Source organism: Paenibacillus sp. SAF-068 (assembly GCF_051967555.1).
Taxonomy (GTDB): Bacteria; Bacillota; Bacilli; order Paenibacillales; family Paenibacillaceae; genus Paenibacillus.
Genome location: NZ_JBQCJX010000001.1, coordinates 1,181,258 through 1,238,928 on the forward strand (window position 1 = coordinate 1,181,258; position 57,671 = coordinate 1,238,928).

General features: G+C 46.0%; 53 protein-coding genes, 1 tRNA gene, 1 other RNA gene and 1 riboswitch (2 of these 56 running past the window's edge). Of the genes, 35 read left to right on the forward strand and 20 right to left on the reverse strand.

The genetic code is table 11. From position 1 onward, the window contains the following. Positions 1-734, reverse strand: the 5' portion of a protein-coding gene (locus ACTHPG_RS05280) for a multi antimicrobial extrusion protein MatE (protein ID WP_440388079.1). 607 nt of this gene lie to the left of the window's left edge; the window shows 734 of its 1,341 coding nt (coding positions 1-734); it begins with the start codon at positions 732-734; its stop codon lies off the left edge, out of view. 179 nt (positions 735-913) lie between these two features. Between ACTHPG_RS05280 and ACTHPG_RS05285 the strand changes: the two genes are divergently transcribed. Together ACTHPG_RS05285 and pfkA are read left to right on the forward strand one after the other, a co-directional pair. Then, positions 914-1,993, forward strand: a complete 1,080-nt coding sequence (locus ACTHPG_RS05285) for a tetraprenyl-beta-curcumene synthase family protein (RefSeq protein ID WP_440388080.1) — start codon at positions 914-916, stop codon at positions 1,991-1,993. Between the two features lie 53 nt (positions 1,994-2,046). After that, positions 2,047-3,018, forward strand: coding sequence for a 6-phosphofructokinase (gene pfkA / locus ACTHPG_RS05290; RefSeq protein WP_062833640.1), 972 nt, complete (start codon positions 2,047-2,049; stop codon positions 3,016-3,018). 83 nt (positions 3,019-3,101) lie between these two features. On the opposite strand, the gene ACTHPG_RS05295 is transcribed toward pfkA, so the two are convergent. The 4 genes from ACTHPG_RS05295 to ACTHPG_RS05310 form a co-directional block, all read right to left on the reverse strand. Next, positions 3,102-4,454 (reverse strand): MATE family efflux transporter, encoded by a 1,353-nt coding sequence (locus tag ACTHPG_RS05295; RefSeq protein ID WP_440390134.1) that lies wholly within the window; start codon positions 4,452-4,454, stop codon positions 3,102-3,104. 204 nt (positions 4,455-4,658) lie between these two features. Continuing rightward, a complete protein-coding gene (locus ACTHPG_RS05300; protein ID WP_440388081.1) occupies positions 4,659-5,840 on the reverse strand; it encodes a putative glycoside hydrolase in 1,182 nt (393 codons plus the stop codon). 157 nt (positions 5,841-5,997) lie between these two features. After that, positions 5,998-6,186, reverse strand: coding sequence for a hypothetical protein (locus ACTHPG_RS05305; protein ID WP_440388083.1), 189 nt, complete (start codon positions 6,184-6,186; stop codon positions 5,998-6,000). Between the two features lie 174 nt (positions 6,187-6,360). Further along, a complete protein-coding gene (locus ACTHPG_RS05310; protein WP_440388084.1) occupies positions 6,361-7,182 on the reverse strand; it encodes a YitT family protein in 822 nt (273 codons plus the stop codon). A 304-nt stretch (positions 7,183-7,486) separates the two neighbouring features. Here ACTHPG_RS05310 and ACTHPG_RS05315 point away from each other — a divergent pair, with 304 nt between their 5' ends. From ACTHPG_RS05315 to ACTHPG_RS05330, 4 genes are all read left to right on the forward strand, one after another. Further along, positions 7,487-9,073: a DEAD/DEAH box helicase gene (locus ACTHPG_RS05315; RefSeq protein ID WP_440388085.1), complete on the forward strand. Its 1,587-nt coding sequence runs from the start codon at positions 7,487-7,489 to the stop codon at positions 9,071-9,073. 207 nt (positions 9,074-9,280) lie between these two features. After that, positions 9,281-10,093: a YesL family protein gene (locus ACTHPG_RS05320; RefSeq protein WP_017689383.1), complete on the forward strand. Its 813-nt coding sequence runs from the start codon at positions 9,281-9,283 to the stop codon at positions 10,091-10,093. A 51-nt stretch (positions 10,094-10,144) separates the two neighbouring features. After that, positions 10,145-10,336, forward strand: a non-coding RNA gene (gene ssrS / locus ACTHPG_RS05325) — 6S RNA. 171 nt (positions 10,337-10,507) lie between these two features. Beyond that, positions 10,508-10,900, forward strand: a complete 393-nt coding sequence (locus ACTHPG_RS05330) for a DUF1499 domain-containing protein (RefSeq protein WP_017689382.1) — start codon at positions 10,508-10,510, stop codon at positions 10,898-10,900. Between the two features lie 72 nt (positions 10,901-10,972). On the opposite strand, the gene tpx is transcribed toward ACTHPG_RS05330, so the two are convergent. Next, positions 10,973-11,491, reverse strand: a complete 519-nt coding sequence (gene tpx, locus ACTHPG_RS05335; protein ID WP_440388086.1) for a thiol peroxidase — start codon at positions 11,489-11,491, stop codon at positions 10,973-10,975. 148 nt (positions 11,492-11,639) lie between these two features. Between tpx and ACTHPG_RS05340 the strand changes: the two genes are divergently transcribed. Together ACTHPG_RS05340 and ACTHPG_RS05345 are read left to right on the forward strand one after the other, a co-directional pair. Further along, positions 11,640-12,266 carry a rhomboid family intramembrane serine protease gene (locus ACTHPG_RS05340; RefSeq protein ID WP_440388087.1) on the forward strand — a complete coding sequence of 209 codons (627 nt, stop codon included), beginning with the start codon at positions 11,640-11,642 and terminating at the stop codon, positions 12,264-12,266. 69 nt (positions 12,267-12,335) lie between these two features. Then, positions 12,336-13,247 carry a LysR family transcriptional regulator gene (locus ACTHPG_RS05345; RefSeq protein WP_440388089.1) on the forward strand — a complete coding sequence of 304 codons (912 nt, stop codon included), beginning with the start codon at positions 12,336-12,338 and terminating at the stop codon, positions 13,245-13,247. Between the two features lie 36 nt (positions 13,248-13,283). On the opposite strand, the gene ACTHPG_RS05350 is transcribed toward ACTHPG_RS05345, so the two are convergent. Next, on the reverse strand, positions 13,284-13,964 hold the full coding sequence (locus ACTHPG_RS05350; protein ID WP_076330476.1) for a zinc metallopeptidase: 681 nt from the start codon (positions 13,962-13,964) through the stop codon (positions 13,284-13,286). A 28-nt stretch (positions 13,965-13,992) separates the two neighbouring features. Continuing rightward, the gene (locus ACTHPG_RS05355) at positions 13,993-14,421 is read right to left on the reverse strand and encodes a MerR family transcriptional regulator (RefSeq protein ID WP_017689377.1); all 429 of its coding nucleotides are present in this window, start codon (positions 14,419-14,421) and stop codon (positions 13,993-13,995) included. 352 nt (positions 14,422-14,773) lie between these two features. Between ACTHPG_RS05355 and ACTHPG_RS05360 the strand changes: the two genes are divergently transcribed. Genes ACTHPG_RS05360 through ACTHPG_RS05370 form a run of 3 tightly spaced genes read left to right on the forward strand, consistent with a single transcriptional unit; the run spans position 14,774 to position 18,035 of the window. Beyond that, positions 14,774-16,174, forward strand: coding sequence for an ammonium transporter (locus ACTHPG_RS05360; protein WP_440388091.1), 1,401 nt, complete (start codon positions 14,774-14,776; stop codon positions 16,172-16,174). Positions 16,175-16,215: 41 nt separating this feature from the next. Further along, a complete protein-coding gene (locus ACTHPG_RS05365) occupies positions 16,216-17,301 on the forward strand; it encodes a DUF294 nucleotidyltransferase-like domain-containing protein (RefSeq protein WP_440390136.1) in 1,086 nt (361 codons plus the stop codon). Continuing rightward, complete coding sequence (locus tag ACTHPG_RS05370; protein ID WP_440388093.1) at positions 17,298-18,035, forward strand: exonuclease domain-containing protein; 738 nt, start codon at positions 17,298-17,300, stop codon at positions 18,033-18,035. The genes ACTHPG_RS05365 and ACTHPG_RS05370 overlap by 4 nt, the downstream gene beginning before the upstream one ends. Here ACTHPG_RS05370 and ACTHPG_RS05375 read toward each other — a convergent pair. Further along, positions 18,021-18,509 (reverse strand): Mov34/MPN/PAD-1 family protein, encoded by a 489-nt coding sequence (locus ACTHPG_RS05375; protein ID WP_440388094.1) that lies wholly within the window; start codon positions 18,507-18,509, stop codon positions 18,021-18,023. The two genes, ACTHPG_RS05370 and ACTHPG_RS05375, sit on opposite strands and share 15 nt — an antisense overlap. 226 nt (positions 18,510-18,735) lie before the next feature. Between ACTHPG_RS05375 and ACTHPG_RS05380 the strand changes: the two genes are divergently transcribed. Further along, a complete protein-coding gene (locus tag ACTHPG_RS05380; RefSeq protein ID WP_440388096.1) occupies positions 18,736-19,287 on the forward strand; it encodes a TlpA family protein disulfide reductase in 552 nt (183 codons plus the stop codon). A 79-nt stretch (positions 19,288-19,366) separates the two neighbouring features. Here the strand turns inward: ACTHPG_RS05380 and cimA are convergent, their stop codons facing one another. Beyond that, positions 19,367-20,986, reverse strand: a complete 1,620-nt coding sequence (gene cimA / locus ACTHPG_RS05385) for a citramalate synthase (RefSeq protein ID WP_440388097.1) — start codon at positions 20,984-20,986, stop codon at positions 19,367-19,369. 531 nt (positions 20,987-21,517) lie between these two features. Between cimA and ACTHPG_RS05390 the strand changes: the two genes are divergently transcribed. The 3 genes from ACTHPG_RS05390 (at position 21,518) to ACTHPG_RS05400 (ending at position 24,841) form a co-directional block, all read left to right on the forward strand. After that, positions 21,518-22,819 carry a DNA polymerase IV gene (locus tag ACTHPG_RS05390; protein ID WP_440390137.1) on the forward strand — a complete coding sequence of 434 codons (1,302 nt, stop codon included), beginning with the start codon at positions 21,518-21,520 and terminating at the stop codon, positions 22,817-22,819. Between the two features lie 117 nt (positions 22,820-22,936). Beyond that, positions 22,937-23,179, forward strand: coding sequence for a ferredoxin (locus ACTHPG_RS05395; RefSeq protein ID WP_433752559.1), 243 nt, complete (start codon positions 22,937-22,939; stop codon positions 23,177-23,179). A 219-nt stretch (positions 23,180-23,398) separates the two neighbouring features. Continuing rightward, on the forward strand, positions 23,399-24,841 hold the full coding sequence (locus tag ACTHPG_RS05400; protein WP_440388098.1) for a L,D-transpeptidase family protein: 1,443 nt from the start codon (positions 23,399-23,401) through the stop codon (positions 24,839-24,841). Positions 24,842-24,883: 42 nt separating this feature from the next. On the opposite strand, the gene ACTHPG_RS05405 is transcribed toward ACTHPG_RS05400, so the two are convergent. Then, positions 24,884-25,021, reverse strand: coding sequence for a hypothetical protein (locus ACTHPG_RS05405; protein WP_017689367.1), 138 nt, complete (start codon positions 25,019-25,021; stop codon positions 24,884-24,886). 254 nt (positions 25,022-25,275) lie between these two features. On the opposite strand from ACTHPG_RS05405, the gene ACTHPG_RS05410 reads away from it, so the two are divergent. From ACTHPG_RS05410 to ACTHPG_RS05420, 3 genes are all read left to right on the forward strand, one after another. After that, complete coding sequence (locus ACTHPG_RS05410; protein ID WP_440388099.1) at positions 25,276-26,373, forward strand: quinone-dependent dihydroorotate dehydrogenase; 1,098 nt, start codon at positions 25,276-25,278, stop codon at positions 26,371-26,373. A gap of 134 nt (positions 26,374-26,507) precedes the next feature. Beyond that, positions 26,508-27,323 (forward strand): GTP pyrophosphokinase, encoded by an 816-nt coding sequence (locus tag ACTHPG_RS05415; RefSeq protein WP_440388100.1) that lies wholly within the window; start codon positions 26,508-26,510, stop codon positions 27,321-27,323. Continuing rightward, complete coding sequence (locus ACTHPG_RS05420; RefSeq protein ID WP_440388101.1) at positions 27,310-27,792, forward strand: DUF309 domain-containing protein; 483 nt, start codon at positions 27,310-27,312, stop codon at positions 27,790-27,792. The genes ACTHPG_RS05415 and ACTHPG_RS05420 overlap by 14 nt, the downstream gene beginning before the upstream one ends. 217 nt (positions 27,793-28,009) lie before the next feature. Here the strand turns inward: ACTHPG_RS05420 and ACTHPG_RS05425 are convergent, their stop codons facing one another. Beyond that, positions 28,010-28,558 carry a thioredoxin family protein gene (locus ACTHPG_RS05425; protein WP_440388102.1) on the reverse strand — a complete coding sequence of 183 codons (549 nt, stop codon included), beginning with the start codon at positions 28,556-28,558 and terminating at the stop codon, positions 28,010-28,012. A gap of 221 nt (positions 28,559-28,779) precedes the next feature. Between ACTHPG_RS05425 and ACTHPG_RS05430 the strand changes: the two genes are divergently transcribed. From ACTHPG_RS05430 to ACTHPG_RS05455, 6 genes are all read left to right on the forward strand, one after another. Continuing rightward, positions 28,780-30,477: an RsmB/NOP family class I SAM-dependent RNA methyltransferase gene (locus tag ACTHPG_RS05430; RefSeq protein WP_440388103.1), complete on the forward strand. Its 1,698-nt coding sequence runs from the start codon at positions 28,780-28,782 to the stop codon at positions 30,475-30,477. After that, positions 30,474-31,220 carry a pseudouridine synthase gene (locus ACTHPG_RS05435; protein WP_440388105.1) on the forward strand — a complete coding sequence of 249 codons (747 nt, stop codon included), beginning with the start codon at positions 30,474-30,476 and terminating at the stop codon, positions 31,218-31,220. Before ACTHPG_RS05430 ends, ACTHPG_RS05435 begins: the two co-directional genes overlap by 4 nt. A 345-nt stretch (positions 31,221-31,565) precedes the next feature. Further along, positions 31,566-32,369, forward strand: a complete 804-nt coding sequence (locus ACTHPG_RS05440; protein WP_421897114.1) for a Cof-type HAD-IIB family hydrolase — start codon at positions 31,566-31,568, stop codon at positions 32,367-32,369. A 97-nt stretch (positions 32,370-32,466) separates the two neighbouring features. Next, complete coding sequence (locus ACTHPG_RS05445) at positions 32,467-33,513, forward strand: hypothetical protein (RefSeq protein ID WP_440388106.1); 1,047 nt, start codon at positions 32,467-32,469, stop codon at positions 33,511-33,513. Between the two features lie 104 nt (positions 33,514-33,617). Further along, the gene (locus ACTHPG_RS05450) at positions 33,618-34,166 is read left to right on the forward strand and encodes a GNAT family N-acetyltransferase (protein ID WP_440390139.1); all 549 of its coding nucleotides are present in this window, start codon (positions 33,618-33,620) and stop codon (positions 34,164-34,166) included. Between the two features lie 302 nt (positions 34,167-34,468). Further along, positions 34,469-35,599 carry a glycosyltransferase family 4 protein gene (locus ACTHPG_RS05455; protein WP_440388107.1) on the forward strand — a complete coding sequence of 377 codons (1,131 nt, stop codon included), beginning with the start codon at positions 34,469-34,471 and terminating at the stop codon, positions 35,597-35,599. Between the two features lie 132 nt (positions 35,600-35,731). Here the strand turns inward: ACTHPG_RS05455 and ACTHPG_RS05460 are convergent, their stop codons facing one another. After that, a complete protein-coding gene (locus tag ACTHPG_RS05460) occupies positions 35,732-36,787 on the reverse strand; it encodes a YkvI family membrane protein (protein WP_440388108.1) in 1,056 nt (351 codons plus the stop codon). Positions 36,788-36,991: 204 nt separating this feature from the next. Between ACTHPG_RS05460 and ACTHPG_RS05465 the strand changes: the two genes are divergently transcribed. From ACTHPG_RS05465 to ACTHPG_RS05480, 4 genes are all read left to right on the forward strand, one after another. Next, on the forward strand, positions 36,992-37,573 hold the full coding sequence (locus ACTHPG_RS05465; RefSeq protein ID WP_440388109.1) for a xanthine phosphoribosyltransferase: 582 nt from the start codon (positions 36,992-36,994) through the stop codon (positions 37,571-37,573). A gap of 97 nt (positions 37,574-37,670) precedes the next feature. Further along, positions 37,671-38,000, forward strand: coding sequence for a hypothetical protein (locus ACTHPG_RS05470; protein WP_036609615.1), 330 nt, complete (start codon positions 37,671-37,673; stop codon positions 37,998-38,000). Between the two features lie 119 nt (positions 38,001-38,119). Beyond that, positions 38,120-38,338, forward strand: a complete 219-nt coding sequence (locus tag ACTHPG_RS05475) for a hypothetical protein (RefSeq protein WP_278295843.1) — start codon at positions 38,120-38,122, stop codon at positions 38,336-38,338. A 143-nt stretch (positions 38,339-38,481) separates the two neighbouring features. Continuing rightward, positions 38,482-38,811: a carboxymuconolactone decarboxylase family protein gene (locus ACTHPG_RS05480; protein ID WP_017689352.1), complete on the forward strand. Its 330-nt coding sequence runs from the start codon at positions 38,482-38,484 to the stop codon at positions 38,809-38,811. A 98-nt stretch (positions 38,812-38,909) separates the two neighbouring features. Here the strand turns inward: ACTHPG_RS05480 and ACTHPG_RS05485 are convergent, their stop codons facing one another. Further along, positions 38,910-39,374, reverse strand: a complete 465-nt coding sequence (locus tag ACTHPG_RS05485; protein ID WP_440388110.1) for a C40 family peptidase — start codon at positions 39,372-39,374, stop codon at positions 38,910-38,912. A 5-nt stretch (positions 39,375-39,379) separates the two neighbouring features. Further along, a riboswitch (cyclic di-AMP (ydaO/yuaA leader) is annotated at positions 39,380-39,511 on the reverse strand. A 418-nt stretch (positions 39,512-39,929) separates the two neighbouring features. On the opposite strand from ACTHPG_RS05485, the gene pelA reads away from it, so the two are divergent. Next, positions 39,930-40,892, forward strand: coding sequence for a pectate lyase (gene pelA, locus ACTHPG_RS05490; protein WP_440388112.1), 963 nt, complete (start codon positions 39,930-39,932; stop codon positions 40,890-40,892). 170 nt (positions 40,893-41,062) lie between these two features. After that, positions 41,063-41,147, forward strand: a tRNA-Leu gene (locus ACTHPG_RS05495). Between the two features lie 62 nt (positions 41,148-41,209). Here ACTHPG_RS05495 and ACTHPG_RS05500 read toward each other — a convergent pair. Further along, on the reverse strand, positions 41,210-42,904 hold the full coding sequence (locus ACTHPG_RS05500; protein WP_440388113.1) for a carbohydrate-binding protein: 1,695 nt from the start codon (positions 42,902-42,904) through the stop codon (positions 41,210-41,212). A 416-nt stretch (positions 42,905-43,320) separates the two neighbouring features. Between ACTHPG_RS05500 and ACTHPG_RS05505 the strand changes: the two genes are divergently transcribed. After that, complete coding sequence (locus ACTHPG_RS05505; RefSeq protein ID WP_440388114.1) at positions 43,321-44,166, forward strand: divergent polysaccharide deacetylase family protein; 846 nt, start codon at positions 43,321-43,323, stop codon at positions 44,164-44,166. Here the strand turns inward: ACTHPG_RS05505 and ACTHPG_RS05510 are convergent. After that, positions 44,141-44,926 (reverse strand): N-acetylmuramoyl-L-alanine amidase family protein, encoded by a 786-nt coding sequence (locus ACTHPG_RS05510; RefSeq protein ID WP_440388115.1) that lies wholly within the window; start codon positions 44,924-44,926, stop codon positions 44,141-44,143. The two genes, ACTHPG_RS05505 and ACTHPG_RS05510, sit on opposite strands and share 26 nt — an antisense overlap. Positions 44,927-45,120: 194 nt before the next feature. Between ACTHPG_RS05510 and ACTHPG_RS05515 the strand changes: the two genes are divergently transcribed. Next, entirely contained in the window at positions 45,121-45,339 is a 219-nt protein-coding gene (locus ACTHPG_RS05515) for a YqzE family protein (RefSeq protein WP_440388117.1), read from the forward strand. Positions 45,340-45,492: 153 nt separating this feature from the next. On the opposite strand, the gene ACTHPG_RS05520 is transcribed toward ACTHPG_RS05515, so the two are convergent. From ACTHPG_RS05520 to ACTHPG_RS05530, 3 genes are all read right to left on the reverse strand, one after another. Next, entirely contained in the window at positions 45,493-46,449 is a 957-nt protein-coding gene (locus tag ACTHPG_RS05520; RefSeq protein ID WP_440388119.1) for a hypothetical protein, read from the reverse strand. Positions 46,450-46,653: 204 nt separating this feature from the next. Then, the gene (locus ACTHPG_RS05525; protein WP_440388120.1) at positions 46,654-47,847 is read right to left on the reverse strand and encodes a YqhG family protein; all 1,194 of its coding nucleotides are present in this window, start codon (positions 47,845-47,847) and stop codon (positions 46,654-46,656) included. Between the two features lie 3 nt (positions 47,848-47,850). Then, positions 47,851-49,614, reverse strand: a complete 1,764-nt coding sequence (locus ACTHPG_RS05530; RefSeq protein WP_440388121.1) for a DEAD/DEAH box helicase — start codon at positions 49,612-49,614, stop codon at positions 47,851-47,853. Positions 49,615-49,939: 325 nt separating this feature from the next. On the opposite strand from ACTHPG_RS05530, the gene ACTHPG_RS05535 reads away from it, so the two are divergent. Continuing rightward, entirely contained in the window at positions 49,940-53,707 is a 3,768-nt protein-coding gene (locus tag ACTHPG_RS05535) for an LAGLIDADG family homing endonuclease (RefSeq protein WP_440388123.1), read from the forward strand. An 81-nt stretch (positions 53,708-53,788) separates the two neighbouring features. Here ACTHPG_RS05535 and catA read toward each other — a convergent pair whose 3' ends face one another. Further along, positions 53,789-54,436, reverse strand: coding sequence for a type A chloramphenicol O-acetyltransferase (gene catA, locus ACTHPG_RS05540; protein WP_440388124.1), 648 nt, complete (start codon positions 54,434-54,436; stop codon positions 53,789-53,791). 233 nt (positions 54,437-54,669) lie between these two features. Between catA and ACTHPG_RS05545 the strand changes: the two genes are divergently transcribed. Both ACTHPG_RS05545 and ACTHPG_RS05550 read left to right on the forward strand, forming a co-directional pair. Then, on the forward strand, positions 54,670-55,230 hold the full coding sequence (locus tag ACTHPG_RS05545) for a flavin reductase family protein (protein ID WP_440388125.1): 561 nt from the start codon (positions 54,670-54,672) through the stop codon (positions 55,228-55,230). Positions 55,231-55,804: 574 nt separating this feature from the next. Beyond that, positions 55,805-57,671, forward strand: the 5' portion of a protein-coding gene (locus ACTHPG_RS05550; protein ID WP_440388126.1) for an acyltransferase family protein. It continues 221 nt past the right edge of the window; 1,867 of the gene's 2,088 nt are visible here — the first part of the coding sequence; the start codon lies at positions 55,805-55,807; the stop codon falls past the right edge of the window.

Genomic DNA, 57,671 nt, shown 5'->3' on the forward strand with positions numbered 1-57,671 from the left:
AGCGCCACAAAGCTGGATAATAACAGCGGCTTATAAAAGCGAAATACGTCTCCTTTACTCTCGACGGGATGATCCTCAAGTTTGGCTGGCATCTTGCGTTTGATGCTGTTTCCCTCCAAAAAGCTAACCAGCGCTTCAATCATCATGCCCGCAGCAAAAATGATAGCGCCTACACGTCCGCTGTCAATACTGTCTGTGTAGATGAAATACAGGGATAGGCCGTACATGCCGGCTAAACGGAATATCATGCCGATGGTTAACCACTTGGTTCGGTTATTCGTAATGATGATCCCCTGATAGATGTTGCGAATCACTGAAAAAATACTCACATACATTAGAATTTCATATACATCAATGACTTTGTTCAGCAGATCGGGACTTACACCAAACAGGTATTTGAACACCCCGGTACCAATGGGAGAGTATACGATAAGGAAACCGATGAGAAGCACACAGGCAAGAAATATTTTGGTCACAAACGTGAGGGCCTGAAAGGATAGGCGATCGCGAACCAGTGCGGAACAGGTTTGCCGCAGCAGGGTGGAGGGGCGTTCCGTGAGGGTCAACAAGCTACCGGCGATGGCATAGCTGGCAATAACCGTCTCCGGATGAGCGGAACGTGCTAATGTGCTGTTTATAATGACGTGAGAAATGGTGACGAGAGAGGCGGAAATGCCAAGTGGCACAAAAAAAGAAAATAACCGTCTCCACGAAAGTGATTCACTTGACGACATGTCAACGACTCCTTTGATGGATGAAATATGCCTAGTATATCACAAAGCTTTGAGCGCGGATGCGATTTTTTGTGCGGAATATGCGGCAGATCATTTGTACAATTAAGGGGATCATATTATAATAGGAATGGTTAAAAATCGCTCTAATACGTATTCAACCAAGTGGAGGCACATTTATTTTGAGCCAATCAAATCGAAAACGTCATCAATATCCGCGTGGACCGCTGGCATTGATGAGAGGGGTGTACAAATACACCATTCCGGAAACACGGAAGGCACTGAGTGGATGGCGTGCTCAAGCTGAGATAATTCCGAATGAGGAATTGCGTACGCAGGCACTTGCCAGTCTGAGGGATAAGCAGTTTCACTGTGAAGGCGGAACCGTCTACGCTTTAGCTGACTTGCCCAACAGACACATTCTGATTCCGCTGATCGTTTCATATCAAACTATTAGTGATTATTTGGACAATCTGTGCGACCGCAGCACGTCGATGGACCCGGATGACTTTCGTCTTCTCCATCAATCCATGCTTGATGCGGTAGATCCCGAAGCAACTCCCGTCAATTATTATGCCCTCCGTGAGGAGCAGGATGACGGTGGTTATCTGCGGAATCTGGTGACCACATGTCAGGAACTGACCCGTCAGTTACCAGGCTATGCGTCCGCCAAGCCCCAAATTCAGGATCTGGCAGGCCTATACACGGACCTGCAGGTATATAAGCATATCAAGCCGGAACTGAGAGAAACGGCACTGCTCGAATGGTGGTCGGAGCATCGTCATCGCACACCTCAGTTTCGTTGGAACGAATTTGCTGCTGCAACTGGCTCTACACTGGGCGTTTTCATGCTGTTTCTGGCTGCGAGTGACGATCAGTTGACTGAAGAGCAAGCGGCCTCGATCCACACGGCCTATTTCCCACATGTATGCGCATTGCACATTATGCTCGATTATTTAATTGATCAGGATGAGGACCGCATCGGGGGAGATCTCAACTTCTGCAACTATTATGAGAATGTAGAGACAATGCTGGACCGAATTGCTTTTATTGTGGAGATGGCTCGCAGTGATGTGCAGAAGATCCCGGGAAGCTCCTTTCACCGGATGATCATCGAAGGACTGATTGCCATTTACCTGTCTGATCCCAAAGTCAGCGAACAGCAGGAAGTTCGCGTCGTATCCAAACGTCTGATGAAGAATAGTCCGATGACAAGAATATTTTTCTTTGTTTTCAGTCGCTGGATACGGAAGAATATGTAAGTCAGGTGTGTAGTTGCGGAGCCTGAAGTGAAACTAGAGGAGGAAGAAACATCATGACAGCAGTAAAGAAAATCGCAGTATTAACGAGCGGTGGTGATTCACAGGGGATGAACGCGGCTGTTCGTGCGGTTGTTCGCAGCGGACTGTTTCACGGTCTGGAAGTATACGGAGTCCAACGTGGATACCAGGGTCTTTTGAATAATGACATTTTCCCAATGGATTTGCGGAGCGTAGGGGATATCATCCAGCGTGGGGGAACGGTTCTTCAATCGGCACGTTGCAAGGAGTTCTATACCGCTGAAGGACAGCAAAAAGGTGCTGACATTCTGCGCGCGCGCGGCATTGACGGTCTGGTTGTTATCGGTGGGGATGGTTCCTACAACGGAGCAAACAAACTGAGCAAGCTCGGCATTAACACAATGGGTTTGCCAGGAACGATTGATAACGACATTTCATTCACCGACTATACCATCGGATTCGATACAGCAGTAAGCGTAGTAGTGGATGCCGTGAACAAATTGCGTGATACGATGTCTTCACACGAACGTTCTTCCATCGTGGAAGTTATGGGTCGTCACTGTGGGGATATCGCTCTGCATGCCGGACTTGCTTCGGGTGCTGAAACGATTCTTGTGCCGGAAGTTCCGTTTGACATGGACGAAGTGGCAGATCGGATGAAAGCTAACTTTGCACATGGTAAACGTCACAGTATTATCATCGTTGCAGAAGGCGTGGGCAAGGGTGAGGATGTAGCGAAAGAATTGATGGAACGTTGCCCAACATATGAGCCGCGTGTAACCGTTCTGGGTCACATTCAGCGTGGGGGTACACCAACACCTTTCGACCGTAACCTGGCTAGCCGTCTGGGCGACTTCGCTGTTCGCAGTCTGATCGCAGGCGAGACAGACAAGGGTTGTGGCATTATCAAGGGTGAACTGACCCTGACGGATATTGATAAAGTGGTTAACACGAAAAAAGATTTCGATATGGAGACTTACGAGCTTGCACAACGTTTGTCCCAATAATTCGATCCATAAACAAAGAGCACAATCCTGCATGAACGAGGATTGTGCTCTTTTTGTTGTTTCAAGGGGTGTGTATATCGATGTTACGCCTTGCGCATCGCGGCTTGTTTTTGTACCAGGAAGAGTCTCCATAGAAGTGCTGTTGCTCCGACAGCAAGGCCGGCAATGAGCCCGATCCAGTATCCGAAGGCACCGAGTGGAGTATATGTAGCCGTGAGATAACCTACAGGCAAGCCAATAATCCAATAAGCTACAAACGTAATGATTAGTGCCGGATTAACATCTTTATAGCCACGCAATGCTCCCTGGGTCGGTGTAGCAATGGCATCCGAGATCTGAAAGAAAATCGCGTAAATGAGGAAATGCTGCGTAAGTGCAATCACTTCTCGATCGTTTGAATACACGCCTGCAATCTGTTCGCCGAACACAATCAGCACGATGGCTGTAAGCAGCGAGAGACCGATGGCTCCACCTATACCGAGCAGACTGTATTGTTTGGCGTCTCTCAGACGCCCTGCACCTGCCTCAAAACCCACAAGGATCGTAAGAGCCATACATATGCTAACAGGCAACATGTAGAGCGTAGAAGCGAAGTTCAGAGCCGCCTGATGGGCAGCGATCGTTGTGGTGTCAAAACGGCTCATCATTAATGTTACAGCAGCGAAGATGGACGTTTCGAAAAAAGTCGCAAATCCAATCGGAACCCCGATTTTGAGTAATTCTTTCCACTTGGCCAAGGATACACGGGTCACTTGACGGAAAATGCCATATTGGGCGAAAGGTTCAATCCGATGGACAAAAAATAGACTAATGAGAAAAATGAGCCAGTATGTACAAGCTGTAGCGACCCCAGCACCTACGCCGCCCAATTGGGGGAAACCCCAGCGACCGAATATCAGCAGATAGTTCAGCAAGATATTAACGGGCAGGGAAACCAGCGTAATGAACATTGTCGTTCGCGTCTGGCCCAGTGCATCCATGAAGCTGCGCAGCACGGTATATCCAAAGAGCGGGATAATGCCAAAAGCAAGTGCACACAGAAAATAGAAGGCGACTTGGGCAACCCTTGGCTCCAAAGGCATCCCGTTCAGAACAGGGCCAAGTAACAACGCCCCGGCTCCGATCACGACGAGACTGACCGCAACGCCAAGATACAACGCCTGTATGACGTTATACCCGATCTGATCATTACGTTTGGAGCCTAACAGATGGGATACAACGGGTGTTATGCCAATTAGAATCCCGCTTAGTCCCGTTTGAACCGGCATCCACAGACTTGTGCCGATGGCGACTCCTGCAAGGTCAGCCGGGGAGAACTTGCCTGACATATTCGTGTCGAAGAACGACATGGCAGAGAGGGCGATCTGAGTGGTGAAGATGGGTAAAAATATAATCAGGAATTGCTTCACTTTTTGGGATAAGCTTGCGGTATGCATGTTCACTGGCAGTGCCTCACTATTCTAAAGAGATGTCATCCAAGTGTCATATCTGGACAGCTATTTATTGTAGTGGATTTTGTCCATTTTGAATAGGGACAGGAGCAGGGGAGGGGCACAACCGAGAAAGATAAACATCAGAAAACCTCGTTCCGCCTGGAGCGGAGCGAGGTTGGAAGAATACAAAAATATGAAAATTGCGGATTACTTATATTGTACACCTGACGTATAACGGTTGGACGCATTCCAGAGCAGATATTCATGCACATCCATGTCTTTCATCGCTCTAATCTGGTCTTCCACTTGTTTCTTGCCATACTTGATGTAATGTCCACTTCCCAGCCAGCTTGCTGTGAAGTCCTGAATCCACGGACGAATGACGGGTTTGAGCTCTTTGGTAGGGTCCAGTTTCTTGTGCGTGTCTTCCATCGAACCTTTGATGGTGGTGTAAGGATCTTTGTCAGGGTCCTTCACCCCGTACCATCCGGTTGAATAGTGACTTGGGTATACCATTGGTGAGATCACGTCCACGTTTTCGGATATTTTAACAAAATCCTGTCCAATGCCTTCAGCCGCAGGCACAGAAGCGGCATAACCGAAAATATCAACCGAGACACGAACACCTAACGGTGCGAGCTCCTTGCGTGCATATTGCACGAATTCAGCTACCACATCGACGCGGGACTTTTCAGATTTGGTGTATTTCAGTACATCGGCACGAGTCTCGAAACCTTCCGGGAAACGAACATAGTCAAATTGGATTTCTTTGAATCCAAGCTTGGCCGCTTCCTTGGCGATCTCAATATTATAATCCCATACTTCCTTGCTGTAAGGATTCACGAAGCTGTCGCCTTTGCCATTCGCCCATACAGAGCCATCCTTGTTACGGAAGGAAAGCTCCGGATTTTTCTTGGCAAGAATCGTATCTTTGAATACAACAACACGTGCGATCGGGTAGACCTCATGTTTTTGCAAACGTTTCATCAAAGCATCGATATCCCGAATAAAGGGTTGGGATTTGCCCATTTTCTGTAGCGCTTTGTTTTTTGTAGGGTAAGTTATGTATCCGAGATCGTCTTTGATATCAATGACCATGGCATTCAGTTCCGTGCTGTCCGTCAGTTCCAGCAATTCTTTCATACGTGCGCCCCCAGCGCTGTAGGCTGTTACATAAATACCTTTGACCACGGGTGCATCAGGTTGAGGATCAATTTTGGCAGGTGGATTATCGGCATCAATAACGACCTGATCTTTTTGAGATTGAATGATAGCGGTGTTAAAACTGTTGGTTAACGATTGGAACTGGGGAGTTCCCTGATCCGCGACTGCGGGGGCGCCACCAAAATTTCCAAAGGCCATAGCCAGTAGAGCCAAAAACATGTTCATTATTTCCACTCCCTTATGTGCATTCCATGTATGAATTATACATTAAAGCCTCCGGGCTTTTAACCATATTTATCAAGTAATGAAACACATGGGAAAAATGAAAACCGCTTCCTGACGAGGAAATCCTCTGCAAGAAGCGGCGTGATCAATCTAAAAATTATTGAATGTAAATCTCATTTTGATGCTCACAAATACTGTACTGAATGATTTCCAATGCGTCTCCCTGTTCCAGGATGCCCAGCCCATCCCGGAGGACAATCAGTGAGTCGAGTTCATTCGGTTTCAAGAAAGGGAGCATTTCCGGGCACCATCTGTTGACAATTTCAAACAGTTTTACCGTTTCCATATCCACAATAATCACCCTTTCCTACTCGAATTCCAAAATGGTAAGTCATTCGGTGCAATTCGGGAAAGCATATGGCCTGTGAAATTGAAGGGTCGAACCTGCTATACAACATATTTAGGAGCCGTACACCGTTATTATACCACAATGTTGTGAATTGTTAACCGTACAGGTGTCTTAACTTCTGCGAAAAGAACCCATAACACCAACCGTTTCCACAATGTTAACAAAAGCGTTTGGATCTGTATCCTTGATAATACGTTTAATTTCAACCAATTCGTAACGGGTGGTAACGGTCATGAGCATGTCCTTTTCAATATCCGTGTACGCTCCCTGTGTCTTAATTTTGGTAACTCCCCGAGGCCGAACAAGTAATTTTTTTAACATGGCTTCGGTTTCGTTTGTGATAATGTACAGTGTTACCTTGACGTGACTGATATGGATCAGATCAAGCACTTTGCCCGTAATGTAGATGGATACCATGGATGCAAGGGCTGTATTCCAATTGTCACCCAGGTATCCTGCAAGCATAATGATTGCACCGTTCATGCCGGCCATCACTGTTCCAATCGGAAAGTCTCGTTTACGGGTGAAGATGGAGCCAACAATATCAAGTCCACCTGTGGAGCCGCCGACTCGGAAGGAAACCCCAGTGCCCATGCCAATAAGCACACCGCCAAATACAGAACTGAGTAACGGGTCTGTAGCCACAGCAAAAACCGGCAGAAGCGCAATGAACCAAGAAGTGGCTGCTACCGAGAGAATGCTTAATGTAATGAAGCGTCGTCCAAGAATAAACCAACCTGCAATGAGCAGGGGAATGTTAAGAACAAAATACATTATACTAAGATTCAACGTTGTAAAATAACCCAGAAGCATTGAAATACCGGACACCCCGCCGCTTAAAAGCTGATGGGGGACCAAGAACCAGTTAAAGCCGCAAGCGATAGCTGCAGCACCCAAAATGATCACTATAGAGTGCCAAATTATTTTGGGCAATTTAATCACCTCATTTATATTTAAAACCAGATTGCTGGTAATCTTGAATTGTTTTGTGATATAATGATTTGTGGATATTCTTGAGTAGGAAACTTTTCCCAAATGGAACGATGAAATTTGAAATGTTTCAAACAGATGTATGTAGTTTTAGTCTTATGTTGGGGACCCATTCATGGAATTATAATAGTTTATGAAAATAATTTGCCCTGTTGGGATACCCTATAAATATTAATGCTACTTAAGAATACAGACAACAAAGTGGATTGTCCACCATGTCCACCATATAAAAGGAGTATGAATAATTTTGACAAATTTAAATTTCACAGATTTCAATCTTGAACCGCTGGTGCTGCAAGCCATCACTGAGCTCGGGTTTGAAGAAGCAACACCGATTCAATCCAAATCAATTCCTTTGGCACTCGAAGGAAGAGACTTGATTGGTCAAGCACAAACTGGTACTGGTAAAACAGCTGCATTCGGTATCCCGTTGATCAGCAAAATCACGAAAAGTGACGAAAAAATTCGCGCCCTCATTATGGCACCTACACGTGAACTTGCAATCCAAGTTGCTGAAGAGATCGAAAAACTCACTCGCTTCAAAGGTCTGCGCTCCCTGCCAATCTATGGCGGACAAGATATCGTTCGTCAGATTCGTGCACTGAAAAGAAAACCACAAATTATCATTGGTACACCTGGACGTCTCCTTGACCACATCAACCGCAAAACAATCAAACTTGATGATGTACAAACTGTTGTATTGGATGAAGCAGATGAAATGCTCGACATGGGTTTCATGGAGGATATCCAATCTATCCTGAAACAAGTACCAGACGAGCGTCAAACAATGCTGTTCTCAGCAACAATGCCTCCTAACATTCAAAAATTGGCTCAACAATTCTTGAACAACCCTGAACACGTATCTGTAATTCCTAAACAAGTAAGTGCACCATTGATTGACCAAGCTTACATTGAAGTTCCTGAGCGTCAAAAATTCGAAGCACTTAGCCGTTTGCTGGATATGGAATCTCCTGAACTGGCGATCGTATTCGGACGTACCAAACGTCGTGTTGATGAATTGGCTGAAGCTCTGCAAAAACGTGGATATTCTGCTGATGGTCTCCATGGTGACCTCTCCCAGAATCAACGTGATACAGTAATGCGTAAGTTCCGTGATGGCAGCATTGATGTACTCGTTGCAACAGACGTGGCTGCACGTGGTCTCGACGTTTCCGGCGTAACTCACGTTGTGAACTTTGACCTTCCGCAAGATCCAGAGAGCTATGTTCACCGTATCGGTCGTACAGGTCGTGCGGGTAAAGAAGGTGCTGCTTGGTCCTTCGTAACACCGCGTGAGATTGATCACTTGCACTTCATTGAGCGTGTGACACGTCACCGTATTCCACGCAAACCACTGCCAACAATGGCAGAAGCGGTTGAAGGCAAACAACGTTTGACAGCAGAGCGCTTGCTGGAAATCGTACAATCGGGCGAACTGAACGAATACAAAGGTATTGCGATTCAAATGCTTGAGCAATATGATTCTGTTCAACTGTTGTCGGCAGCTCTGAAGCTCCTGACAGGTGACAAAAAAGACGCTCAAGTTGACTTGACTCCTGAAGATCCAATCCGTGCGAAGCGTCGCAAACCGGATGTTCGCTCTGGCGGACGTAAACCATCTGGCTATAGCGGTAACCGCAGTGGTGGAAGCGGCAGCGGTGGTGGTTATAACCGTGATCGTAACAGCAGTGGCGGCGGACGTGGTGGTTACAACCGCGATCGTAACAGCAGCACTGGTGGCGGAAGCAGAGAAGGTGGTTACAACCGTGACCGCAAACCGCGTCCGAGCAACAACGAAGGACGTCGTCCAGCGAAAGATTCTTCTTTCGAATAATATATACGTGTGAACTGGGAAATGGAGCAGGCAACTGCTCCATTTTTTTATTTTACATGGCTGGCCCCTCTTTTGCTCGCTAACAAAAGCACCGGGCAAGGGCGTACCCGATCTCTTTTCGGGAAGTACTGGCTTTTCCTATCTATAATAAGGTATATTAATATTAGACTTCAGGTAATACGCAAGGCTGCGGAGGAGGAGAAATGTTTGGAATTTAAAGGAGCTATGGGTGGGATCTACCGGCTTACAGAGTGGATTACGAGACTGGCCGCAACCAATCTGTTGTGGGCTATTTGTTCGTCTCCGTTCTTGTTTTTCTTGATTATGAAACTGCTCGTTATGCAGCAGAACCTCGCCAACGAATCATTGCAAATGAACTGGGCTATAGCCATTGTGGCACCGCTTACACTGTTCCCGGCGACGTCGGCGCTGTTTACGGTTGTTCGTAAATGGAATATGGGGGATACGGATGTGCCAATCTTCCGTACGTTCTTTGTAGGTTACAAGGAAAACTACAAGCAAAGTTTAATCGGGGGCATTTTCTACACACTGTTGTTCGCGATAATGTATCTGGATTATACCGTGTACATGACGCAGTTCCGCAACATGCAGCTCGTGGGAATCATTATGCTTGTGCTGCTTCTTTTGTTATTTGTATCGCTCTTTAACTTTTTCTCGATGGTTGTACATTATCACATGTCCATTGGACTCATTATCAAAAATGCAGTATTGTTAACGCTGATCAGACCATTCCGTGTGTTTTCCACATTGCTGGGAAGCGGCTTGCTGTTCTACATCGGTTTCCGTTATCCAGTTTTGTTCGTCTTCTTCATTATCAGCATCATTGCTTGGTTCGCGTTCTTTAACTTCTACGCCACGTTCAACAAGATGCAGGAACAGATGGAGAAGATGCAGCTGAAGAAGGAAGAAGAGGAAGCTGCTGCGCTGGCTGAACAATCCGCAGAGAATGGTGAAACCTCTGAGCCATCAGACGACAAAAACATTACATTGCAAAAATAAAACATGATGGATCGCCATTTACTTTTTACACAGTTAGGGATATAATAATTGTACATCCTGCGATGTACGTTTCGGTTATTCGTTGTTTTGAACCAATGATGATGTCTTCGGGAGATCAACACAGAATGTTGCTGAAAAGCCCTGTCTATACGACATGGGGACTTCAAAAAGCATTTTTGCGGTCACCCACCTGCCAAGCAGGTTCATAAGACAATGTAGCCGGACGGCATAGGCGGGTTCCTAAATTTTCTGTACAGCACCCTGACTTTCCCTCTTCTGAAGGAATCTCAGGGTGTTTTTAAGTTGTGATGATTGATTTTGCGATAAATATGATGCTTACCCTTTTGTTACTACTTGAACAATGTTACACTTAGATACATAAATGGAACGGTTACATTCAAAGGAGGAAGGGTCTTGACCTTAAAGAGAACGCTCGTCGGTATCATCCGCAGCATGGAGGGGACCAGCGATCGAGCCAAGGATCCCAAATTAAAAACACGGTATTATAACTTATCCAAAGATAGAGCCTGGGAAGAGGTCTCTTCGACACTCAAAAAGATTCCGGGTTATAAAGTGCTGCATGAAGTGCCTTCTGTTGGAGAAGTTATTTTGGAGAAGCGGACTACCTTTGGACGGACGATGGATATTACAGTTTCCATTATCTCGGTAAGTCCTGTTCGTAGTGCGGTGGATATGTATTCAGCTTCACGTGGTTCACTTGGAGATTTGGGTTCCAATTATCGCACGATTATGAACTTATTCTCTGTCCTGGATAAGAAGCTAAGCAAGTATAAAGCGAATGATTGAAATAGATGATAAATAACAAAAAGCGAGTGAAGGTTAACCTTCCTCGCTTTTGTTCTGAACGTATGGTCACTTCTACAGCAAAGCTTTTACAGCAGCAATGGCTTGTTCGAAGTTAGGGGAGTCCGTCATTTCAGGCAAATACTCCACATATGTAATCCGGTCTTCGGCATCCAAAACAAAAATGGAGCGCATGTCGAGTTGGAATTCTTTGATCAAAACGCCGTAGTCTTCACCGAAAGAACGTGTTTTGTAGTCTGACAATGTAACTACGCGGTCAACACCAGCTGCTCCACACCAACGGGCTTGAGCGAACGGAAGGTCAACGCTTACTGTCAACACAACAACGTTGTCTCCGAGTTCTCCGGCTTCAACGTTGAAGCGACGAGTTTGCGCATCGCATACGCCAGTATCCAGGGAAGGAACAACGCTGATTAATTTAATTTTGCCTGTAAAGTCTTTCAGGGAAGCATCTTCAACCAGGTTTTTGCTCAGGGTAAAGTCAGGTGCTTGATCGCCCACTTTCAGTTCGGGTCCGATCAAGGTAATAGGGTTGCCTTTGAATGTGGCTGCGCCTGTGCGTTCTTGTGTCATAATAATGTTCCTCCTTATAAATTGGTGATCCGTGCCAAAATCCATTATAATCTTTTATGAAAGGCATTGTCCAATTCGGACATGTACCATTACGATGGATCAGAGATGTAAGTCCGATCTGAACAGGGTGGAGTGAAAGAAGAAATTTATGATATTTATTCGCTATGAGAACTGGAAAGGTTATTTGAAGTATTTCCCTTTGACGTCGATTTTTTTAATTGCCAATGTTGTGATGTTTATTGTGTTAACGGTGAACGGTGGCTCAACGAACAATATGGTGCTGCTGAAATTTGGAGCACTTACGAATCATGAACTGTTCGCACAGGAGTGGTGGCGTTACATCACATCCATCTTCTTGCATGCGGGGTTCAGTCATTTATTGTTTAACAGCTTTGCGTTAATCGTATTTGCACCACCGATGGAGCGGTTACTCGGGTCAGTGAGGTATGGTGTTTTGTACCTGGGTGGCGGCGTATTGGGTAATATTCTTGCTGTTGCATGGTACAACTCGATTGGGAGCATTACCATCTCGGTAGGTGCTTCAGGGGCGATCTATGCCGTTTATGGTGCATTTCTTTATGTAGCGCTGTTCCAACGAACGATGATGGATGAAACTTCGCGCAAAACAATGTACACGCTGCTATTGTTCGGGATCATATTCTCCTTTGCCATGTCGGGCATCAATTGGATGGCACACCTCGGAGGATTGTTAGGTGGATTCTTCATTTACGGACTGTTGATCAGATTGTGGAAACCCCGCAGCTTAAAGCGGTAGTCAGAACGTTCTCAAGATGGAATGCAATCAAGGATAAGTAGGGTATAACAGATTGGAGCGATCAGGCGAGTGGAATTAAGACAGTTGCATTACTTTTTGAAAGTGGCACAGAAGGAACATGTAACACAGGCTGCTGAAGAGTTGCATGTGGCACAGTCGGCGGTGAGTCGTCAGATTCATCAGCTGGAAGAAGAACTGGGCGTGGACCTTTTTATGCAAAAGGGACGAAACCTGCAGCTGACTGCAGTGGGACAGCTTTTTTGCAAACGAATTGAAGGCATATTAAAAGATTTGGACAAGGCAGTGGGGGAAGTTCATGAGTTTCTTGACCCGGAGCATGGAGAGATTCGCATTGGATTCCCGCACAGCCTGGGGATTCATCTCATTCCTTCCGTTGTGGCTGCTTTTCGGCAGCGCTACCCCAACGTGAAATTCAGATTCAAGCAGGGGATGTTCCCTACATTAATTCGTGATGTGTTATCGGGAGAGGTAGATCTGGCATTCATTTCTCCTTTCCCGGAAAAGCATGATCAAGTCGATGGTGATATTGTACTAACGGAAGAATTACATGCCATCCTTCCTCCGAATCACCCGTTAGCTGGTGAAGAGACCATTGCGCTTGAACAGCTCAAGGATGATAAATTTGTTTTGTTCAGCAAAGGTTATTCTCTTCGTCCTATTGTGTGGCATGCATGTCTGGAAGCTGGTTTTACACCCAAGATCGCTTTTGAAGGGGAAGAGACCGACACCATCCGTGGATTGGTCGCTGCGGGCATGGGGGTAAGTCTCCTGCCGGAGATGGCACTATTCCAGACGAACCCGTTGCAGCCGGCACATGTAGCCATCTCTCATCCGAAAGTAACACGGACCATTGGCTTAATTCACCGGGCGGATGACAAACTGCCGCTGGTTGCCCAGTCCTTTCGATCGTTTTTGCTTCATTATTTTGGTTTACAACAAAACAATACCCCATCCGTTTAACGGTGGGGTATTGTTTTTTGTTGTATAGGTATCCAATTAATCGCGGCTGTTGAAGATTCCGATGTAACGAATCAACTCAAGTAATGAGATTAACGCTGCAGCGACGTAAGTCAAGGCTGCGGCATTCAAAACTTTGGCAACTCCTTTTTCTTCTTCGTTACGGATGTACCCTTCGGATACCATGATCTCTCTGGCACGATTACTTGCATTGAACTCAACCGGTAAAGTGATGAGTTGGAATGCTACAGTTACGGAGAAGAAGATGATACCGATCCCTACAAGGTTCATGGCATTGAAGAGGAATCCTGCAATCAACAGGAATGGAGCTAATCCGGATGCAAAGTTCACAATCGGGAAGATCCGGTGACGCAGTGCCAGCATCGGATAACTTTCTTTATGCTGAATGGCGTGGCCAACTTCATGACACGCTACCGAGACAGCTGAGATTGAGTTTTCATAATATACTGGTTCCGATAAACGTACAACCCGATTAATCGGATCATAGTGATCAGAGAGCGTGCCGCGTACGGGTTCAATTGGAACGTCGTGTAGCCCGTTAGCATCAAGCATCTGGCGAGCGGCATCATAACCCGTGATTCCGTTCTGGTTCGGTACTTCCGACCAACGTCTAAACGTACCTTTAACGCGAAATTGCGCCCATAAAGAGAGCAAAAAGGCGATAATGATCAATACGAACATACCGTTATTAAAACTCATATTCATTCCTCCGCTTTCTAAAAATAAGCTACATCATGGTGTTCTCAAGCAAGATTTTCAGTGCCTCCATTGTGCCCGCACTTTTGGTGAGAAGCCCTGCCATCATTTTGCGTGCTTGTACAGGTTTCATCTCTCCAAGTAGCGGTTTGAGTTCGTTAACCTCTCGCTCAAGTTGTTGTACATGAAGCTCCAATGTTGTCAATTTGCTGGCAACCTGTTCTTCTGTACTAACCAGACGCCACTTCTCAAGAGATTGCTTAATCTCGTCGAGACTATACTTCTCTTGTTTCATCTGTACAATACGTTCAAGCCTCGTTAAAGTTTCATTACTATAGAGACGGTAATTTTTTTGTGTTCGTTCTTCGGGAGCGATCAGGCCAAGCTTCGTATAATAATCGATCGTCCGTTCACTAACACCAGCGGTCTTGGCAAGTTCGCCAATCCGAAAAAGTTTCATATCCCCAATGATATTCACCTCGCTTGCAAGTTCAAATGTAGGGAATTGTAGCTTTCATTTACGAATTTCTATACTACGCCCAATTTTTCTTACTAATAAGTATGATACATGATCTTTAACCATACAGTCAAACGTTATGCTTTGGCGATCAGTGTACTTCATTTCTATATCTATGTACTCATAGAATGTGATTATGTACTTAAGTGCAAGAAAAAGACGTATGACTTTATTCCCAGAAATAATTTTCAGTTTTGATGAAAATACTCTTGTCAACTTTCCTCTCTTCTGCTTATAATGACATTAAGAGTTTCACGTTATGTGAAGAAACTTAACATAAGAGGGAGTGGGGTATATGAGAAAGAAATGGTTGGTTTCCGTGTTAGTAATGCTTACTTTGTTTGCTTTTCCAGTCAGCGCATTTGCGGCTGCGGAGGGTCCGACTAACATTGAACTTCAAAGCGGTTTGAACTCAGCCTTTACGTTTTTGGCTGTTGTACTCGTATTCTTGATGCAAGGGGGATTTGCTTTACTCGAAGCGGGTTCAACACGAATGAAGAATGCAGGACACATTGCGGGTAAGACCATCCTGACATTGGGGATTTCAGTTATTGCCTTCTGGGGACTGGGTTTTGGTCTAGGCTTCGGTAATGGTAATGGATTTTTTGGAACTACCGGATTCTTCCTGAGTGGAGACAGTATGGCAGCTTCCTTTGAATCACTGGCTTTCTCGGATGTTCCACTGACTATTAAATTCGTATTCCACCTTGCCTTTGCGGCGGTATCTCTGGCCATTGCCTGCGGTGGTATGGCTGAACGTGCGAAGATGAGCGTATATATTGTTTTCGGTACATTGTATACCATTATCATGTATCCGGTTGTTGCTCACTGGGTATGGGGCGGCGGCTGGTTGGCTGAGCTGGGTATGCAAGACTTTGCAGGATCGACGGTTGTTCACTTGACTGGTGCGACTGCAGCATTGGTAGCTACCATCTTGTTGAAACCACGTATTGGTAAATATAACAAAGACGGCAAACCTAACATCATTCCAGGTCACAACCAAGTGTATTCCGTACTCGGGGTTATTATCCTCTGGATTGGTTGGTTCGGATTCAACCCAGGTAGTACATTATCTGCTATGGGCGATGGATTCTTCGGTTATGTTGCATTGACCACTAACGTAGCTGCTGCAGCCGGTGGTGTTGCTGCGCTGTTAATCTCTTGGGCAGTACTTGGTAAGTCTGATATTCCTAGTATGTTAAACGGTGTGCTTGCGGCACTCGTTGCGATTACAGGAGCATGTGCATTCGTTGAACCTTGGGCAGCTCTGGTTATCGGTGCTTTGGCCGGTATCATTACATTCTTCACAGCACAGTACTTCGATCGTAAAGGAATTGACGATCCAATCTACGCTTTCTCTGTGCATGGTATCGCTGGTATGTGGGGGGCGATCTCCACAGGTTTGTTCGCTACTCCTGAACTTGCCGAAAATGCGGGTGTAGGTCAAGCGGGTCTGTTCTATGGCGGTGGATTCCACCAACTGGGGGTACAACTTCTAGGTCTGGCAGGTGCTTTTGCCTTCGTACTGGTAATGTCCTTCATTATTCTGGGCGGAATGAAAGCGATCATGGGCATCCGTGTTACTGAAGAAGAAGAAACAATGGGTCTGGATATCAGTGAGCACGGTACTTACGGATACCCTGAGCAAATGAAAAATGCAGAATCTAAATCGGGTGGCGGTACGTTCAGCTCCTGAGATAAATAATGCTGAAACATGCTTCAAGGAGGTTGGACATGATGGAACCCATCTCGTTTACGAACTATTCCTGCTCTTATCAGGGAATCGATGGTGCGGCGTCTGTTCCAGAACTGCGCCAGGCACGTGTGATATTACAGAATGAGCTCCAGGAATTGTTGTCCGCTTCCTTGTCGCCAATCGAGTGGTACCAGACGGTAAATGAACTGCATGACCGGATTGCACGGAAGGCAGTAGAGCTATGCATTCAGGGGATGGTTGAGGAAGGCTTCGGCCAACCTCCCGTCCCCTATGCCTTTATCGTATTTGGCAGTTCTGGCAGGGAAGAAGCAACGTTATGGAGTGATCAGGACAATGGCATGATTATTAGCGATATTCCACATGAGGGTAAAGGAGCATACTTTGCCGAGCTTGGACAGCGAATGACGGATGTGTTGGAGGGGCTTGGTTACGCCAAGTGCGAAGGTAAAGTTATGTGTTCAGAGCCCTTGTGGAGAAAAACGCTGGCGTCATGGAAGCAACAGTTAGCAGAGTGGAGTTCAGATCTGAATTGGGAGCCTGTTCGTAATCTGATCATCGCTTCAGACATGCGTTTTGTTGCGGGCGAGCAAAGCCTGGCAGAGGAATGGATTACGAGTTTTTATGAACAGTTTAGAATTGTTCCTGGACTTTCGGATGCCGTTCTTCGAAATACGGTTAAACATAAAGCTACATTAAATGTACTTGGACGTGTGGTCACGGAACGATTTGGTGAACATGCAGGCGGATTTGATGTCAAGTATGGTTTGTACATCCCGCTGGTGAACAGTGCCCGTTATTTGGCTTTGCAACATGGGATCAAGGAGTCATCTACGTTAAAAAGAATGGAGAGATTGACTTCACTTGAAGCTGTTCCGTTTACTTTGCTGGATGCATGCCAGCGGGCCTTTATTGCCGCTTTGAAGTTTCGTAGAAATACGCCGGTTGTCATTCAAGGAGATCTGCATCAGAGCAGTGGGTTCCTGGATGAGAAACAGATGAAACAAAAACAGATTCATTATGAGCTCAGGGATACGCTCGGGTTGGTACGACGAGTGCATCGTGCTTTGCAAAGACAGTTGCGTTTTGCAGAAAGGAGACGTCCATGAGAGAGCCGGCAAGGGGCAATACAGGATTCTGGAATTCGCTGCGTCAGGGAGGGGTTCCTTCCGCCATCGCTTCCATTATGGGAGCCCCTACGGCGCAACACATGGCGTTTATCCGCTCGATGATGAGAGAACAGCGCAGACCTGAGGTTCTGCATACGCCTCTAAATGAGCTGAACGCGGTTGTATTTGATCTGGAAACGACAGGTTTCTCGCCCCAGCATGGGGATGAGATTATCTCATTTGGTGCGGTCCGTATACATGGTGGTGTGGTGCTGGAAGGAGAACAGTTCTATACCGTGGTGCAGTCAAAGACTGCGGTTCCGGAACATATTACTGAACTTACAGGTATCACACAGGAGATGACGCTGGACGCACCAACTTTGCTGGAGGGATTGCATGACTTCATGTCTTTTGTAGGTGGAAGTGTTCTGATTGCACACGCAAGTGCGCATGATCGGGCTTTTCTGAATGCTGCTCTGTGGAGGACTTCGAAAGTAAGACTGACGCATCGTTTAATTGACACGATGATGTTGGCCCGCTGGCTTGAACCAAGCAGGCCGGGGTATGGTCTGGATGAATTGCTGGAATCCAGAGGCATTCCGATCCATGGACGTCACCATGCACTGGAAGATTCGAAAATGACTGCACAGTTATGGTCCTGTTATCTGGAGGACATGATGCGCAAAAATGTGGAGACCTTGGGTGATTTGTATACCCAGCTAAGTCACGCATAACCGAACGGGAAGCAGATGGTACGAAGGCACAACCCGTGTCTGATTCTGTGATTCCTTCGAGGATTCAATCTGATAACCGTTCAGATGCATATGAGATCGCAATCCGTTTGTTAGGTCAGGAGAGCCGATGAGGTACATCTGAAGCAAACCGGCGAAGGCCGGAAGAGCTTGCATGTCCTCTAAGGAAGGAACGGGCCTGGACTGCGGATGGGAATGGAAGATGCCAATAAGCTTAGGCTCGGAGAATACGCACCGAATCCATTCGGCATTGTCCAGAACAAAATGGTGCAGCGGGTCAGGTGCTACGTTACGAATGGGCTGAAACCGACTGATTCGTATACCGCCCGCTGCGGTTTCACCCAGCATAACCCCGCAGGCTTCTTGCGGCAGCGAAAGGAACATGTGCTTACACATCTCTTGTTCTACGGAAGAAGGGATGTAGAAAGTGTTTTGCTGTCCGTGAAGTGCTGCCATTTGTATTCACCCCTCTCTCTTTGGCTCCTGCTTTGGCAGGAGTCCTTTTTCATTTTATTTTCTATGATGTGGATTGTAAAATTTTAAAGGAAAAGGGTACAATATTAAAGAGTACGTTGGTGAATCATGTTCTGGTGAACTGTTATAGAGAGTGATCAACATTTAGCATGCACAGAAATTACGGTTTCAGCTTCAATATGCTAATTATATAAAAGGGTGGCTGGTTATGAAACGAAACATATACATACTCCTTGGTGTTGTCTTGCTGGTTGGTATTGCACTGGCCCAGAATGCGAATGACGGTATTGCTGCCGTATTTAAGCAGGAAGAACCCATGCCTACAGAGACGGGACCGCGTGCTGGTCTTCTGGCACCTGCTTTTTCGCTGACAGCAATGGATGGGAAAACGTATAGTGTGGGCGGAACCAAAGATAAGGCCACTTTCGTCAGTTTCTGGGCATCGTGGTGTGAGCCGTGTAAACAGGAAGCTCCGGAGCTGAACAAAATGGCTGAGAAATATAAGGATAAGCTTGACCTTTATGGCGTGAATGTTACATCCTACGATAAACTGAAAGATGCCAAAGCTTTTGTGGATGAGTATCACCTGACGTTCCCTATTCCCTTGGACGAGAAGGGAACAGTGTATGCTCAATATAATGGAGTCGCTTTTCCAACGAACGTATTAATTGACTCCAGAGGCGTTATACAGGAGATCGTTCTGGGCATAATGCCCGAGAAAGAGTTGGAACGTAAGATCAAAAAATTGATTGCAGATTAATTTTCTGCATAAAAAGAAGCCTTTGCAACCATGAATCATGGGTACAAGAGGCTTCTTTTTATTTTCCGGGAAATACACCTTAATGATTACTTAGCCCGTGAGTAGGAATAGGGAGTGTGTCGGGCTCATCCTGCAATTTTTCTTGAAGCAAGGCGTAGCGGAAACTGTGCACGAGAGCTTCCCAACTTGCTTCAATTACGTTCTCGGATACACCCACAGTGTTCCATGTGTTTTCTGTATTTTTCGATTCGATTAAAACACGAACTTTGGCAGCAGTGGCATCTTTCTCATCGAGTACACGCACTTTGTAGTCTGAGAGATGCATATTGGAAAGTGAAGGGAAGTATTGCACCAGCGCTTTCCGAAGCGCGTTATCGAGTGCGTTAACCGGACCGTTACCTTCAGCGGCGGTATAGACACTTGTTCCAGCTACATTAAGTTTGACAAAAGCTTCAGAAACAACGGATTTGCCAGCCGTCTTCTCCACAAGCATTTTGAATGATTCAAAAGTGAACAATTCTCTCATGTCACCGTTCGCTTCACGAATTAACAATTCGAGCGAGGCATCTGCGCCTTCGAATTGGTAACCCTGATGCTCCAGGTCTTTGATTTTCTCAATAATCTGACGTGAATTGGCACTGCTTGGATCGAACTCAAGCCCCAGTTCCTGCGCTTTGGATACAATATTACTCTGTCCGGCAAGTTCCGATACCAGTACACGTTGCTTGTTACCCACCAGTTCAGGCACGATATGTTCATACGTACGGGAATCCCGCAGGATGGCAGAGACGTGAATTCCACCTTTGTGAGCAAAAGCGGCATTGCCGACATAAGGCTGATTTATCGGCATATTTACATTGGCAATCTCGCTAACATAACGAGCCACATTCGTAAGTTGTCTCATAGAATCCTCAGTAACACATTCATAACCAAGCTTCAATTGCAGATTCGGGATAATGGAGGCGAGATTGGCGTTACCGCAACGTTCTCCATAACCGTTCATCGTTCCTTGAACCTGACGGGCTCCGGCTTGTACTGCGCTAAGTGTGTTGGCCACAGCCAGTTCGCAATCATTATGTGTATGGATGCCGAGATGGGCGTGAGGCAGGCTTCTATGCAGTGTGGATACGATCTCGTGCACTTCGTTCGGCATTGTCCCGCCGTTGGTGTCACACATGACAAGCCAGTCCGCTCCAGCCTCGTGAGCCTTGGTCAAGACAGCTTGAGCATACTCGGGGTTATGTTTGAAACCGTCAAAGAAGTGTTCTGCATCAAAGATGACTTCCATGCCATTCTGTTTCAGATAGGCGATGGAATCATAGATCATGGACAGATTCTCTTCCAGTGTGGTTTGCAAAGCAGTATGCACGTGGAAATCCCATGATTTTCCAACAAGAGTTGCGGCCTGGGCACCAGATTCGATCATGCGTTTCAGGTTGGCGTCTTCACTAGCGACACTGCCTTTACGGCGTGTACTGCCAAAAGCAACGACCTTTGCGTTCAGGTTCAATTCCTTGACTCTTTTGAAAAACTCAATGTCCTTGGTATTACTGCCGGGAATTCCGCCTTCAATATAATGGACACCCAGGTCATCAAGCTTCTTGGCAATTTTGAGTTTGTCATCTGCCGATAAGCTGACACCCTCCCCTTGTGTGCCGTCACGTAAAGTCGTATCGAAGATGGAAATGGCCTTTGACATGAAGATCCTCCTTTGAGATAAAGCGCTCTTTTAAAAGTTTGGATTGTAAGTTTGGAAAAGCAGTTAAGTACGTTAATCGACAAATCCTTCGATTCGGCAACGCTACACTGTGTTAAACTGGATGCGTGGATTTGTCCTAAAGTCGTCAATTTGTATAATTAATTATTATAGCACCATTATAGCCAAATGCTACATAGAAATCGCAGTTTCATGTAATAATTAACGGATTTTAGAGCTAAAAGAAGGATGTTAATCATAATTCATATGTATGTTATAATTTATTATTGCGTTTTAATAGGAATATATGGAAGATAAGGAGGGTTGATTTTGAGTATTGTATGGGAAAATATAGTTATTACTCTGATCACTTTGATCCTTTTTGTGAGTGTAGGCTGGTTAATTATTCGGTCACTGATCAGATCTCGCAGAAAATAAAAACCTTGACTGAATTAACATAACGGGTTTGATATACTATAGAAGAAAGTAAATTATTTTTCATTATTTAGTGTGCATGAAAGGGTGGGGGTCATGATGTCTTATGACGGCAATCCTCCAGCGAATGTGGACCAATATTACCCTACAGCCGGACGGGTGATTCTGCATGTGGATATGAATGCTTTTTACTGCTCTGTACATGAAGCGGAGGAACCGGATCTATATAGAGGAAAAGCAACGGCCGTTGCGGGCAGCAGCGAACTGCGCAAGGGTGTAATCGTAACCTGCTCATATACAGCTCGTAACCGGGGGATCTCAACAGGCATGGTTGTACACCAAGCGATGAAGAAGTGTCCTGATCTCATTGTGATTCGGCCCGATTTTCATTTATATCGTCAATATTCAAGAGCGTTCATGCAGATTGCGTATAGTTACACCCCTCAACTTGAGGCAACATCCATTGATGAGTGTTATCTGGATATTACAGGCTCAAGGCAATTCGGAAATCCGATGGAGATTGCAGAGAGCATTCAACGTAGAATCAAGGATGAATTGGGGTTGCCATGTTCCATTGGCATTGCACCCAATAAATTATTGGCGAAAATGGCCTCGGATCTGAAAAAACCGAACGGTATCTCCATTTTACGCATGAGGGACGTACCCCGGATTCTCTGGCACAGGCCATGTAACGAGATGTTTGGCATTGGCAAAAAAACAGCCGAAAAGCTGAAAAAATTGGGCATTGAAACGATTGGTCAACTGGCCAAGTCGGATGAGAACATGCTAACCGAAATATTCGGAGTCAATGGATCGTGGCTCAAAAATTCTGCGAATGGCATTAACCATTCCACCGTTCACGCGGAACGGGAAGCCAATAAATCGATTGGGCATACAACCACTCTGCCGGCGGATGTATCGGATATGAATGAGATTCATCGGGTTTTCCTCAATATCAGTGACCAGGTAGCCAGAAGATTGCGCAAGCACGAAATGTTCAGCCAGGGTATTCAGATTACGATCCGGACACCGGATATGAAGACCATCACCCGATCACGTCTCATGGAAGTTCCTACGGAGGATGCAGCGGTCATTTACCGTGAGGCATGCAAACTATTCGGGAAGCATTGGGGTGGTGGCAAGCCTGTACGAATGCTGGGTGTGACACTTCAAAACCTGATTCCAAGAGAAGAATCGGCTGTGCAGATGGACTTGTTCGAATATGAGCAGAAGCCGAAGAAGGACAATCTGATTCGCATTATGGATCAGTTACGTGATAAATTTGGTGAGAATGCTGTTGTGACCGCAGGCATGCTTGGGGATGATCCTTCCGTGCTGCTTCGCAATCATAAAGTGCGCGGCACATCCCTGCAAAAAGATAACTTGCAAAGTCTTGATTAAATAGGGGATAATAAAGACTTGTGGTTGCAAAATGATTTGTAATTATTCTTACTTTGGTTTAATATGTTTCTAGATAAAAACACTGTACGTTTCGAATTTTAGGAGGAGAGAATGTAAATGAGTAAATATACTTGGGTTGAAAAAGACACTTGCATCGCATGTGGCGCTTGTGGAGCAACGGCTCCAGACATCTACGATTACGATGATGAAGGTTTGGCAGAAGTTATCTTTGACGGCGATGCTAACAAGGGTGTTAAAGCTATTCCAGACGACTTGTTTGACGATATGCAGGATGCATGCGACGGCTGCCCTACAGATTCAATCAAAGTAGCGGACGAGCCTTTCAATAAAGAGGGTTAAGGTTTTCTCACATGAATACTGAGCACTTTCTTTTGTCTTTACGACAAGGGAAGGTGCTTTTTTTATTTTCATTTTACTGGGACCATCTGATCTGTGAATCAAGGACGAACATTGTCGAAATGCCTTTTTCCCACCGGGTACTCAAGTCCTATGGATTCAACGCCTGCTTATGCCGATATATAAGGATATACGGAAAAAGGCGAAATAGTGGAGGATCGGATGCAAAATACTCATCTAAGAACATATGTCAAGAAACATCCAGACAATAAAATGGCTTGGTATTTGCTTGGAAAGGAGTACCTGGGCGAAGGACAGGAGGCTAAAGCCAACTATTGCTTTCAGCAAGCGGGCGAGGTTTACGAGGCGTTTGAACGCAGCAAAGCTCCTGCTGACATCTGGGTGGACTATCAGGACAAACTGGTGGAAATGTCTGAGCAAAAAGAGAAAAAACAACGTAGACGCAAAATGTGGCTCACGTTATTCATGCTGCTTGTGCTGGCTGGTTTGCCACCTGCGGACGCTCCAGGTTTCAGTCGCGAAGCAGCCGATGCACTGTCAGCAGCACTGGAATCCACAGATGACATCACAGAGCCTGTAGAAAGGGATCAACAGGCCGGGGCTGCGTCCAGTCCACCCAGTAATGTGTTCACCGCTGCGGCGTTTGGCGGGGGCAATCATGGTGAGGCAGCGCTCGCAGCTGCATGGTCCGGATCTGGACCAAAAGTAGAGACTTCGGCTGTATTGGGAATGCAAACCTCGGAGGATTGGTCTTTGTGGAAGCGAAATATGCCTGTGAAATACATTGTGCAGACGAATACAAGCGGGAAACTAACTGCACAGAGTTATGATGCCAAGCAGTGTAACTGTGAACCTCCAGAAGTCACGCCGAAGATCAAAAAGATGGCTATGGCGTGGACCGCGAAGCAGGAAGCCGCTGCATCATTATCAAGTGCAATCGTTGCCTATCGCAAAAAAAATGACACCTGGCCCAAGAGTGTAACGCAAATGGCACAGCCATTTCCGAATAATATTCTCGGAGAGACTGCGCCAGGCATGACCGAGATGTTTCCGAAGCTGTTAGCCTTGCATCAAGGAAAGGCACAGCAAGGAAAGGGTGAAGCGAGCGGTGAAGAGAACGGTTCGACGACTTCGAATTCATCTCAAGGCAAAAATGTCGCTTTTGCGGATACGCTGGGAGGTCAGCCTTTTTTGCAGGAACCACTTGAGATTGTCATTGATAAGGATATACATAAACTTGCATTAATCAGTGGAGATACCATTATTCGTATGTATGATGTGGGGCTTGGCGGTGATCGAACACCGGAAGGTTCATTTGTGATCACAGATAAAGTGGTCAATCCGAATGGACGCTCGAATGGTGAGTTTGGAAGCAGGGGGATGCAGCTTTCCAACACGAATTATGCCATCCACGGGACCAACGAGCCAGACAGTATCGGACTGGATGAATCCCTTGGATGTGTGAGAATGCGTACAGGAGATGTAGAAGAACTATTCGCTCTCGCTCCGCAAGGCACTCCGGTACGCATTGGAGAAGATGTACTGCCAGATCTGACGCTTGTTCCAGAAGCAAAGCAGCGTTATCAGCATACGCTTGTTCCAAAACAAAATAATCCGAATAAAACGTATCACTGGCTGAATTGATCTGTTTGGTATGTAGAATCAGATGGATTCCGCCTGAATCATCTACATATTGGCAATAATGATAAGAGCACCAATAATGATGATCAATCCGCCTACACTGGCTGCTGTCCATGCAATGGCTTTGCGATTCACTTCTTCTTTCTTTTGCTGTAAAGCAGGTGGTTTACGTTTGGGAGCCATAAGTTATTCCTCCTTATTGGAATAGAACTGGTGTAGAGTAACCATGCTCTCATTGTAAAGAATTCAACTCGTCATTTCCAGTGGGCGGGTGGATTTCTTGTGAGCATTTTGCATCATTCGATTTGTGCTGTCTATGCGCAAACTACTTTCCTTTTTAATAAGAAACAGATAGACTTGTGTGTAGAGTGTTTTTTTACATATGAAAAGACGGAAAACGGCTTTTTGGCGTACCGGACCAGAACGGAGTGAGTGATTTGTTGTACAGAAGTCTTGCTAAACCTTTGTTGTTCAAAATGGACCCTGAACAGGCCCATCATCTGATTATTGGCGGCCTTAGTGGCGTGGGTAGCATCCGTCCGGTTCCTTCCGGACTGCGAGTGATGTACGGCGTTCGTGAAACGTCTGATCTGGCTGTTGACATGTTCGGGTGTCATTTCCCTACACCTGTTGGTCTGGCTGCGGGTCTGGACAAAAACGGACAGGCCGTAACGGGCTTTTCTTCCATCGGATTTGGGTTCATGGAAGTGGGAACGGTGACACCACTCGCACAACCAGGTAACGATCAACCCCGGCTGTTCCGTTTGCCTCCAGATGAGGCTTTGGTAAACCGGATGGGCTTCAACAATCTGGGTGCGGAAGCCATGGCAAGTGAATTGGCACGTCTACAGGACCGGCGTATTCCAGTGGCTGTTAACATCGGCAAGAATAAGGCGACGTCTAATGAAGAAGCTCACCTGGACTATTCGAAGTGCATTCAGGCACTATACGATTATGCTGATCTGTTCGTGGTTAATATCAGTTCACCAAATACACCGGATTTGCGTAATCTGCAACATGGGAACGAATTGAAGGAACTGCTTGTTGCGGTTATGAACGAGATGAACGTGCAGCATGCACGAGCAGGCGGAGCGACCAAATCCGTTCTGGTGAAGATCGCACCGGATGTGAATGATCAGGAACTTGAATACATGATTCGCACCATTGCAGACAGTGGTGTTGCGGGCATTATTGCAACGAACACAACCATCAGTCGTACAGGACTTTCCCACCAACATGCGAAAGAGACTGGCGGTCTGAGCGGTAAACCTCTGCGTGATCGTTCCACGGAGATTATTCGCCAGATCTATCGTCAGACCGAAGGCAAACTTCCGATCATTGGTTCAGGTGGCATTTTCACCAGCGAGGATGCGTATGAGAAAATTAAAGCCGGAGCAAGCCTGGTCGAAATATATACAGCATTGATCTATGAAGGACCTGAGGTCAATCGGCGTATTCATGCCGGGCTGCGTGAATTACTGCGCAAGGACGGTTATCGTCATATCTCTGAAGCGGTTGGCGCGGAGCATCGGTAAGAAGGATTGTGAATCCCCGGAATGAAAATATAGAAGCATGGAAGAGCGTAAAATGCTTCGGGGCTCTTCCCCCCACCAAACATCATGTATAATGGAATAGAACAGGGGACGCTATAGAGACAGGAGGCATAAGCATGGACGGTAGAGACTGGGGTACATTTTTACTTCCTTATGAACAAGCGGTAGAGGAATTAAAAGTCAAGTTTAAGACAATGCGGGCGGAGCTGAAAAAACGGGAAGAGTATGCCCCGATTGAATTCGTTACCGGTCGTGTCAAAAAAATATCCAGTATTCTGGAGAAATCCAGACGACTGAATGTGTCACTTGATGACGTGGAGACAGGCATAGAGGATATTGCAGGTATCCGTATCATGTGTCAATTCGTAGATGATATCCGTCGGGTTGCCGAATACATTCGAGGCCGCAAGGATCTTACGGTACTTATTGAAAAAGATTATATTACGAATTTCAAAGAGAGCGGTTATCGCAGCTTCCATATGATTATTGAATACCCCGTTCAGACGGCTTTGGGACAAAAGATCGTATTGGCCGAGATTCAGATCCGGACGCTTGCCATGAATTTCTGGGCTACCATTGAACATTCGCTCAGTTACAAATTTCGGGAGAGCTTACCTGATGACATGCGTGCCAGGCTGAAAAAAACAGCTGAGGCCGCTTTTGTACTGGATAATGAGATGTCTGCGATTCGTCTACAGATTCTGGAAGCGCAGAAGGCCTTTGAAGATGATTCCAATATCGTTTCAAGAACATTGAATATTATACATCAATTATACTTCTATCACCTTGTCAGTGAAGCGATTGAGGCCCAGAAACGCTTTAATGATTGCTGGGAACGACATGACATGGAAGGACTCAAAGATCTGCTGGATGATGTGAAAGAACTTCTGAACAACGCCAGAAAGGGCGAAAACCCGGATGAGCAACTATGAACCACTGTATATCGACTACTTAATCTACTTTAATCGGGATCAGGATTATTTCGAGTGCCATGAGGTGCTGGAAGAATTGTGGCTTGAACGGAACCGGGATGCTCTCTATAAAGGGTTGCTGCAAATTGCGGTTGGTTTGTACCACTTCAGGAACGGCAATCTCCGCGGAGGCACAATGATGTTACAGAGCTCACTTGACCTTCTGGAACCTTATCCTGACACGGTTCTGGGCATTGACCTTCGGGCTTTGGTATCGGATGTACAGGAAATCGTGAAGGAACTGTCCCAATCTGATGCTCAGTCCGTGACTTATAGGGATCTGTCCATACGAATTGTTGATGAGGTCTTGGAACAGGAGATATCTAGAAGATCGCTTGAGCTAAAACCCAATATTCCGCAACGCCGGAGTCCTACCAGAGGGCGTATATATGAAGAGAAGATGAAGGCGATGGATCAGGGTGAAAGTTGAGTCGTAATCAGTGTTAAATTTCAAATGAGCATCCCATGGATATGAATGTCCATGTATATGAAACACCCCGATGATTCCTGTAAAGGGAAAGATCGGGGTGTTTTTGAATGTTGCGGCATATTCAGATGATTGCAGGTGACACAGCCTGTCCTTCAACAGAACAGTGTCTGGTGATACAAGTGCCAGATTGTAGATACTGTGGAAACGGATCTATTATTTAGCTTGCCGAAGGAGCAGCACTACTTTTATATTTTTCGAAAAATTGTTTGTAATCGTCTAACGTGTAGCCTTGGTCACTGCCATTCTCTTGCAGTCCGCCAACCATACGGTCTTTCTCCACACCAGCCTCATAATAGACGAGTGTAGGCGTGAACTCGATGTTGTAATCAGTCCATCCGGATTCGAATTCGCGCAAATTGAACTGTGGAAGCTCGATACCTTCACTGTCAACCAGTGGCATTAACTGAGGTGTTGTGGCACGGCAGTGCGAACAGTCGGAAGCGAAGAAATATACAAAGAAGCTGTCTTTGTTATCAATCTTGGCTTTGAGATCAGCGGGGAGAATGATTTGTTGGTAATTGGGATCGCTAAGTAGCTCCCGTGTCGCTGGGTTAAGCTTGGAAGCAGCGATGCCATAAGCATTTTCCACTGAATCCATCTGTTTCTTGGATTGCTGGTCTACGACAACCAGTGCAGCAATCATAATGATTAAAATACCCAGGAATATAAGGATCGCAGCACTTTTCTTTTTCTTCTTGGATTTCATTGGACATCCCCCATCGATCATATCGAAATATAGTTTGGGCAAAAATAAAGGTTGGGATAATATGCATAAACACCCGGATTTTTGCTCAGGAATCAATCTACTTGCCATTATACTACATTACACGCTGTAGTGGAATAGATACAATATGATAGGAAAGCAAAGCTTGGATATGATAAAATAAAACGATATTGCAATCTTACCAAGACAGGATGAGTGGGAATATGGGTGTAAAGTTACCTTTTATATTTGCTGAGCGAATGGAAAGTTTGCTGGGTGATGAGTTTGATCAATTTATGAAATCGTATGAACAGTCTCCCCATGCGGGATTGAGAGTGAATACGCTGAAAATATCGATGGAACAATTCGATGGGATTGCTCCGTTTGAGCTAAGACCTATTCCTTGGTGTGAGACAGGGTTCTATGTACCTCATGGTGTTAAACCGGGGCTACACCCTTATTATCATGCAGGCCTGTATTATATACAGGAACCAAGTGCAATGGCTCCAGTTGAATTATTACAGGTTGAACCTGGAGATCGTGTGCTTGATCTGTGTGCTGCTCCGGGAGGGAAAACGACACAGATTGCTGCTAAGCTGCAAGGTAAGGGAGTACTTGTCACCAACGATATCCATGCTGAACGAACTAAAGCGCTGGCCAAGAACGTGGAATTGTACGGAGTGAGGAATGCCGTTGTTTTGAATGAGTCACCTGAGCGGATCGCGCACGCATTTCCTCATTATTTTGACAAAGTATTAATTGATGCGCCATGTTCAGGTGAAGGTATGTTCCGCAAGGATGAAGACATGGTGAAATCGTGGGAACATCATTCGGTGGAAAAATGTGTACTCATGCAGCGCGATATCCTTGAGACTGCGGCACGATTGCTGGCTCCGGGAGGTACGATCGTATATTCAACCTGTACCTTTGCGCCGGAGGAAAATGAAGCCATGATTGCAGAGTTTCTGAATGTAAACCGTGATTTCGTTGTCAGGGACATTCCTGAAGAGACAGGATTTGCTCCAGGGCGTCCGGAATGGGTGCGTCAGATGATGTATGAGAAGGCCGAAGAGACCAAAGATGTGCTGGATCAAACACGTGGTACCGCAAGATTGTGGCCTCACCTTCTGGAAGGAGAAGGGCATTATGTGGCTGTATTACAGCATCGTGCAGAGCAAGGATTGGAAACAGATCAACCAGGAGTAGTTAAAGAAGGAGCAATGGAGTATGGACAGGTCGGGGATATGTCCAGGATTGAAGTAGAGGGGAACAAGGATCACTCTATTGCTGCTTCTTCAATTGCTATGACCAAGGCTGATCGTAAGAAGGAACGTCTGTTGCGAATCGAATCCAGAGAGTCCCATGACAGACAGGCTGGCGGCGGCAAGAATCCGGGTAGACCGGGCAAAAAAGGTAAAGATCACGGTGGACGTAAATCGGAACGGGGTCAGGGACGGGGAGCTGATCCGACAAGTATGGATCCGGTCGGGATCTACACTTCGTTCATGAAAGAACAATTGGAGATGGAGTTAACTGGAGAAACGGTATGTTACGGAGATCGTGTGTATCAATCATCGGTTGGTGCAACAAGGCTGGAGGGACTGAAAGTCATTCGTCCAGGCTGGTTTATGGGTACGATCAAGAATGGACGATTTGTTCCTTCCCACCCGCTTGCGTGTGCTCTAAGTGCAGCTGAGGCAAGGCGAAGCGTAAATCTGTCATCCGCTAATGGCGAAGCTGTGAGGTATCTCAAGGGTGAAACGTTGAATATTGAAGAAGAACGAGTGGTGCTCAAGGCAGATACGATTGCCAAAGGGTACGTTCTGGTATGTGTAGATGGTTATGCCGCTGGCTGGGGAAAATGGTTGGATGGTGTGCTTAAGAATGAATATCCGGCAGGCTGGAGGTGGACATCGGTATGAGTGGAAAAGGCAAACAAACGCTGCGTCTGGACAAAATATTAAGTCATATGGGTGTGGGAACACGAAGTGAACTCAAAAAGATGGTGAAACAAGGCAGAATCCATGTGGACGGCAAAGCGGTGAAAGACAGTGGTGTGCAGGTGAATCCCGAAGTCAACGTCATTGAAGCCGATGGAGAGCGGATTGTGTATCGTGAGATGATCTATCTGATGCTGCATAAACCTCCGGGTGTTGTGTCTGCTACGGAGGACAACAGAGATAAAACCGTGCTGGATCTGCTGCGGAAAGAGGATCGTGTCTTCAATCCGTTTCCTGTGGGACGACTGGATAAGGATACAGAAGGGTTGCTCATTCTCACAAATGATGGTCCCCTGGCCCATGATCTGTTATCTCCACGCAAGCATGTGCCCAAAACCTATGAAGCCCGTATACTTGGAAGCGTGGATGAAGCGGATGTGCAACGTTTCAAAGCGGGCGTTCAACTGGATGACGGGTATGAGACATTACCTGCTGAGCTGACTATACTGGGTCAGGAAGAGACGGATGAAGGCACGATCTCGTCAATCTCGCTTATTATTCACGAAGGGAAGTTTCATCAGGTAAAACGTATGTTTCAGGCGGTTGGCAAGCGAGTGATCTATCTGAAGCGTGTAGCCATGGGTGAGCTTGAACTGGCTTCCGATCTTGCCATCGGAAGCTATCGTGAACTAACCGCAGACGAGTTAAATCTTCTGCGGAAGTAAAAGCTCCCGTCCTTCGCGAAGCGGAGCAGGGAGTTGTAGAGGGAAGCGAAGCCCCGGTACAAACGCCGAAGGCAAGAAAGCTCCCGTTCTTCACGAAGTGAAGCAGGGAGCCGGGCAGAGAGCGAAGCTCTGCCCTCAATGGTCTCGGTCAAGCTTGGACGGGACCACTCCTGACCAGCTGTGGTCCCGTCAACAAGCGTTCCTACGCCAACCGTTACATAGCAAGACCCGACCTACCCCCGTTGAGCAAGGCGGGAGTCCAGAGGGCAGAGCCCTCTGGGGCCCTCCCTCGGAAGGGAGGGTTTGGGTGGGTGCGACTACTAATAGATGAGGAATGAAGCCAGAATGACTTATAAATTAATTGCACTTGATGTAGATGGAACACTGCTGAATGATCATCATGAACTAACCGAATGGACTCAGGAGACCTTGATCCAAGCTTCCCGTCAGGGAGCAGAGATCGTTCTTTGCTCAGGCAGAGGTCCTGCCAACACGATTCCTTTTATGGAGCAGATGGGACTGGATGGATATGTGATTACACATAATGGTGCCGTAACGGCGCAAGTGGATACCCGTGAGGTGGTTCATCATTTTGCATTAGATGGACAAGGACTGGAGCCGATCATATCCTACTGTCGAACCAATGGAGTACATTTTGACATCAATACGGCTTTTGGTCTGTACGTGGATCAACCGGAAGGTTTAGGGTTGCAGGTGCGTGAGATGTATTACAACTTTATGGCGGAGCCACTGAAGTTACCCAAGTGGGTTGACATGACAGAACCGCTGGCCAAATTCACTGCATTTGGACCCATTGAACAGATGGATGCAGTACTTCAAGAGTGGTCTACCTGGAATCTGCCCTATTATATGACACGGAGTGGTGACTTTTTTATTGATCTGATGCATCCCGAAGCGTCCAAAGGCGCTGCGCTCAAAAGGCTTGCCGAATCCAAAGGAATTTTGCCTTCGGAGATCATGGCAATTGGCAACTACTTCAATGATATTACGATGCTGACCTTTGCGGGCAAAGGCATTGCCATGGATAACTCACCAGATGAGGTGAAAGCTGCCGCTAACGAGGTGACACTCTCCAATAACGAGCAGGGAGTAGCACACGCAATCCAAAAATATGTGTTATCCGTCTAACTCTGCATCTTATACGTAAAATGCACGCTTACCTCATAATCTACCGTCCTCAAGGGCATCCTAAGAGAATAACGTTAGGAATGAAGGAGGATACGTGATGAAATATGATGTGGAATTGGTTGCAGACCTGCGGACATCAGGTGGAGAAGTGCAGGACGTGATGGTCAATGGTCAATATGCGGGTTCACTTTTGCTTGTGTACAGAGAAGGAGATCGTTTATCAGGTAGTCTTCAGATCGAGCAGGAGTCTCTGCCGGAGGGTACAGAGCAACTAATTGTGGAAAAAGTGCATGCCTATGTCCGATCTCTTGCAGATGCGTTGGAAGCTGCATATTATGAAGTGCTGGTTAGTTGTGGCTCGCTGCATTCGGTTCTGCATAAGCCTGAGTCGGAGACAGTGTGGTCGTCTGAGTCTGAAGATATGAATGATGACGAAGGCAACTATGAGGATATAGACAGCATGGAGAGTAAGGTAATTCCTGTTTCACAAGCCGAATCATTTACATATGAAGATCGGGATCAGGTTCTGGAGATGGAGATGGTAAGCGCGGGACGCAGCATATCCACATATATTTTCAATGATGTCGACGGACAGGAACTTGCAGAAGCTTCCTTAAAACAATATGGCGCTGATGTTCAAGGTGAAATACATTGGTACGATGAGCCGGAAGAAAATCAAATGGAAGCCGCTGCAGAGTTGTTGGTCAGAGAGCTGGATGAGGACATCATCGATACGATTACGATCCGCATGTGGCATCAGGGCAACGAACTCGAGACGTTAGAGTGGATACATCGCGATTTCACCGAGGAGTTTGAGGATACCGATGAATCTGATCTGGATGCGTTGGAAGCTGCTGAAGAAGCATGTTATGTCATGCTGAAACGTAAGGATCGGGAGTTTCGGGTATATGAGCTGTTTCTTCAGGAACGAGGTGGATTGCCTGTCGGAACAGCAACGATAGACACGTCTCAATCCGATCTGACGGGATATATTGATTACGAGGTTCCTGGAACCAGCGTGCAGCGAAAGAGCCTGGTCGAAGTGTTGATGCAGGAGCTTGACAAGGAAATGGAGTTTGATACGCTGCACCTTACGATGTTGTATCGAAATCAGATTATTGATGAAGCCAGAATAGATGGGTAAAAGGCGGCTGCCTTTTACCTTTTTTTGTTCCCATTTTGACGAAAAATCCATTTCTCGGTATAGTACCATTAGTTTAAAGAGAGAAGAAGCGGAGGAAAATAATGATGCACTCATTCAGAATCAGTAGCGAATATATTAACGATGGTTTTCAAGCGGTTCAGGCGAAGCCCGAAGATACGGAGGGGGTAATGTCGCTGTTGCTAGAGACAGCCGAATGGTTACAGAGTCAAGGTTCTTCCCAATGGAGCGCTTTGCTTGAAGGTGAAGATTCACATGATACGGCAGGGGCAATTCGGCGTGGGGATGTGTTTGTATTCAAAAAAGGAGAAGACGTAGCGGGGATGATCATCCTTATGGTTCAGCCAAGCCCGTGGGATATTCAACTCTGGGGTTCAAAAGCTCACGCCGAGGATGGAGCTGTATATCTGCATCGGCTGGCGATTCGTCGAAAATATGCCCAGAGTGGTCTTGGAGGGTCCATTTTGCAATGGGCCAGCAGCGGCATACAATTTGAAGGCAAACACACGGTCCGCTTGGACTGTGGAGCGAACAATACGACGTTGAATGCTTTTTATGCGCGGAACGGTTATACCTTTTTGGGTGAGACAGATGGTTACAGTACATATGAGAAGCTTGTGGAGCTGCTCGGCTGAGAATTCTGACTTTCCAATGAATAGGTTGACGACAATTGCGAGGCGTTGATTGCTGGTTTAAAGCTTTTGCTTCTGAGGGACATGTTTCATGAATATGTTGTATATACGAGTTGGTGAACAAATGCTTAGTCGTATTGCTTAGATTGAGCGGTTTAAATAGCCAAAAGTTTGCAGTATCTTTCGAAATATAGATGTTCCGGCTTCCCTATGTCATAATGGATAGTAGAGCCGTATTCAGAGATAAATGGATCATGAATGGAGATGTATGAACAGAACGTAAGTTAGAAAGGGGGAAACTAACAGTGAAATTGCTGCAGGCGCTTTTCTTTCCTCCGGAGCAGCCCGGAGGTGTATCCTCTATGATTCCGTATATGCAAGAGAGATTTACAGCCCCAAGGTGGGAGATGGATCTGTTCTCGTTGCCGAAGCGGATTCGCAACAAGGGCAGAGAGGAAGTTCAGTTCGAAACGTTTGACTGGACGGAATATCAGGATAGTCCTGTTGTCCAAAAATATATTCAAACCTATCGTGATTATCTATGGTGGACCAAACTGCGTATTCAGAAGTCCTATGATCTGATCCATGCTCACCACCCGATTGCAGGACTTGCGATGAAATCGGTATTCCCGGACACACCCCTCATTCAGACGATTCACTCCAGTTATGAACGAGAATTAATCCTTAATGGACGCATTGAAACGGATGGACCGGAGCATCGATTCCTGCTCGCGATATATGGTGAGCTGGAACATCAGGCAGTACGCCTTTTAACCGTGTCGGATTCGTTCCGTCGTTATCTGGCTCCCCACGTGAAGGAACCTGATGTCATCGGTGTGATTCCCAATGGATTTGATGAGAAGCGGTTTAAGCCGATTCCTCATGATAATGCGATACCACAGCTGGTCACGGTATGTCGGCTTGTTCCGGCGAAAGGGTTGGATATTCTTTTCAAAGCTTGCGCCGAATTGAAGGGCCGAGGTCATGATTATGTGTTACATATTATTGGAGATGGACCGATTCGTCCTGATTTGGAAGAATTGGCGCAGCGATTGGGGATCTACAATGAAACCATTTTCTATGGTTACACACTGCATCCTGAAGAATTTATGCCATTCTTTGATATTTTTGTACTCCCTTCACGGGCAGAAGCCTTTGGTTCCGTTTTCGCTGAAGCTGCGCTGAGTTGTCTTGCCCTTGTGGGTACGGATGTAGGTGGTATCCCGGAACAGATCGAGAATGGTAGCAATGGGTTGCTAGTTCCCGCAGAAGATCCTTCTGCCCTGGCTGAAGCACTTGAAAAGGTGATGCTGGACCCGGCTTATCGTTATGAACTTGCCCGTTCAGCGTGCGAAAAAGCCAAAACACATTACTCGCTCGGCAGATCGGTGAATGAGCTGAAAAAGATGTATCTACAGTTTCCCGGCAAAGCCTAGGAAAAAGAGCAAAAAGTGAAAGCCGCTGAGCTAAACAGCGGCTTTTTGTCCTGTTTAAGCAAACAGTTCGCGCAATGAGTTGTAGTTATGATGCAAAAGGATGCTCATATTCATAAAGAAGCACATGACCGTTTATATTTTGTTGCGTCCACGAAAGGCGCCCCAGCGATTCAGTACCAATTTGGCAGCCCAGATCAATGCCATACTTCCGAAGATCGGGTAAAGGATGGATAGCAGCGAACTGAACCCAAACTGACTGAGTGAGTAACACAACAGCATAATGGTTAATGTAATGAAACGGGGATGGACACGTATATGTTGTCTGAGTTGCAAGGTCATTCCATAGATATCGGCTACAAAGGTACTGAATATTTCCATGAAAATAAGGGATACATATACAGATTGCACTGCCCATCCAAGTTGAAAGGCAATACTGCCCATTGGGATTTCGAATTGGATGATGCCCGGCATCTGTGCTGACATGGCAAAATGAGCTGCCATGAGCATGAAACCTACGCCAATTCCACCGAGTACGCCGCCCCACTTCAGTACATTCCGACTGCGAATCTGGTTGCCAACGGGTACCAGAACAGCCTGAGCTAATACCAGATTGAACGAAGTATACAGCAGTGGAGATAGCCATACTTGAATAGGGTTTGAGTCTGTGGTCAGTGTGATGAATCGGGAAGCACCTGGATGATGGATGGTACTTGTAATCATAAGCAGCGATAACAGGAGCATCATGGGAACGACAATGCTATTCATTTGAAGGATGGCTTGAATGCCCCGACCGAGAAGCAGATATGTCCCTACAAGTGTGACAATCAGACCGGTTTGATAATGCAAACCCAGATGTTCGACAAAAACGGAACCTGCTCCGGCAAGCATGACACTGTTCACACCAATGAGAATGAGAAGGGTCACCCACGTGATCCACTTACCCGCCTTGTGGCCGAATAGATGTTTGTTCAGATCTTCATAAGAGCGGGACCCTGTATCGTGAGCAATCAGCATCATTTTGGTACCTAACCAGACAAAGAGCATGGTGGATAAGCCTATGGTGACGGTGGCCCATTTGCCATACTGGGTAAAAAACTGCAAAATTTCCTGGCCTGTAGCGAAGCCGGCTCCAACAACCGTTCCGATGTATGTAAATGCGATCTGCAGCACCCGAAATGCCTGTTTCATGTGTTTCCCCTCTCAGGCCCCTGTTTAGTTTGGACATGCGGGTACCATGGTACAAGGTATGCTTGACCCACGAAAGTCATGACAATCGATCATGAGCTATGGCTTGAATTGTCTCTCAAGGACAGCACCCAGGCAATTTCGCTTGAACTTATAGATAGATATATGATACTTTTACCTCATAGGATAGGCTTGGGAGGTCAAATCATGGAATTATTGAAACAACGAATTTTACAAGAAGGTGTAGTCATCTCGGAACAAGTTTTGAAGCTGGATGGTCTGTTGAACCACCAGATTGATCCTGCGTTAACGATGGAGATGGGACGCGAGTTCGCTGCCCGTTTTCGTGAAAGTGGAGTGACTCGGGTAATCACGGTAGAATCCTCAGGAATTCCGGTTGCGTTTGCCGCAGCTTATGAACTTGGGGTGCCACTTGTGTTCGCCCGTCGCAAAAAAACACTTCTGGCTGATCCTGATGCTTACTGTGAACGTGTGCCTTCCTTTACCAAAGGAATTGTAACGGACATTATGGTATCTCGCGAGTTCATTCATGAGAATGACCGTATTTTGTTCATTGATGATATTATTGCCAATGGAGATGCCGCTCGTGGCGTCATCAAAATAATTGAGCGTTCCGGTGCCGAACTTGTTGGATTCGGCGTTGTGGTCGAGAAAAGTTTTCAGGCAGGGGCAAGAACGATTCGTGAACAGGGCATACCGGTTGAAGCCTTGGTACGCATTCGTTCTCTGAATGATGGAACAGTACAATTTGACGATAACGAAATGTGACATTTTAAAGGAATAGGGCCTATTTTTTGAACTATGCCTTTGCATGACCGCGGATTTCATTTATAATGGGGTTATGTTAGGGAGAGGAGGCAACACCATGGGGAACCAACCGGCAACAGAACAATTCTTTAATGATAAGCTGGCGGAATCGAAAGTTCATTTTGAACGTGCCCTGGATTGTAAACATACGGAATTCGATGACCTTTATCCCTATATGATTGAACATCCTCAATTTTTCTGGTACAAACGCTACGTTGCCTGGTCAGAATTACTGACGATTGTAGGCTTATGCGAAGAGTTGTCCTTCTCTTGGAAAGAACAATTTACACCGCATCAAGTGGAGTACCTTGAAGAACGTGTGATGTCCGCCAAAGTGCTTGATTTTTGGTTCGAGAAGAACGACAGCAAAGAGCACGCGCAGCGGTAACTTTCAGTCGGGACATAATTTCGAATGACATGACAGTCCAATACAGTCACGTGAGACCTAAATGACTTTTCATTTAGGTCTCTTTTTGTAAATAAATTTGGAATATAGGAGCCATGCGCATGATTAGTGATACAGAATTGGACGCCCTGCGTCTGTCAGGTGAGAAAGTCAGAGTAGTACGGGACGAGCTGGAATCGAACGATGTAACCGGAATTGTTGTTGCCTGGGATGGGGAGCAAGTACTTATCCGTCGTCAGAATCGACGTGTCGTCAAGTTGGATCGTGGTTACCGATATCAGTTGTTCAGCGAACCGCGCCAGAGCCCACTTGGTGAGTAAAAGCCTAGCACTATGGCTGAACCATGAGACGTTTAATTGTTTGGAATTACCATGATTACTTGGCATAATTGACTCACTCAGGAGAGAAGATAGGTACAGTGAGGAAGAACTGTAACTATAGCCGAGAGGGTGTGCTGCAAGCCATGACATTGATGAATGATAAAGTTCATGCCTACAAGGATCAGATTGGAGCATTAAGCGATGTGCTGCCAGGTGTGGTCAAGTCGTATCATGAGTTTACGGGAGAATGTTTTCAACCTGGTGTGATTGATGCCAAGACAAAACAGCTGATTGCGCTCGGCATTGGATTGTTCGCCAACAATGAGGTATGTACCTTCTACCATGTAGAAGAAGCCCGTGCCAAGGGTGCTACTGATCAGGAGATCATGGAGACCGTTGCCGTGGCCGGAGCTGTAGGAGGCGGACATGCCCTGTCTCAGGGCGCGATGCGAGTACAGAAGGCGCTGCATTAAGTGCACATGGGGGTAGTCCAAGGACTGTTCGCATAAATGGGAAGCAAACAAAAGAGGAGGTTCCGGGTTAATCCGGAGCCTCCTCTTATTAATTTTGCCTACATTTTACCCAACATTTTATCATACATAAACTGTCCAGTTACCCGACGTGCTGTCACGTAACGATCATTGAAGTAAGGGTTGGTCATTTTAGTGATGCTGACACCTTTGCTGCTGGAGGCGTGAGCAAATTGTCCGCCGCCGATATATACACCTGTATGTGAAATGCCTTTGCCCGTCGTATTGAAGAACACCAGATCACCTGTACGAATGTTGCTTTTCGATACAGGAGTACCTGCTTTGGCTTGCTGCTGGGAAGTACGTGGCAATTCAATACTATATTTGTTGAAGAGATATCTCATAAAACCAGAACAATCGAAGCCGGCTACAGTCGTGCCACCCCATTTGTAAGGTATACCTGTCATGTTGTTCACTACGGAGTTGATACTGCTAGCCTCTGTGCTTGTTGCCCCGGATGTAAATAGTACAGCTGCTCCAAAAATGGAGATAATCAGTTTTTTCAAAATCAATGTTCTCCCTTCGATGCCTACGGAGTTAGCTAAGGGTTCGGTAGAAGGTTCCCTATATTTCCTATGTATAAGAATAATTCACCCAAAATGGTTCCCCCGTTTTCAAACATGAAACTCGGCAAATGAATAATTAAGTTTTTGTAACTATTTGAAACTATATTGCATAAATGCGTAATTGTCAAACCCATTTAAAGCCCTTCTTAGTGCCCCAATGTTATCGGAATTACGGTTTTTATATGCAAGAAGCGATTAAGTTTGGGTATCATTCATGACAAAAACGTCATTATTGATTCGTTTAGAACGAATTTGGATAAATAAATAGGTTTGTCATGAGTTGAAAGAACTATTCCGTTATGTAGAATTAAAGAGATTATATTGATTAAGTTGCATATATTGACAAAAATATATTTTTTGCATATTATCTCAGTATCCAAACCACATATTGGATGAAAATAGATCTATTTTGTTATACATCTAAATTAGGGAGGTTAGGAACTGGCCTTATAGGCAAGGTTGAATTCTGGGTTTTATCAAAATGAACATGGGAGAGTGTTACATTTGAAAGCGAAGAAAATAATTACTTTTGTTCTGGCATGCACGATGGTATTCTCAACAGTTGGAATGGCAGTTCTTCCTGTAGGGACGGTATCTGCTGCGGATGCATCGGGTACAACAGCGAGTATTTCTGATATTTTGAAGAACCAGCTGCCGAATGGAGGTTGGAGAAAAGATTATAAACAAACCAGCGGAGAGTGGGCGAAGTCCACGATAGACAATAAGGCTACATACTCAGAAATTAGAAGATTGGCGAAAGAATTTAAAAAGACAAATGATCCTCGTTACTCCGCAGCTGCAATCAAAGGAATTAACTTTTTGATCAATATGCAGTATTCGAACGGCGGATGGCCACAAGTCTATCAAAGCTCCGGATATCACAAACATATCACTTACAATGATGATGCCATGATCAACGTAATGTACATGCTGGATGAAGTAGCAACGCGTAAAGGCGATTTCTCATTTATCGACAGCACACTTGCCAATCGAAGTAAAAATTCAGTTGCTAAGGGCGTAGATGCGATCCTGAATACACAGGTCATTTCAGGCGGTAAGCTGACAGCATGGGGACAACAACATGACTCCAGTTCCCTTAAACCGGCAAGCGCAAGAATCTATGAAGTACCATCGCTGACAGCTGGAGAGAGTGTAACGATTGTTAAATTTCTCAAAACGAGACCTGCCAACGCGAAAATTACCGCATCCATTAAAGGAGCAGAGCAATGGTTTAACAAGGTGAAAATTACGGGTTACAGGTATGAAAGAGCAAATGGAGATAGCAAAATTATCGCTGACTCCAAAGCGGCACCGATTTGGGCACGCTTCTATGAGATCGGAACGGATAAACCCATCTTTATTGGTCGTGATGGGGTAGTCAAATACAAATTAAGTGATATTGATAAAGAAAGAAGAGGCGGTTACGCATGGTATGGCAACTGGCCTTCCAAGCTGTAATTTGTATGATCCCTTCGTTTTAACGAACCAAACAATGAGCTGTTAAAGGTAAATCCCGAATCGACATAAATGTCTGGTTCGGGATTTTATGTTATTATTTTCAGTGTTGACATGATAGATTCCGCATGATATATTATTTCTTGTCGCCGAGATTAAAGAAGATACAATATGCGGTCGTGGCGGAATTGGCAGACGCGCACGGTTCAGGTCCGTGTGGGCTAACCCCCCGTGGAGGTTCGAGTCCTCTCGACCGCATCTAATAAAAAGACGCCTCAAGCTAACGCTTGAGGCGTTTTTTTTGTTTGCATTTTTGATATTTATTGTGCTGCGGTAACATTAATGCTGTCAACATTCGGTCCTTCTGTTCCCGTCGTAACAACTTTCAAGGTATTGGTCCCCGTGTTCATGGGGACCTGAATTGTTTTTTCAATCCATGTGGACCAGCTTCCCGTTGCCGGAAAGGGCTCGTTGCTGATGACTTTGGTTCCGTTAACAAAAATGTCGAGGTTACGGGTTCCGCTTTCCAGCGCATAACGAAACTTTACGTTTTTGGTGCCTGTAATCGTGTTGTTAATAGCGTTCCATTGAATGGCTGAACCAGTCATTGCATTGAAGTTGACATACCCGGAACCAGTGTAACCAGGATAGATCGTTTCAATGGCAGCTTCCGTAAGTGTCGTTCCGGTCTCTGCTTCATACGTAGTGCCACTGCCTGTATTTCCGCCGTTATTCCCGCCAGTAATATTGGCAACAAATGTTGTTACGCTCTGAGCCGGGAGTTGTGCCGTAAAGGCTCCATTGGATACGGTAAGCGAGGCCCCGCTTGCCAGGTTGCGACTGCTGTCCGTAACCCATGAGGACACCGTGGAGGCATTACCATTCTGCAGAACGAATTTTTGGCTTGTGGCTGAAGTTCCACGGTTAATTGCTACGACAACGACCTTGTTATCCCCTTTGTAGGCAGAAACAAATGTGTTTGTATCCGGGTTTTTGGTTGCATCCACTCTGAGATAGCCAGGACGTACAAATTTGGAGAAGTGGGCCATGTTATACCCGCGTTTGCTTATAGTACCGTCCTCTTTCATCGGACCATACTGTCTGCGGATGTACCACCACACATAAGCTTGGAAATCACCTTCTACCATGGCATTGTGCATGTGATAGGAAACGTCCAGTGCTTCAGGCCAGCGGTCTGCTGAATTGTTATCACTGTTCGGAACGTATACCTCAGTCATCCACAGTTCTTTACCAGCTCCTTTTTGCTTAAAGAGAGGGTACGCAAAATTCGAAATCTGGGTTCCGTACGTGTGTGCTCCCAGAATGTCCATGTTGGCAAGGGCCTGCGGATCATTCAGGATTGGGTCGGATATGTTCTTTAAGTATTGGAAGGATTCAGGCGCCATGACTTTGGTACCTTGAATGGAACCGGCATTTTCCTTCATGAATCGAAGGATCTCTTGTGGAGTCCACCAGGTCCAGTCATGGGCATAATCCGGTTCATTCTGCACAGAAATGGCATACAGATCTACACCGTTATTTTTCATGTAGGTTACAAAGTCGTTCAGATGTTGCGCATATGCGGCATATTTGTCGTATTTCAGACGTTTGGCATTTGTATCCCCATTACGGTTGAATGTTTCAACCATGCTACTTGGAGGATTCCACGGGGATGCGAATACGATCGCCCCCTTTTCAATAGCCCGTTTGGCTGTGGCAACTTCACGATACCAGTTATTGGAATCGGGATCGACGTAGATTCTGAGAATTGAAAAGCCTAACTGATTCTGGTCGTTACCGAAAGCAGTTTCACGTTGAGCAGGCGTCAGATCACCAATCCAGGCAGGGAGGTTAATGCCACCAAAGCCCTTGATCAGTTGTTTTTCCGAGGACAAATTAATGTTGGCATCACTTGCCGCCGAAACTTGTGTAGGACTTAACATGAGGGGCAGAGCTGTTAAACAGGCCAATAAAACATTGATCGTTTTTTTGAATTTGAATTTCACTATTTTCATCCTCCTCAATAATGGTAAATGGTTACATGGAGAAACCGCGACCAGGGATAACAATAAGAAGAGCTGATAGTCTGGTATTTATTTCATGTAAACCCTTTCAAAACCTCCTTTCGCAAATCATAGGAAAGAAATAAAAAAAGTATTAACGTCTTTCATTTGTTGATTCTACTAAATAATGTCTACCTTGAAAACCTGACAAATTACAGTATTTTTTCTAATTAATCTCTTTTTTATGCGGTTCAATGACAGTTCTTGTGTGAATGTAAAGGTGAAAACGAGGGGATGATGGCGTTGTTGCCTCAAGATGCAGGTCTCCAGCGGCGGGAGGGGGCTTGTTATAAAGGAAGGCTTTGGCTTACATATTACTCCCTTCATTATCAAACAATGAGATCACAGAAACTTACGGGGAGGGAATCATGATGAAGGAAAAGAGAAGACATTATCGATTCATTGCAGGTTGCATGGCATTGTTGATTGTGGTTTGTGCAGGCATAACGGCAGGAGGGCCAATAGCTGCAGCTTCAGACTCCTCATCGAATCACAAACGGTTAGGGATTATCATCGATGATGTTGGTAATGACATGAAGGGTACGTCAGAGATTCTGGCGATGCCAGTTAAATTAACGGTAGCGGTCATGCCTTTTTTGCAGACAACGAAGAAAGATGCAATAGCTGCACACGAAAAAGGGATGGATGTGATTGTGCACATGCCCATGGAACCTAAAAAAGGAAGACCTGAATGGCTGGGCCCGGGTGCCATCACATCCAATCTGACAGACGAAGAAGTCCGCTCACGCGTGGAGAAAGCGATTGATGATGTACCCTACGCGATTGGCATGAACAATCATATGGGTTCCAAAATTACTTCGGACAAACGTATCATGTCAATTGTGCTCGATGTATGCAAAGAGCGGGGCCTCTTCTTTGTCGATAGCCGTACGAACTTTCGCTCCGTGGTGGGGGAACTTGCCATATCCAAGAATATGCCGCCTGTAGGTAATGACATTTTCCTGGATGATCAAAACTCCAAGCAACACATTCGCAAGCAAATGGATCTGGCAGCTCAGCGATCCATCGACAAGAATATATGTGTTGTCATTGGTCATGTCGGACATACGGGGTTGAACACCTCCGCAGTGATTCGTGAATCCGTCTCCCGTCTGCAGGGGCAGGTTGAGTTTGTAGGAATCGGTGATCTGGTTCGAGATGTGTGGCAATGGCAGTCTGGGTCTGCTCCTACACTACCGACAGATAATAAATAATGCCGCTCGCAATAGACTCTGCGATTCGTTTTTGCTCAACGGGATCACTCATTCTTGCTCGATCTTCGGCATTGCTCAAAAATCCGGTTTCGACAATGACAGCAGGTTGCTTCACGTAATTCAATAAATAAAAGGGCTTGCCCCACACGACCCCGTGCTCCGTTCCGAACAATTGGTTCATGGCGTCCTGAATGGATTGGGCCAGCAAATAACTCCTGCCTTCCTTCTGGTGCAATACCACCGGGCCATGTGAAGCTGATCGGGGACTCCAGTTCGCATGGATGCTGACTACGATATCTGTACTTACTTCTTCGCTAAGGCTCTTGCGTTGGGCAAGATCCCTAGTATGACGGGAGCGGCTGTTCAGCCAGCGGTTCTCATCACTAAGTGCATAATCACCAAGTCGATTGATGATCACGGCATACCCTTTGCTGCGAAGCAGGAGATAGACCTTTTGGCTAATGGCCAGGTTGATATCTTTTTCCAGAACACCTTGGGCTGACGTACCACCATCAATACCGCCATGGCCGACATCGAGCAGGATCACGGGTGCTGCAAAGGCATGATGACTTGAACGGTAAGCATCACCATCGGTCACCGGCAACATGGATGGACTGTTCTGGGACGGGGTGGAATGATCTGAACTTTGGGATACGGCAAAATCAAAATGGGCTGCTTTTCTATAAGCAACATGGGGCAGCATGGGAAGGCAATGGAAGCTGATCAGCAAGGCTAACGAAGCGGTCAGCAGCTTATACATGGGATACACAACCCTTCATGAAATAGGTATCGGATGCAGATTCATGGCTGTATGGATACCTTTGGCATTAGACTGTGCATTCTAAGGTTTTTCATACCCCTTTCAATAAAAAAATGTTTAACGATTACACATCCTGCGCACAATAGAACTATCGTAAGCTCCGCGAACGTGGAGGAGCAAAGGAGGCAGATGTTATGGCCAAAAGTGATGAGTTGGTAAAATATATTACGCAGCGTGTTGTTCATTATATCGATACACCCAAGGATGAGCGGAAAGAGCGGGCCAAAAGGAAAGAGCCGTGGGCAATGAAATGGTTTGGTATGATTCCGTTCGCTGTATCCCTGTGGGTAGGAAAAAAGGAAAAGGAATTGGATACACCGTCCCATAAACGAAGTTCTTCAGGCAAAAGGTAACGATCGCTTACCTATTTCACTTGGCAAGTTTCAAGACTTGCCTATTGTAAAACCAAAAGACGCAATCCCTTATTACATGGGAAGGCGTCTTATTTGTTGTGGTTGTTTGATTGTCTTAACGTTATTTGAAAGATCTATGGAGTTAGCTGACTGTTATGGCTTTAAAATGTAAAACTGACCGTCTTGTTGTAATGTGCTCAAAGGCACAAAACGTTGAATGGATGTTTTTCCACCTAACGCTACATATAGAATGGATTCTTCCTCCTGTTCTGTATGCCATAGCTGATAACCGCTAACGGGGAGAGGACCACCGTATATGACGTTACGATCATCCGCTGAGAAAACAATCTCTTGAATCTCAACGTGTTGTATCACATCTTGTACCCGGTCGGCTGCAACAGGCTTGGAGGTAATCCACAACAGATTGTCATCCGGATTGAAGACTGGTCGCAGATGAAGGGGATCGACTGAACCAGATGGAGCTGGGCTTAAATGAGTTTGGCTCGCAGAGACTTGTTTGGAATCAGCCTCCAGCAGGTTCAGTAACTGAGGTGGTAGTACATCTCCGTTCGTAGCATCAATATAAAGTGCGGGATGATTAGGTTGTTCCACTTTCCAATATGCCAGCAGGGGAAGAGCGTAACCAAGATGAAGCTCTCCGCCGCCAGCGAGTAACGCCTCAAGTTCCACATGTTGTTGATTCAGGGCTTGTCCAAGAAGTTCATAGTTGTATGGTGACTGTTCTCCTTGACCGTATTCGCTAAGCATCATCTGTCCCTGTTCTGTGGCGGTAATAATCATATATCCAATGGGTTTGCCCTCAAATGCAGCTTGCACCATCCAGCTATGTGTACCCGGCCCCAGAGGGTAGAAATCGAGGTCAGCGTTCTTCCAATTAGCTTCGGCGTTATTCGTACTGAGTGTAACAGCTTGTTGCTCTGCAAACCGTTGTACAGCAGCGGGAGCTGACTTGTCATTCTGGAATGCATGATGTGTAGGACGATGTTCTGGGGATAATGCGAGAGACGGTAAAGACGTTTTGGGTTCCTCAGCATTGGCTATAGACCAGAAAGAGAATAGGACAAGACAACTGAGTATGCCCAAGGTCATACAGGTTGTTCTCCGAGTGTTGTTCCAACACATATGAAAGAATCGTTTCAAATTTACACCTACTTTTCATTTATCCGTTACCTGAGCGGATCCTATTTTTATTCTAGGGGACAGGCAATGCAAAGGTTGCCGCAACCTGTCGGGCAGCTGATCATGAATAAACACTACTTTTGCCAGCATTTGCAGGAAAAGTAGTGTCTTCGTCTATCTTAAGTGAAACATGCCGCTGCTAATGGCAGTCACTTTCACTTTGGGTTCATATTGCCAGATCATCTCGGTTCGGCGTGTCTCATACTGCAGTTTCATTGCTTCACGATCCATTACTGCCTGTTTGGCTTTCTCTTCTTCGGCTTCTGTCTCGGTGTCGATCGGCACTATGGCCTCTGCAGCCAATTCTACATCTGCTCCAATGGGTTTAGCTTCAGTTATATCCAGAACTCTTTTCAGAGGTACAGGTGTCGCACGGTTAGAATGGACATTATCCGTGCCGGAGTCTGTATTACCCGTTGGCTGCACCTCAGGCATATCTTCCCGGAGTACCGCTTCATAATATGTGTCCAACACGTCCAGCTCCAGATCAAGCCGCTCTTGGGCTTTCTCAGCCCAGTCATAATCGAGTTCCAGCAAGCGGTTCGTCAAATGAGATTCCAAAGCAGCCCCGGCATCAACCAACGAAACTTTAGCTGTCTGCACATGCATGTTCTCGGCAAGCCTCGGACTTAGATCACGTCGATTCAGCTTGGTGCCGAATTTTTCTATAATTTCACCCGAGCGTAGGGAGATGCCAAGAAAATGCAATTCCTCCCGTTTCAAATCACAGGCGAATTCCACCTTGAAGCACACACCAAGCCAAGGCTCATATACGGCTGGCGCTGTAGCACGCAATTGCCGTTTGGCAGCCTGTTCGAACAGGTTCACGAAGGCACCGCCTTCACGTGCTGCGCCGAAAATCTGCTGCAGTCTGCGACTGCCGTACACCACTTCTTCACGCAATATCCGTCCTGGTCCCAGCTGTGGCAAGGATGGGGTGATCCCGAAGTAACGGCCTAGAATGGTTTCTTTTGGTGGCTCGCCTTGAGGACTGCCGTTGGTTACACCATTCGTTCCAGCAGGGTTAGGTACAACCGGAGGTGTGGCTTGCGCAGCTTTGGCTTCCGCTGCTTCCGTGATCTGTTGATAACTGTCAGGATCAAATATAAATGTAAAGGACATCGTCTCAGCAGGGGCTCCGGTTCGCTCCACAAACCCCCAATAATAAGGGCGATTGGTCAGCGCTTTGTCCGCCTCAGGTGAAAGTTTGACTGTAACATGGGCAGGGGAACGCTCCATGATCTGACAATCGAGGGCTTCCAGATAGGTGAGAACATAAGCCTGCACTTCATGGGGAGACATGGTCATGGGTCAGCTACCTCCTTTGCGAAGATCTAACAACCCGGATACAGCAGGGCCTTCATCGGCAACCTCACGTTGAATGGAATTCAGCGATTGTCCAAGTGAATCCATTTTACGGCGAATATCTTCATCATTTTGTGATTCCAACATGATTTTATACAGGCTTTTCTCAATGGATTCCTTCTTCTCCAGGCGTTCCAGAATGACATCCAGCCCGCCGATCACCATCTCAAACATGTTGATCTTCTCATGCAGCAGGTTCAAAATATGTTCCTCTATGGTTCCGATCGTGGATAGGTTGAAAATGTTCACATCATTTTGTTGTCCCAGCCGGTGTACCCGACCGATTCGCTGCTCTACGCGCATAGGGTTCCAAGGGAGATCGAAGTTGATCATATGATGGCAAAATTGCAGATTTATGCCCTCGCCACCCGCTTCGGTTGCAATCATGGCCTGTACACGCCCGCGGAAGAGATCCATCATCCAGTCTTTTTTGCCTCGATTCATGCCGCCCCGATAGGGTACAGCCGTAAGCCCGTTGTTGCGGAAATAGTTAAGCAGATACTCTTGCGTGGCCCGGTATTCGGTGAAGATAATTACTTTTTCATTCATGTTCCGAATCAGTTCCATCGTTTTCTCGGCTTTGGTATTTTCCTTGATCGCTTTAATATGAGCAACGAGTTCCCAAATCTTGTCCCGAAGGGGCGAGTCCAGCGGAAGTTTCTTCGACAGGTTGACGAGCGTCACGAATACAGCATCCCGACTGCTGCACACTTCACGCTGCAATGTAACCAAGGAGAGCATGCTGCTGAGGTTGCCGCCAGCTTCCTGATACTGGTCTTTAACAAAGGATGTTACGCCATCATAAAGCGCTTGTTCTTCGGGCGATAGTTGCAGATTCACGTTGGAGACGTTCCGTTTGGTAAATTGAACGGGGCCTTCGCCGCGACGGTTACGAATCATGACTTTGGATAACTCGTTCTTAAGCTGTTCCTGATTCTTCGGAACCCGCTTGTCTACGACAAAGTTGGCCGCAAAGTCACCCTGACGACCCAATTGACCGGGTTTCAGCAGGTTGATGAGATTGAACAACTCGCTCATATCGTTCTGCACAGGTGTGGCTGTGAGCAACAGACAATACTTCTTTCGCAATTTCAGCATGAATTGATAGTTGGTTGTTTTCTTGTTTTTGAGTTTATGAGCCTCATCAATAATAATCATGTCGTAATCGGTATTCAGCAGCATATCTTTATGCGGATCACGTTTGGCTGTATCCATGGAAGCGACCACCACTTCATTCTGCCAGGAATAAGCTTTTTTCTGGGCAATAGCAGGGATGCCAAACTTCGAATTCAATTCCCGTACCCATTGCAGTACAAGAGACGCAGGTACAAGAATAAGTACCTTGGATACGAGACCCCGAACCATATATTCTTTCAGAATGAGACCGGCTTCAATGGTTTTGCCAAGTCCCACCTCATCGGCGAGAATGGCCCGGCCCGACATTTCAAATAATACTCTGCGTGCAGTGTCCATCTGATGAGGAAGTGGAGTAAGGCCTTGTAGATGCTTCAAACACTGAATTTCGTCAAAATTGGGAATCAGATTGGTCTCTTCGGCCTGAATGCCCAGTTGAAAGAGTCGGTAATCCCCCCAAGGGCCTCCTTTATCCAATCTTGATTCCAACTGATTGATCCAGCTTCGATCAAATTCAAGTGGAACGGGCAGCTCGGCTACAGGTTGATTCGTGTGATGCGGGTTTTTCCGGTTCATGATGCTTCCTCCCCTGCCATACGTGATGACGTTTTATTCGTAGGTAATAGTATGGACGAATGAGACTGAGTTCATAACTATGTAAGTTGAAGCACATATTTTTTCTGTCCCAAAAAATTCACAGGTTTTGTATGCGTGAGTCTGAGAGTGTGTGAAGAAGCTTGTCTGAGTATGGGGAGTTTATGAAGATGGAATATGATAAAAGTCGCATGGAAAATCAATATATGGTGTAATATACTTGGTTTGTATCACTATATGTGGTGTTTCATCATAATTTACTCTAATAGTGAAAATGGAGCGTTATTCGGGGAGGTTGAACGTAGCGATGAAATCAAACCAACGATCGTACCAATTAGAAGGACTGAGCGAAAAAATATTTCTGGACCGATACGCCTGGAAGGACGCTGATTCGAATCATGCCAAGGTCGGAGATGTGGTATTGGTATTAACAAAGGATGATCCCAAGTTCCCAACCAAGGAAGTGGGCGAAATCACAGAACGTCAGGGTCAGCTCGTACAAGTCAGGACTCGAAGCGGAGAGATCATCGAGACAAACGTGGAGAAACTGACACTCAACATAGAAAAAACACCGGAAGAGATGTGGAACCGGCTGGCCAAAGCCATGGCTTCTGTTGAATCTACAGCAGATCAGCGGGCAATGTGGGAGTCCAAGTTCCGCTCCGTGTTGGAAGATTGGAAGTTAGTACCCGGAGGGCGCATTGCTGCGGGCGCGGGTGCAAGCGATGAGCTGACACTCTTTAATTGTTATGTCATTCCGTCTCCGCAGGACAGTCGGGGTGGCATCATGAAGACCTTGACCGAGATGACGGAGATTATGGCACGTGGGGGAGGTGTGGGCATTAATTTGTCCTCTTTGCGTCCTCGCCGAGCGGTAGTGAAAGGTGTCAACGGATCATCCAGCGGTTCCGTATCGTGGGGCGGATTGTTCAGTTATACGACAGGACTGATTGAACAGGGCGGAAGCCGCCGGGGTGCACTCATGCTGATGATGAATGACTGGCATCCGGATGTACTTGATTTTATTACCGTGAAACAAACGATGGGTCAGGTGACCAATGCCAATCTGTCTGTATGTGTGAGCAATGCATTTATGGAGGCTGTCAAGCAGGACGCAGATTGGGATTTGGTTTTCCCCGATACGAATGATCCAGACTATGACACGGAGTGGAACGGAGATATGCAGCAATGGAAAGCCGCAGGTCATGCGGTGGTGCACTATCGTACACTGAAGGCTCGCGATATCTGGCATACCATTATTGAATCAGCCTGGAAATCGGCAGAGCCTGGTGTGGTTTTCATGGAGTACTATAACCAGATGTCCAACAGCTGGTACTTCAATCCGATTATCTGTACTAATCCTTGTTTTCATCCAAAGACCAGAATTACAACTGAATACGGACTTATAACAATAGAAGAACTATACAACCGGACAGCAGGCAAATCATTTCTAGTTGGAACAGATCATCGTCTTGTTGAGCAGGCAAAGATTGTAGGTGGCAGATCATATGAAATTCCGGGATTGCATTTGAGAACAGCAAGCGTTTATCCAACCGGAATAAAAGAGACGTTAACAATTTACCTTCAAAATGGATTGGAAATTAGCGTGACATCTGACCATCAGTTATATACTAATTCAGGTTGGAAACAAGCTAAAGACTTGACCTCCGAAGACTATATCTATATCCAATCGGCCGAAGGAGCTTTTGCCAAGGAAGATCAGCTAGGAGAGGAATGGGGACTTTTCCTGGGATGGTTAACCGGAGATGGTTGGGTCTCTAAGCGTGGTGAAGTTGGTATGGTTTTTGGTGCAGAGGATGAGGAAGTTATTCCACGGTTGATTGATGCTGGAGAAAAAATATCAGGCGTAAGAGCAAAAGTATATCAAAGAACGAATGGAATAAAACAAGTGTATTGGTGGCGCAAAAAGCTGATTGAAGAAATTGTAAGATTAGGTGTGAAGGCAGTTAAGGGACCTGAGAAGGAAGTTCCAGAAATGATATTTACTTCATCTAAAAAAACCATTACGGCTTTTTTACAGGCTTTATTTAGTGCGGATGGTACTGTATACAAAAGAGATGAGATGCATCGTACCGCAAGATTGACTTCATCTTCCAAAAAACTATTGCAGGGTGTTCAGCTACTTTTGCTGAACTATGGAATCAACAGCTCTATTTACGCACGCCCTAAGTCATCACAAGCCATGTTTAAATACACAACAAAAGATGGAGATCACAGGACATATTCCAGTAATGATTTCTACGAATTGGTCGTGTCAGGGAACAATTTACTTGTGTTTAAAGAGAAGATTGGTTTTAAATATGTAACAAGAAAACAGGATGCTTTAGAACGAATCGCCAGACCTTCTAGAAAATCAGAAAAGTTTATGTCGAAAGTTAAAAAAATAGAAAAGGGAGAGCAAGTAACTGTATATGACATAACTGAGCCTGTGACTCACTCCCTGATCGCTGGTGGAATTGTTGCTCATAACTGCGGGGAACAAGGCCTGCCTGGCTGGGGTGTATGTAATCTGTCAGCAATCAATCTGTCCAAATTCTACGATGAAACGAATGATGATGTGGCATGGGATGAACTGGCGGAAACCACTCGCATCTCGGCTAGATTTTTGGACAATGTCATCGATGCAACACCATATCATTTTGAGGAAAACAGACTGAATCAACAGCGTGAACGCCGGGTTGGGCTTGGCACGATGGGATTGGCAGAGCTGATGATTAAGCTCCGTATAAGGTACGGCAGTCCTGAATCCCTCGAATTTCTGGATAAACTGTATGGATTCATGGCGAAGGAGGCCTATCTGGCATCAGCAGAGATCGCAGCAGAGAAGGGTGCTTTCCCAGCATTCGAAGCTGAACCGTACTTACAGAGTGGATTCATGAAAAACATGGTTGCGACGTACCCTGAAGTGGGAGAGGCTATTCGTAAACAGGGCATTCGAAATGTCACACTGATTACTCAGGCGCCAACGGGCAGTACAGGTACGATGGTTGGCACATCAACAGGTATTGAGCCGTATTTCGCCTTCAAGTATTTCCGTCAAAGCCGTCTGGGTTATGATGAACAGTTCGTACCGATTGCACAAGATTGGCTGGATGAACATCCGGGTGAAGCTTTACCAGACTACTATGTGACGGCGATGGATCTGTCGGCTGAGAATCATATCCGGGTGCAGGCTGCGATTCAGCAATGGGTGGATAGCTCCATCTCGAAGACGGCCAACTGTCCGGCTGATTTTACAGTGGAGGATACGGCAGAACTATACGAACTGGCCTTCGACCTTGGTTGCAAGGGAGTAACGATATATCGCGACGGCAGCAGGGATGTGCAGGTGTTGTCCACGTCGAAGAAGGAGGTGACCCAGGCCGAAGATGAGAACACGGCGAAAGCTGAAGAGATGACTATCGTATCTGCAACAGAAAACCCGAATCATATCGGTGGGCAGGCAGGTGTTGAAGCGTTCGGTAGCGAGGTTGATGGTGAAACCCATACTTCAGTTGAAGTCCCTTCCTCTTACAAAGTGCTGGATAAACAATATAGAAGCCGCCCTCAGGTACTTCGCGGTGCGACATACAAAATCAATACACCATTCGGGATGGCTTACATTACGATCAATGATCTGGAGGGAACGCCGGGTGAAATCTTCCTGAACGTGGGCAAAGCGGGATCGGATGTGTTCGCCATGGCTGAGGCACTCGGTCGAGTATGTTCTCTGTTCCTTCGATACGGAGATCACGGGCACAAGGTTGAACTGTTGATCAAACATCTCAAGGGAATCGGCGGATCGGGCGCGATTGGCTTCGGGGCCAACCGGGTGGAATCCATTGCTGATGCAGTCGCCAAAGCATTGGAAAGTCATGTACAGAGTAATGTACAGGTGAATGAAACGGGAGCTTCACAAGAACAGAACCAAGTGAAGAGCGCATATCCACAAGTGGAGAATCAGAAAACGGTTATCGAATCAAGAGATTTATGTCCTTCATGCGGCTCAGCATCTCTGATAAATGTCGAAGGATGCAGAACATGCAGCAACTGTGGATACAGTAAATGCAATTAAATATCTCTAGAACATGAGAAAAAGAAAAGGCGCTCCATGACTCCATCAAGAGTCAGGAATGCCTTTTCTTCATTTAGCTAACTAACACCATTCATGACAACAATCTGCAAGTGATTGCAGATCATTGAATAGAACGCCAGCATGATAGCCGTCGCACACAGCATGGTGTAACTGAACAGATAGGGGAAGATAGACCTTATCGTTTTGTTGATTATATTTTCCCATCGTGAAGATAGGCAACAAGTAGGTTCCCTCATTGTAAATATTCAGATTAAATCCCGTAAAGTTCACCCAGGGAATACTGGAAACGGGGAATGTATTCAGTGGTTCATTGGGTTTGGCAACCAATTGTTTGTGATCTTTGTAATCCTTCATATCTTCCAGATAACGATTGTGGAACGTCTTGAAATCTTCATGGAATGCCGTCCAGATCGTTGAGAAACTTTTGTCGTCCTCATGAAAAATCGTATAACTCGGAGACATTTCGTCCCAGTAGCCCAATCTACCCTTGGTATCAAAACAGGTTCGAAATTCTCTGTGTGCATTGACAACCGTAGAGATCATATGAATAAGAGCCGGATAGAATTTCAATCCTTTAAGCTTGAGTTTGGTGATCAATAGCGTGATATCAAGATTGGCAGTTATGCTGTAGGTACATCTGACATGGTTTAAGTAGTGGTCAAAGTATGGCTTTCGATCCCACTGATCTAACACGATTGGATCAAACATAAGTTATAACCTCCTAAATTTGAATAATGCCTTCATTTAGGAGGTGTATTTGACTGATTTAACCATATCCTATCACATTCCCAGTATTGTATTTTAAGAAATTGATCCATTTCATTATAACATGATACTGAATGTGGTCGGTTATAGCGAAATCTGCTGCAAAGCGCTTTTTCAACCTGCTTCTTTACTTTATAATTAAAATGGTCTTTATAACGAAGAAGAGAGGGGATTAGATGCGTCAGCCGATAGAAGAACCCAAATTTTATTCTTATCCGGGAATGGTAGCGGTGGTGACTTCGCGTCATGAGGGAGTCCAGAATGTGATGGCGTCTGGATGGCATACATATATCGGATCATCTCCAGGCGTATATGGCATCTCCCTTCGTAAGGAAACATACTCCTATGAACTCATTGAGAAGAGTGGCGTATTCGGTGTTCATTTCCTGCCAGCTCATCGATCGGAGTGGATTCAAGCTGCGGGAACATTCAGTGGAAGAGATACGGATAAATTCACAAGATTCGGCATTCCGTATGAGGAAGGAATTAAGGTAAGTGTACCCATTTTGACAGACGCTTATTTTGCTTATGAATGCAAGGTTATGGATATTACGACATATGGTGATCATGAATGGATTGCAGGCGAAGTATTGCAACGATATCAGGATCAGGAATACTTTCTGGAGAATGGAATGGTTGATCTGGAGAAGTTGCAAATCCCGATGTACACCGGGCGCTCAACATACCGGATCATGGATGCGAGGACAGAAGAAAAGAATCACTCGTTCTACCTCTAGGGTCCTAGGCAAGAAGAAGCAATTATGAGCAAAACTTTCAATCCGCTCTGACATAGGTTTATAATGGATAGTGGCTGCTGAGCAAGTCGGCAGCCTTTTGTTATGAATTCAATTGTTTCAATGATTGAATACGTGGGTATGCTGGTTTGCGCAAGCGGGACAGGTAATTTTAGCCACTCGATGAAAAGGACTATATTTAACGACAAAATTAGAGTATGATTTTACAGCTATATGAGCTGGCAGGAAAGGTTACATCGGTTTAATCGTTTGTAACTATTCCTGTAAAGTATGAGGCTTATTTCGGGCGTATAATGCTAAACGTGAACTCACGAATCAATATAAAGAATATGTAAGGATTAAAACTTAATGGACAGGCAACGCGTCTTTTTTAAGATAACAGAATTATCAAGGGTGTAGCATCATTGGATAGCGCTTCGACACAGGAGCTTTTCTTATGCTGTAAATGAAAGATGGAAGGTGCAATACGTATGTTAATGACAACCAGAACGATCAGGAGTTCCTTTATGCCCCCAACACCGATGTTGTTGACCCACAGTAATAAGGAGGGGCATGCATGTCACAATCGTCTAATACCAAGCGACATATGAACGGACTGGATGGCTTGCGAGCCATCGCTGTACTTGCAGTAATCGCGTATCATCTGAATTTGGATTTTATTCCGGGCGGACTGCTCGGTGTAGGTATATTCTTTGTACTCTCTGGATATTTAATTACCGATATTCTCGTGTCACAGTGGCAGGAACATGGACGTATCTCTCTCGGTGATTTTTGGGTAAGACGGGTAAGACGTTTGCTTCCAGGCATGCTGACCATGACAGCTGTGGTGATGATCTGGCTGGCCTGCTCAGATCCATCCCGGCTCGCTGCACTTCGGGGTGATATCGTTTCGGGTGTATTATACATAAGCAATTGGTGGTATATCTTTCATAACGTTTCCTATTTCGAAAGTTTTGGCCCGCCATCTCCGTTTGGACATTTCTGGTCTCTGGCTGTGGAAGAGCAATTTTATCTCATATGGCCACTTCTGCTTATTGCAGCAATCGTCGTGTTCAAAAGAAAGGGATGGCTGGTCGTCTTCATTGTCGTCGCAGCTGAATTGTCTGCTGGCGCAATGGCCATCATGTATAATCCGGATTTGGACCCGAGCCGTGTATATTATGGAACAGACACGCGGGCATTTGCACTGCTTGCTGGTGCTGCACTTGCCGTGGTGTGGCCTAGCCGCAAGCTGTCGAACTCTCTGCCTGGCATGAACCGGCTTGTACTCGATGTATCGGGACTAGCAGCACTTGCTTTGTTAATCTACATGATGCTGAATAGCAGTGAATATGATCCATTTCTGTATCAAGGGGGCATGGTGCTTCAGGCTATAGCAACAACGTTGCTGGTAGCGGTGCTGGCTCACCCATCGTCTTTCCTGGCACGACTCATTGGAGCGAAGCCATTGCGCTGGATCGGAGAGCGATCCTACGGATTATATCTGTGGCATTATCCTGTTATTATTTTAACGAATCCCGCGGTGGATACGGGAGGAGCACATCCTGTACGAATCATTTTACAGGTCGCTGCAACGGTTGTACTGGCCTCATTGTCCCTTAAGTATATTGAAAATCCGATTCGGTACAATGGATTCCGTGATTCTTGGTCCCGATTATGGGGAAGAGGGCGGTCATCGATCGGTATACGTAACGTGCGGTTGAAGCGGGCAGGTCTGTTGATGACGATTCTGCTGTTGTCCTATACGGTATCCCAGATGATGGTCTCACATGCAGCGAATTCCGACTCCCATTCCGTATCGATGTCCACCACATTGAATGGAGAGAATTCTGTAGCAGAGGAACAGGGACAGGATGTTTTGCCAGCTATTACAGCGACACCGGGTTCAGGTCAAAAGAATGATACTACTCATAGTGATAAACCGGAAGCAGGAACAAAAGATAATCCGGGGAAAAATGAGAAGCCGACAGGAGAGTCGACTCCAGACTCCAAACCTGGGGACCAGTACAGTTCAGTAAATCCTGACAAGGGCGGTCAGTCTGAAGATAAGCCGGCTGATCACTCCGTGAATAACGAGAATGACGCTCCGGACGACACTGGATTGAATGCACCCGATGGTACAGATGAAACACCTGACTCATCGGAGGAACATGAAGAAACGGCTCCTCCTACCAAGGATGGCAAGGTTCATTATACCGTCATTGGAGATTCCGTGATTTTGGATGCAAAACCGTATCTGGAGCAAAATATATCGGGAGTGTACGTGGACGGACATGTCGGTCGTCAGATGTGGCAGGCAGGCGATGTATTGGAAGGTCTGAAGCAAAACAACCAAATGGGCAGCAAAGTGGTGCTGGAGCTCGGGACGAATGGTTCCTTTAACTCCAAAAACTTGAATGCTGTGCTTGATTATCTGAAGGATG

Excerpts from the sequence above, each read along its gene's own strand:
- pfkA (WP_062833640.1), top strand. The coding sequence starts at position 2,047 with ATGACAGCAGTAAAGAAAATCGCAGTATTAACGAGCGGTGGTGATTCA.
- ACTHPG_RS05295 (WP_440390134.1), bottom strand. The coding sequence starts at position 4,454 with ATGCATACCGCAAGCTTATCCCAAAAAGTGAAGCAATTCCTGATTATA.
- ACTHPG_RS05300 (WP_440388081.1), bottom strand. The coding sequence starts at position 5,840 with ATGAACATGTTTTTGGCTCTACTGGCTATGGCCTTTGGAAATTTTGGT.
- ACTHPG_RS05305 (WP_440388083.1), bottom strand. The coding sequence starts at position 6,186 with ATGGAAACGGTAAAACTGTTTGAAATTGTCAACAGATGGTGCCCGGAA.
- tpx (WP_440388086.1), bottom strand. The coding sequence starts at position 11,491 with ATGACACAAGAACGCACAGGCGCAGCCACATTCAAAGGCAACCCTATT.
- ACTHPG_RS05340 (WP_440388087.1), top strand. The coding sequence starts at position 11,640 with ATGATATTTATTCGCTATGAGAACTGGAAAGGTTATTTGAAGTATTTC.
- ACTHPG_RS05350 (WP_076330476.1), bottom strand. The coding sequence starts at position 13,964 with ATGAGTTTTAATAACGGTATGTTCGTATTGATCATTATCGCCTTTTTG.
- ACTHPG_RS05355 (WP_017689377.1), bottom strand. The coding sequence starts at position 14,421 with ATGAAACTTTTTCGGATTGGCGAACTTGCCAAGACCGCTGGTGTTAGT.
- ACTHPG_RS05360 (WP_440388091.1), top strand. The coding sequence starts at position 14,774 with ATGAGAAAGAAATGGTTGGTTTCCGTGTTAGTAATGCTTACTTTGTTT.
- ACTHPG_RS05365 (WP_440390136.1), top strand. The coding sequence starts at position 16,216 with ATGGAACCCATCTCGTTTACGAACTATTCCTGCTCTTATCAGGGAATC.
- ACTHPG_RS05370 (WP_440388093.1), top strand. The coding sequence starts at position 17,298 with ATGAGAGAGCCGGCAAGGGGCAATACAGGATTCTGGAATTCGCTGCGT.
- ACTHPG_RS05375 (WP_440388094.1), bottom strand. The coding sequence starts at position 18,509 with ATGGCAGCACTTCACGGACAGCAAAACACTTTCTACATCCCTTCTTCC.
- ACTHPG_RS05380 (WP_440388096.1), top strand. The coding sequence starts at position 18,736 with ATGAAACGAAACATATACATACTCCTTGGTGTTGTCTTGCTGGTTGGT.
- cimA (WP_440388097.1), bottom strand. The coding sequence starts at position 20,986 with ATGTCAAAGGCCATTTCCATCTTCGATACGACTTTACGTGACGGCACA.
- ACTHPG_RS05390 (WP_440390137.1), top strand. The coding sequence starts at position 21,518 with ATGTCTTATGACGGCAATCCTCCAGCGAATGTGGACCAATATTACCCT.
- ACTHPG_RS05395 (WP_433752559.1), top strand. The coding sequence starts at position 22,937 with ATGAGTAAATATACTTGGGTTGAAAAAGACACTTGCATCGCATGTGGC.
- ACTHPG_RS05400 (WP_440388098.1), top strand. The coding sequence starts at position 23,399 with ATGCAAAATACTCATCTAAGAACATATGTCAAGAAACATCCAGACAAT.
- ACTHPG_RS05405 (WP_017689367.1), bottom strand. The coding sequence starts at position 25,021 with ATGGCTCCCAAACGTAAACCACCTGCTTTACAGCAAAAGAAAGAAGAA.
- ACTHPG_RS05415 (WP_440388100.1), top strand. The coding sequence starts at position 26,508 with ATGGACGGTAGAGACTGGGGTACATTTTTACTTCCTTATGAACAAGCG.
- ACTHPG_RS05420 (WP_440388101.1), top strand. The coding sequence starts at position 27,310 with ATGAGCAACTATGAACCACTGTATATCGACTACTTAATCTACTTTAAT.
- ACTHPG_RS05425 (WP_440388102.1), bottom strand. The coding sequence starts at position 28,558 with ATGAAATCCAAGAAGAAAAAGAAAAGTGCTGCGATCCTTATATTCCTG.
- ACTHPG_RS05430 (WP_440388103.1), top strand. The coding sequence starts at position 28,780 with ATGGGTGTAAAGTTACCTTTTATATTTGCTGAGCGAATGGAAAGTTTG.
- ACTHPG_RS05435 (WP_440388105.1), top strand. The coding sequence starts at position 30,474 with ATGAGTGGAAAAGGCAAACAAACGCTGCGTCTGGACAAAATATTAAGT.
- ACTHPG_RS05440 (WP_421897114.1), top strand. The coding sequence starts at position 31,566 with ATGACTTATAAATTAATTGCACTTGATGTAGATGGAACACTGCTGAAT.
- ACTHPG_RS05445 (WP_440388106.1), top strand. The coding sequence starts at position 32,467 with ATGAAATATGATGTGGAATTGGTTGCAGACCTGCGGACATCAGGTGGA.
- ACTHPG_RS05450 (WP_440390139.1), top strand. The coding sequence starts at position 33,618 with ATGCACTCATTCAGAATCAGTAGCGAATATATTAACGATGGTTTTCAA.
- ACTHPG_RS05460 (WP_440388108.1), bottom strand. The coding sequence starts at position 36,787 with ATGAAACAGGCATTTCGGGTGCTGCAGATCGCATTTACATACATCGGA.
- ACTHPG_RS05465 (WP_440388109.1), top strand. The coding sequence starts at position 36,992 with ATGGAATTATTGAAACAACGAATTTTACAAGAAGGTGTAGTCATCTCG.
- ACTHPG_RS05470 (WP_036609615.1), top strand. The coding sequence starts at position 37,671 with ATGGGGAACCAACCGGCAACAGAACAATTCTTTAATGATAAGCTGGCG.
- ACTHPG_RS05475 (WP_278295843.1), top strand. The coding sequence starts at position 38,120 with ATGATTAGTGATACAGAATTGGACGCCCTGCGTCTGTCAGGTGAGAAA.
- ACTHPG_RS05480 (WP_017689352.1), top strand. The coding sequence starts at position 38,482 with ATGACATTGATGAATGATAAAGTTCATGCCTACAAGGATCAGATTGGA.
- ACTHPG_RS05500 (WP_440388113.1), bottom strand. The coding sequence starts at position 42,904 with ATGAAAATAGTGAAATTCAAATTCAAAAAAACGATCAATGTTTTATTG.
- ACTHPG_RS05505 (WP_440388114.1), top strand. The coding sequence starts at position 43,321 with ATGATGAAGGAAAAGAGAAGACATTATCGATTCATTGCAGGTTGCATG.
- ACTHPG_RS05510 (WP_440388115.1), bottom strand. The coding sequence starts at position 44,926 with ATGTATAAGCTGCTGACCGCTTCGTTAGCCTTGCTGATCAGCTTCCAT.
- ACTHPG_RS05515 (WP_440388117.1), top strand. The coding sequence starts at position 45,121 with ATGGCCAAAAGTGATGAGTTGGTAAAATATATTACGCAGCGTGTTGTT.
- ACTHPG_RS05520 (WP_440388119.1), bottom strand. The coding sequence starts at position 46,449 with ATGACCTTGGGCATACTCAGTTGTCTTGTCCTATTCTCTTTCTGGTCT.
- ACTHPG_RS05525 (WP_440388120.1), bottom strand. The coding sequence starts at position 47,847 with ATGACCATGTCTCCCCATGAAGTGCAGGCTTATGTTCTCACCTATCTG.
- ACTHPG_RS05530 (WP_440388121.1), bottom strand. The coding sequence starts at position 49,614 with ATGAACCGGAAAAACCCGCATCACACGAATCAACCTGTAGCCGAGCTG.
- ACTHPG_RS05535 (WP_440388123.1), top strand. The coding sequence starts at position 49,940 with ATGAAATCAAACCAACGATCGTACCAATTAGAAGGACTGAGCGAAAAA.
- catA (WP_440388124.1), bottom strand. The coding sequence starts at position 54,436 with ATGTTTGATCCAATCGTGTTAGATCAGTGGGATCGAAAGCCATACTTT.
- ACTHPG_RS05545 (WP_440388125.1), top strand. The coding sequence starts at position 54,670 with ATGCGTCAGCCGATAGAAGAACCCAAATTTTATTCTTATCCGGGAATG.